The organism is Parvularcula bermudensis HTCC2503, from assembly GCF_000152825.2.
GTDB classification, from domain to species: Bacteria; Pseudomonadota; Alphaproteobacteria; order Caulobacterales; family Parvularculaceae; genus Parvularcula; species Parvularcula bermudensis.
On record NC_014414.1, the window covers coordinates 2753933 to 2811603 of the forward strand.

Here is a 57671-nt window from a genome sequence, read left to right on the forward strand (position 1 = left end):
TGGTCCTCGAATACTGAATGGGCATATAGAAACGGTATAGCCCAAAGGATACGCGTCATACTGACCGCGAGGATTGTCCCCTACGCAAAACGGCCCTCCGCAGGGAAGGGCCGCTGTGCCGGTGTCCGAAAGAGTTAGCGAGGCGAAGGGCGCGAGGCTTAGTGCTCTTGGCCGAGAATGGGAGCCGACTCGGTGCCATCGGCCTGGCGCGTCCGTTTCAATTCGAACCACATGGCGTTGAGGATCCCGACCAACGCCGCGAAACCGAGCCCGAGGGCCCAAGCGAAATACCACATTTGTTCTCTCCTTATCGCGATCAGTATGCGTGGTCCGCAGTCTTCAGGCTCTCGGTGGTGACCCGTCCCGACATGACCCGATAGGCCCAGGCCGTGTAGGCCAGGATCAGCGGGAGAAAGATCACCGTGGCAATCAGCATGTTCCGCAGGGTCGCCTGGCTGGAGCTTGAGTCGAAAACCATCAAGCTATGGGACGGATTTACCGTGCTGGGCAGGATGAAGGGAAACATCGAAACGCCCACAGTTGCGATGACTGAGGCCACCCCAAGCCCGGTTGCCACAAGCGTCAGACGTTGATGTTTGACCGCAAATCCAAAGGAAGCGGCGGCGAAGCCAAGAACACCGAGGGCGGGCACGATCCAAAGGATCGGCGCGGCATTGTAATTGGCAAGCCAGGCGCCCGCCTCGGTCACTGCCTCTTTGGCAAGAGGGAAGCTGCCCGCCTGCCAATCAGCGCCACCGACCACGGCATAGCCACCAAGACCGCCCATCGCGACCAGGACACCGCCCAGGACGAACAGAATTGCCGAGCCGATCGCCCCCCACTGGCCAATGACGCGGGCCCGCTCGGCGACCACTTCGTCCGCTTTGAGATGCAGCCAGGCGGCCCCATGAGCGGCGATCATGACAAGCGATAGAACGCCGCAGAACAACGCCGCCGGGTTGAGGAGCCCAAAGAGCCCCCCCTGATAGTCGGGGCGCAAATCACCGTCATACACAAAGGGAACCCCGATCAGTGCATTACCGACGGCCACGCCGAAAATCAGCGGCGGCACCAATCCCGATAGGGTAAGCGCCCAATCCCAGCGTGAGCGCCAGACCTGCCCTGCCCGCTTCGAGCGATATTTGAAGGCCACGGGGCGCAGAATAAGAAAGAACAGCACCAGGAACATGGCCAGGTAGAAGCCCGAAAAGCTGAGGGCATAGAGGGCCGGCCAAGCAGCGAAGATCGCCCCGCCGCCGAGAATGAACCATACCTGGTTGCCTTCCCAGACTGGGCCGACCGTGTTGATGACGACCCGCCGCTCGCTGTCGGACCGGGCGACGAGCGGCAACAGGCCCGCCGCCCCCATATCGAACCCATCGGTGACGGCGAAGCCAATGAGGAGGATCCCCAGAAGCGCCCACCAGATCACCCTGAGCGTGGCATAATCGAACAAGAATTCCATAACTTGGTCCTTTAATAATAGCTCGGATTATTCCGCAGGCGCCGTTTGGGGGCCGGAGGTTTTGGTCTCTCCCAGGCCGGGCACCAGGTCATCGATTTCGTCGATTAGGCCCGGCCCTTTCTGAACGGCGGCAATCATCAATTTGACTTCGATGAAGGCGAGAATGCCATAGACCAGCGTGAACCCGGCAATTGTAATGACGATATCCGTCAGTGTGAGGGTCGAGGCCGCAAGGAAGGTGGGCAACACCCCCTCAATGACCCAGGGCTGACGGCCGAATTCGGCAAGAAACCAGCCCATTTCCGCAGCGATCCATGGGACCGGAAGGGAGAACAGCGCGGCGGTCAACACCCATTTGGGGGGCACCGCCTCCTTAGTGGTATAGTAAGCGGAAATCCCGAACACCAAGAGAAGCACAAAGCCCGCCAGAACCATGATCCGGAAGCTGAAGAAGGCGGCGGGGACAGAGGGGACGGTCGACCAGGCGGCCTGGCGGATCGTCTCATCATCGGCGGTCACAGGATCTACAACGTACCGCCGCAGCAATTGCGCGTAGCCGAGATCGTCACGGGTTTCCATGAACTGGGCGAGGGCCACTTCGTCGCTGCGGTCCGCCTTGTACGCCTCAAGCGCTTCATAAGCGATCAGCCCATTCCGTATGCGCGCCTCAGCCGTATCCACAAGCTCGAAAATACCGGGAATTTCCGTATCAAGACTACGGGTGCCGATGATCCCCATCACCCAAGGAACATGCACACCGAACCGGGTTTCACGCAGCTCCTGATCAGGAAGACCGATCAGGGTGAAGGACGCCGGCGCCTCCTCCGTGTGCCACATGGCTTCCATCGCGGCGAGTTTCATCTTTTGGTGGTCGGTCACGGCGTAGCCGCTCTCGTCACCAAGGACGATCACCGAGAGGCTGCTCGCCACCCCGAAGGCCGCCGCAATGGCGAAACTACGCTGGGCCAAGGCTATGTGGCGCCCTTTCAGCATATACCAGGCGGAAATGGCCAAGACAAAGACCGCCCCAGTGACATAGCCAGCGGATACCGTGTGCACGAACTTTGCCTGAGCCACGGGGTTGAAGAGAACCGCCATGAAGTCCGTCACCTCCATGCGCATGGTCTCCGGGTTGAAGGCAGACCCGACCGGGTTCTGCATCCAGCCATTGGCGATCAGGATCCACAGGGCCGAAAAGTTCGTGCCCAGCGCCATCAGCCAGGTCACGCCCAAATGCTGCTTAGCGCCCATACGGTCCCATCCAAAGAAGAAGAGCCCAATAAAGGTCGCCTCGAGGAAGAAGGCCATCAAGCCTTCGATCGCCAGGGGGGCGCCGAAGACGTCGCCGACATAGTGACTGTAGAACGCCCAGTTCATGCCGAACTGAAATTCCATCGTGATCCCGGTTGCGACCCCAAGGGCGAAGTTGATACCGAACAGGATCCCCCAGAATTTGGTCATCTCCCGCCAGATCTGGCGACCGGTCATGACATAGACGGTCTCCATCATCGCGACGAGAATCGACAGCCCAAGGGTTAGGGGCACGAAAAGGAAGTGGTACATCGCCGTAAGGGCAAATTGCAGGCGCGATAGATCGACGATCAACGGATCGGGCATAGAATCCTCCAACACTCATGCGCTTGTGGAATTTTTCGCCGCTGCGATCTTTGCGCGAACGCAAGGACACCCAAGGGACAACGGCGCAGATGCTCTCACACCTTCTGTGATGGAGCGCTAAGATGCGTACAACAACCTTGCTCGCCGCCCTCGCCGTGAGTTCCTCTTTCACCACGATCGCCGCCGCTGCGGAGCCGGGGGACCTTCTGGTCCGTGGGCGACTGATCGGCGTCTTGCCGACGGAAGAAACGTCGGGTGTCGAACCGGCATTCCCCGACGGGTCGGTTGAGGTCGAGAATGCCTATGTTCCCGAACTCGACTTCACCTACTTCTTCACCGATCGTATCGCGGCTGAGTTGATCCTGGCCACCAGCCCCCACGATCTTGAAGGCACCGGTGACCTCGAAGGGCTCGGGAAAGTGGCCGATGTGTGGGCGCTGCCCCCGACCGTGACAGTGCAATATCATTTCCCCCTCGCGAACGGGATCAAGCCCTATGTCGGTGCGGGATTGAACTATACACTGTTCTACAACGAAGATGCGTCGGATTCCCTTACCGATGCGGTTGGCGATACCAAGATCGAGCTTGACGACAGTTTCGGTCTTGCTCTGCAGGTTGGGGTCGACATGCCCATCAACGATACGTGGATGGTCAATGCCGATGTCAAATACATCCAGATCGACACCACAGCGACCCTGACGACCGGGGCGCTGGTCAACACCGTCGATGTCGATCTCGACCCCTTTGTGGTCGGTCTTGGCGTCGGCCGCACCTTTTGATCTTTGGTCGGATCGCTTCCCGCGATCCGGCCGTTCTTCACCTCATAGTTCATGCCCCGTTCCTCCCCCCTCGGCCCGGCCGAAGCCGCTCTCACCACAGCGACCGCAAACGGTCGACGCGCCGCTTTTGGCCTTGGTCTGACCGCTCAAGCTGGGCGTCTTGGCACGGCGCTCAGTCTTGCCTTCCTCGCCGCGGGGATGGTGATGGACCAAGAAATGCCCATGGCGGCGCTGATTGCTTTCCCGCTGTGTCTCCTCACGGCTTTTATTGCCGGTGCCCTTTCGGACGTCGTCACAACCCGCACAGAGCAGCACGCCGCCGATCTCGTGCTCGACTGGTTTGAGCGCTTCACCGGCAGTGCCGCGGTCACCGAGGTAACCAAGATTGCCCCCGGCGATTTGGTCGGGCGCCTCACCCGTCAACCCTCCAGCGCCGCCGCTGCTATCGTCAGCATCAAGAACGCCAAGGCTATGAGCGCGGCGGGGATGCTGATGGCGCTTGGCGGCATGGCCGTGTTTTCCTGGCAGGCGGCGTTACTCCTGCTAGTTGCAATGCCGGTGATGGTCATTTTCTTCATCCTCGTCGGGAAACTGACCAAAGAGAAGGCCACTGAGCAAGAAACCGCTCTTCAACGGCTTTCCGGTGCCTTTGCGGATCGCATCCGGTGCCTTCCCACGCTCATTGCGAGTGATGCCGTCGATCGGGAAGCGGCGCATCTTGCAGAATATCTTGACGATCATATGCGGCGCACCCGCTCGCTCCTCCGCGTGGCTTTCTTGAATTCCGGGATCTTGGATTTTTTCAGCTCCCTGAGTATTGCAATTCTTGCCGTATTCCTGGGCCTTGGACATCTTGGACTGGCGGACCTGCCGGGATTTACCGGCCATGGCCTCGCAACCAGCCTGTCCCTCTTGGTCCTGGCGCCTGAAGTCTTCGCGCCGTTGCGGCGGTTTTCCGAAGTCTATCACAGCGCCGCCGAAGGGGCGGCGAGCCTTGCCGCCCTTGACCCCCTCTTTGAAGCAAAGAGCTTCGCCGATCCCCGCCTCCCCGCAGGACATGAGAGCACCAGGGGCCTTCGCCTGTCCCATATTGGCCGGGTACAGGATATAACCTTACCGGAAACAGGGCTGGTCGCGATCGTCGGCCCCTCGGGGGCGGGGAAGACGCAAATTTTGCGGGCGCTCGCCGGGGTCGATGCGAGCCGGGCGGGGCAAGTCTTTTCCTCCCGGCGCCCGCAGGCATGGATATCGGCTGAGGCGTGGCTTCCGGGCGGTCGGATTGGCGCCTTTCTCGGCGAAGACGGGGCGCTGTTCTCCTCTCTTGGATTTGAGGAGGATCCCCGCTTTGCCCAGGGCCTCGATACGATCATCGCTTCAGGCGGCGCCGATCTGTCGGGGGGGCAGCGGATGCGACTGGCCCTTGGACGGGCGGCCACGACCGAAGACGGCATTTTGTTCGCCGACGAACCCACAGCCAAACTCGACCGGATCTCGGCTCAAACCATTCGCGAGCTGCTTTCGCAATTAAGTCGCCGGCGCCTTGTGATTGTCGCCACCCATGACCCGGTGCTGGCACATCGGGCAGTCACCCAGGTGACGCTGTCATCGCGGACCGAAATGATTGGATCATGACCTTATCCCTGCCCCCACAATGGCGTTTGGCCGCGCTGTTTGCCGCCGTTACGGCCTTGTCCAGTGTCGCCCTGGTGGGGGTCTCGGCCTGGTTCCTCGCCGCCGTGGCCCTCGCCGGGCTTGGCCCCGCGGCCTTTGCGTATAACTTCCACTTTCCCGCCGCCCTCGTTCGTCTTTTGGCCCTGCTGCGCACCGGCGGAAAATATGGCGAGCGCCTGACCGGTCACGTCGCCGCCCTCAGCGATCAGAACGCCCATCGACAACGGCTTTTTGCGCAGATGGCTGAGGCCAAGGCCCCTCGCCAGGAGGGATGGCAATTGGCCAGAACCGATCGCCTGGAAACCTTTCTCACCGATGTCGAATCCGTCGATTTCGTCCGTCTACGCAGCTTGTTGCCGGCCCTCGCCGGTGTGATCGGGGCCCTCTTCGTCATTGGCCTTACCCTTCTCACCGTGCCGCTCGCCCTTCCCGCCCTGGCGGTGGTCAGCGGCGGCCTTTGCCTTGCCTCTCTCGTCCTCAGCGCAAAGGCCGCGACATTGATGGACCGGGGTGCTCAGCGACGCCGCGCCTTCGGCCACGATGTAGGACAAAAGCTTGCCAGTGCGGTCCCCCTCGAAGGGGGGCGGGAACGCCGCGCCCGGCTGGGCGAGAGCTTGGCGATTGCTCGACAGGCAGAACGGGATCTGACGGCGGCCCGGATGCTGAACGGTCTTGCCGAGCGCATATTGTCTGTCTTTGGCCCTCTTGCTTGCCTCACCATATTGAGCCTTGCGGCCCTGACCGGCGAGTTGGGTGAGCAGGCCGTCCCCGCTGTGCTCGCCGCCTTTGCCGCGCTCAGTTTCGGGGAGGTGATGTTCCCCCTTGCGCGGGCCGACGCGGCGCGGCGCGAGGCGCGGCAGGCCCGGGGCAGGCTTTCCTACTGGACCACCGAGGCCATGCCGGCGGTGCAAAAAGGCACGCCGCCGACCCAGCTGGAGGTGACCAACTTGCCCCTGATCGATCCGGCGGGTCGCGCCCTCGGCGGGACCGTTTCCTTCAGGGCCACCCCTGGACATCCGGTCGCGTTGGTCGGCCCCTCCGGCTGCGGAAAGACCACGCTGCTCAAGCGCCTTGCTGGATGGCTACCGTCTTCTGATGATCTGGGTCTGCCGCAAGCCCTTGGCCCTCATTGTCACCTGAGCCTCCACGATGCCGCGGTTCTCACAGGCACCCTGCGCGATGCCCTGCTCAGTGATCAACCGGACGAGGCCCTTTGGTCCGCCGTGAAGGCCGTCGAGCTTGACCAGCGGTTTGAAGATCGAGGCCTTGAGACTCACCTGGGGCAGGAGACAATCTCATTAGGCGAGGCCCGCCGGATTGCCCTCGCCCGCGCTTATCTAAGCCCCAAGCCGGTGCTCCTTCTCGATGAGCCGGGAGAACATCTGGATCAGGCACAGGCGCGACGTATTCTCGGTCGGCTCCTCGACCATCAGGCGGATAAGGTCATCGTCATGGTCACCCACGCAGAGGAATTGGTGAGGGGGAAAGCCAACCCGGTGGCCTGCTGAACCGTTGTCACCGGGCGGTGCCCGAAGGCACCGGCCGCGCGATGAGGGATGAGGTAATGTCGACCGTGAAAGCCTAGAGCTCTTCCAAGCGAAATGGAAACCGGCTCGCGTAAAGAGAAAGGCGATAAGACAAAGACCTGGAGATGTTTTCCTCTCCGATTGAACCAAAACGGTCCTAGGCGGCGAGCGCCGCCCCCATGAGGTAGGTCTGCCCCTCAATTTTAGTCAAAACCGCATCGCGTTCCCACTGGGCAAACGTACGGCTGACCGTCTCGAGGGTGAGCCCGGTAAAGTCGGCAATCTGCTGCCGCGTCAGCGGTAAATCGACCCGCGCGCCATCATGGCCCAGACAATCCGCAGCGAGCTTTACGAAAGCTTCGAGCCGATCCATGGCGGATTTGTAGGAAAGAAGCGTCAGGTGACGCCGCTCGATCGCCAGTCGATCGCGCATCTGCTCGACCATGAAAGCCGCGCCATCGGTATCCTGCAATAATGCCGGTCCCGGAATATAGGCGACCTCACTGGGCATCAGTGCTTCGGCATAATGGTCGACGGCGCCCTCAAGATCGAAATGGAGGAAATCCCCAGGACCGGCCAAATCGAGCACCTGACGACGACCGTCTTCGAACAGCGTGTAAAGAATCACCGCACCCGAAATGAGTTTGGGGAGGTCTCCATCAGCCTCTCCCGGCGCGAAAATGGTTTCCCGCTTGGCAAAGCGGCGGCTATCCCCAGTCATGTCATGCTCCTTCTGCCAGAAGGGTCATGCCGATTTTCACCACCCGCCACTATCGGGGCAGTTGCGTAAGGGAAATTGCTTATGGATGCGGAGAGCGACTCCCGATCATCATTGCCAATGCGGCTGAAAGGCTCTCCCCACCGACGGGTTTACGCAGCGCAAGATCCGGTTTGATCGAGTCAACGCATGTCAGATAGGCACGCCCCCTAAGACCGGAAAGGACGGCAATTCTGATCGCCCCATGACGTTGCCGAAGGGTCCGGGCGACAGAGACCCCGTCGATCCCCGGCAAGCCAAGGTCCAGAAGGACGATATCCGTTGAGGCTGCCGTCTCCCCGGCAAGAAAACTCTCCCCATCGGCCCAGGCCCGGACATTGTACCCCTCGGCCGAGAGGACGAGGCCAAGCGCGTGACGGACCGCACAATCGTCTTCGACGATATGAACGGTGATCGGCGCAGAAGGATCGAGAGTAGACACCTTCTTCTTCTACCCCTCCTCGACCCCGCGATCCTTGCGTTGGCGCAAAGCCGATCGCCGTCCTCAGCCGGGGGGATATGGGATACATTTATGATCGGGGGTCGAGCCCGAAGGCGGTGAGATTGACCCTGGCCGCATCATAAGCCGCTTGCGCCAAGACGAAAGCGAGGCGCGCTTCGACTAAGCGGATTTGGGCCGACGCCGCCGCATCGTCCCGCAAATTGAGACGGAAAAAGTCACTCGCCCCGGCCTCGAACCGCCGCTGTTCAGCCTCCCGCATGCGCGTGGCGGTCTGCACTTCGGCCTCGGCGAAACCGACGGCCGCCTCGGCCCCCTCCAACCGCGCGCGGAGGGACAGGAGTTCGGCATTGAGCTGATCTCGGGTTAACCGCGTTAACTGGCGAAGCCGCTCTGCTTTGGCGATTTGACGTTCAAGATCGGCCCGCGCCGTCCGCTGACCGAGGGGAACGGAGAAGGTCATCCCCACAATCGCCTCCGGCTCGTCGCGAGAGATGCCGCCCTCCCCCAACGGACCAAGATCGCTACCCAGCTCTACTTTCACATCAAGCCGGGGGCGGAGCGCATTGTCCTTGACCAGCACAAGCCCAAGCGCTCTGGCGAGTTGCGCCTCCAAGAGCGCCACCTCAGGGAGGGGGCCCTCATTTGGTTGAGCGGGTGCTAGGGATTGGATCGGCCAGCGCGCGGGAAGACGATCCGCCGCAACGGTCACGGGGCTGCCCCTTTCATCACGATAAAATACGGACAATCTTGCCGCAGCCTCGGTGAAGCGTGCCCTCGCCTCAGCGACCAACCCCCGGCGACGGGCCAAAACTTGATCATTCTCTGTCAGGATGATCGATGGCACCGCGCCGCCGGCCACCTGCCGTTCCAGCGCGTCCGTGCGCCTTTCGGCGATCGCCAATTGATCTCGGTAGACCGACAAAACCTCCCCCGCCGCCAGCCACTCCCAATAGCGCGAAAGGGCCCGTTGCTGGACCGACACCGTGGCCAGCAGGGCCGCCAAATCCGCCTCACGTTCGGCGAGTCGCGCATCATTAAGCGCCCAGCGCCGTTCATCAATTGCACGGTCCTTCAATAGAGAGATCAGAAGGCCCGCCTTGATTTCGCCCGCTTCATTCGTAAACGCCTCATCTTCGTAAATAGGAAAATCCCCACCGGACACGCGGTACCGCCCGTAAACCTCCGCCCCAAAAGGACCCAGCGGTTGCGTAACCTGCGTTTCGATGACGCGGCCGTCGTAAGTGCCCGAGGCCCGATATCGTCCTTCTGCTGACAGGACAGGATCAAACGCCCCTCTGGCGCTCATCCGCAAGGTCGCCGCGGCCCGCCGGTCCGCCTCAGCCGCCTGGATGGCGGGGGAATGTGCCGCCGAGGCCGCGAGCACTTCATCGGGCATCAGGGCAGGCGGGGCTTGAGCAGCCGCGACCCCGAGAAAGACCAGCCCCGAAAGAGACGCTATGAGTACCTTCATCGCGCGGTTCCTCCGGCAGTCGTATAGCGTGGCGGGAAATCGTTCAATTGTCGCCAAACTTCGTACCCCACACTGACTGTTTCCAAAAGGATCCAGCCGCGCGCAGTCGATCCAAGACGGACGAACCGGTCGTCAGGCCACGCCCGTTCGGGATCGTCAGGCTCGGCCACCAGAACCCGAAATCGCCCGTCGGGTTGGGCTGCGGGATCGACACTGACGACGACCCCTTCGAAGGTCCCCGTAGGCAGACCTGGCCATCCGGTGAATTGGAGAGCGGGAAATCCCTCGAACTCAAGACGGACATCCGCGCCCGGCTGAACGAGCGGAACGTCTCGTCCATTGATCAGAAGGGCGACGGCTCGGGCCGTCGGATCGGGCTGGAATAGCGCCAATCGTTGACCAGCGGTAACGTAGGTCGCCCGGTCGCCCCCGGTCAATTCCAGCACAGTGCCATCCCGCGGGGCCGTCACTTCTCCGGCGGATTGGCGGGAAATGTCGACGTCCAGGCGCGCCAAACGGGCACGGGCCGACGCCATTTGGGCGCGAAGTTCCTGGAGGCGGATGATCCCCGAATCAACATCCCGCGGCGCTGCTAACCCCTCCCCTTCCAGACTTTCTGTACGGGCAAGGTCTCGTTCGGCGGACCGAAGGGCCGCCTCAGCCGCCCGCACCTCGGCAATGGCCTCATCCTTCTCCTGTGCCCGACGTTCCAGCAAGCGCGGATCATTATCGACGATGGACACAATGGGGTCACCCGCCGCAACCCGATCTCCTTCGCGGACATACCATTGATCGATACGGCCCGCGACAAGGGCGCTCAATTCCTGCGAGCGTTCCTCCGGGTCAAGTGTGGTCACGATGCCGGGACCGGCGGTTGTTTGCACCCAAGGGACCAAAATCGCGAAGGCCGTCGCTGCCGCGACCCCCACCACTAACAGTAATGCGACGACACTCATCACCTTGGGGGGACGGAGGGACTGGAGAGTTGTGAAATAGGACTGATGCGAATGATCAAGGACCATGACTTATAGCGCCCCCCCGGATAGAGCGGTTTTCTGCGTTTCAGCGACACTGAGGGCAGACAAGGAGCGTGGGGATTCGCGAATATAGTCTTCCCACTGGGCAAGGACCGATTGATGATATCTCCCAAGCACAAGATAACGATCCGCCCCGAGAGAATGACCCCGGTTCGTGAAGTAAACGACGGTCCCGCCGGTGGTTTCCTTGTAATGAGCGATCGCCGTCAGCAAGGTTTCGAGCGGCATCATGTCGAAGAGTTGGCTGAGGCATAGGACCAATGGTTGCCCTAACAAGGTCGCGGCCAGTTTGAGCTGCATCATTTCCGCCGTCGACAGAGGCCATCCGGTCGTGGCAAGCTCCGTATCTAAACCATCTGGCAGGTCGGCCACCACATCGTCCAGCCCCACGATACGCAGAACCTCAAGGATCTTGCGCGAATCTGGTGCCTGAAGGCTTAAGGTCAAATAATTCCGTATCGTCGTTTCAATGACGTTCGGCCGGTCAAGTACCACGACCGCCCGACGGAGGTCGTGAACATCAATCGACGTCACATCTTGCCCTCCCAGGGTCATCGCCCCCCCTTTGGGATCGATAAAGCGTTTCAATAATCCTGTGAAAAACCGCTGGGTGCCGTAATCCTCCGCCCGTCCTTGGACGAAGATATTACCCGGGAGTTCCAGATTGAACGTCACGGTATGTGTCCGCACTTGCCCGACGACATTGCGAAAGCTGAGGCTACTATCTTCCGACTGGATCGTATTTTGGCCGACGGGCCGTTCCTGCTCCACTCCATCGAAGAGAGAGAGTTCTTCGACCGACGCGCAAAGGTCGTAGAAATAACCGAGATAGGTGCCGAGCTGGGAGACCCCGAAGAAGGCGGCGCTGAGCACGAGTTCTGCCGCCACCAATTGACCGAGGGTCAATTGTCCGTCGATTACGAGCCACCCCCCAAGACCGAGCAGAATCGCGCTCGCCGCCGCATAAAGAAGAAAAAAGGCCAGGGTCTGCGAAAAATGACGACGGAAATGGCGCTTGTGAGTCTCGACATATGTCGCCGTCACCTGATCGGTCCCTTTTAACGCCTGAGCGATATGCCGTTCAGATTTGTAGAACCCATTCGAGGATGCCAGCCCCTCCAACCATGCAGCAGAGCGATGCTTGGCCTGGGATTGGGCGACCGCCGTCTGGATCGCTCCCCGCCCCCAGATTAGCCAAATCAGCCAGATCAATCCGATAATGACCAATGAGAAAATCATGAAAAGGTGATGATAGAAGGAGACCAACAAAAACCCGACCATCACCTGCAATAACACTGTGAACCCCCCGATAAAGAGGATCGGAATATTCTTCTGTACCGTGATGATATCAAAATAGCGATTGAAGAGCGGCCCCCGGCCACTATCCGCGAAGAATGGGTCCCGGGCGTAGACGGCTTTCAAGGAAATTTCGGCAACCAATCGAGCATAAAGACGCCGCCCGAATACTTCCATCAAATGAATACGAAGGGCACTGAGTAGACCTGATGCTAATAGTAGTCCAAACAAAGTGACGCTTAAGACGATCAGCGGTGTCGTCAAGCCGGTATGCGCGACAGTGTTGATGAGAATCTGTACGGCAACAGGCGTGGCAAGTGACAATAGGCTGATGCCAATTCCGTAAACAATCGCCAAACCGAGAAATTGCCGCTCCGGCGCGAGGGTCTCCACGAGAAGCCTCAACACCTGAGCTGCACTGGGGAGAGGAGAAGAGGCCATCGACATAATGGAACGTCACTCCTCATCCGACCCACCGGGCCGGATGATAACAAGTACTGAGGCGGACGAAAAATGAGGCTGAATATTACCTAGGTTTGAAATAGTCGAGCAAATTGGCTCCCCCCCCCGATACCGCCATTCTCTTCGCGGTATGATGAAATGGGCCCCTTGCCATCCCCATGCCTTCACGATGTTCGCCGCCGTCGCTTACCACGCGGTCGGAGGAAACGGATCGGCGCATCGTGTGATGGAAAGGGCCGACAACTGAGCGGGGTTCGGTGACAGCCACCTCGACATTGCTGCTCGACTCCGCCGCAACCGCCGGACCAACGGTGGAGAACGCGGCGACGATCAGGGCGCAGAGGCGTGGTCTGTAGAATGACCGATCAGAGACTGGCGACTGGTGAGGCATGACTATCTCCTTTGCTGCATTGCAATGTGCATATAGTCAGACCTATAGCGAAGGCTAGATACGATAGGATTTTCCTATCAACTTGTGGGGCCCTCTCCCCCCATCTTTTTGCCATCATACTGAGGGTTATCGCTCGATAATCAGGTCGGGAGCTTCCTTGACGGCCAGCATTATGCCTTCTGCGATGGCGTTAACGGCTGCGTCGAGCCCTGCCCCTTTCCGCCAAGCCAGCGCGATGGAACGGAACATCGGTCGCCGCGCCGGCTTGAGGATCCGCACATCCGCATCCCTTCGAATCTCCGACTGGACATAGAGGGCGGGAAGGAAGGTTGCGCCCAACCCCATCCCCGCCATTTGACGAAGCGCATCAAGGCTTGTGCCTTCATAGTCACGGCGCAGACGGGCCCCGCTTTCCTCGCAAAGGCGCATCACTTGGTCGTGCAAATGGTGGCGTGGACTGAGGGTCAACACATCCACGCCTTGCAAATCCGGTGGACCGAAAGTTTTTTTCCGCGCCAAGGGGTGATCTGCCGCGACAGCCAGAAAGACCGGTTCGCGGAATAGCCGCATGGTGGAAAGGTCCGGTGAACTGACCGGAAGTTGGAGCAAGGCAAGATCGTGTCCGCCTTCGATCAATTCACGTTCTAAGTTCAAGGGCAGGGCCTCCTGAACCACCAAGCCCAAATCCGGATAACTTTTATGCAGATGGCGGATGACCTGCGGCAACAGATACGGCCCAAGGGTTGGCTTGACCCCAAGTCGCAGAACGCCGGTCAGGGGCCCCCGATCCGCCAGTGCCTCAAGCGCGCGAACCCGGTCGAGGAGCTCCACCGCTGCCGCCGCCACCTCTCGGCCAAGGGGGGTTAAGATGACCGCACTACTCGATCGTTCCACCAGCGACTGGCCTAACCGTTCCTCCAAATTTTTGATTTGTTGACTGAGAGAAGGTTGGCTCACACCGCACTCGGCCGCCGCCTTGCGAAAATTACGGCATCGCGAAAGCGCCGTAAAATAGCGCAATTGCCGAAGGCTGATCTGGTCGGTCATCTTCTCCTACCCACTCTTACTCTCCCCCCCCGGTATAGTCGGCGCGCCTTCAAGCAGCTTGACCAGTGTCGGATGGGGAAAGCGCCGGGGCATTGTCAGTGCATAGAAGGTTTCGCGAAATCGCGGCAATGCGGCAACTTCCGTGAGGCGCCCATTCGCCAATTCATCTTTGACGACGATTGGGGGAACGATGGTCAATCCCGTATGCTCTCGCGCGAAGACCCGGAGAAGCGCCATGTCATCGACCTCTGCCAGGATTTTAGGAGAGAGGCCCCGTTCGGCAATCAAGGCATCAAAGCCATGGCGCACCGTACTATCCTTGGATGGGAGGATCAGGGGCTCCTCCGACAACAATGTATCCAAATCGGTCGACCGTCGACGGGCAGGAGGGCCGACAAGACTGACTGGCTGGTCCGTAATCGGATGCAAAAGCCAGGGGCTGTCGACGGTGCGTAACGGAGCCTGATTGCTGAGGACGACATCCAGACTTAACCCGACAAGAGCCTCCATTAGATCGTCCAAACGTCCGGATCTGACCGTTACGCCGCCTGCGTCTCCAGTGATCAGCGGCCGAAGAAACTCGATCTGAACATTCCGCGACAATGTCGATAGCGCCCCTACCCGCAGCGGCTTGATCGGCTGGCCGACCCGTTGGGCAAGCGTGTCGACCAGTTCCGCCCCCACAGCGAAAATGGCATCGGCGTGGGACAAGGCAATCATCCCCGCTTCGGTCAAAATCAACTGTTTCCCCCGCCTCTGAAAGAGGGACATCCCAAGACGATCTTCCAGCTTTTTGATCTGTATCGAGAGCGATGACTGCGAAACATTCAGGCGTTCGGCCGTCCGCGTCAGGTTCCCCTCATGCGCGACGGCCCAAAAATATCGAAGATGGTTATAGTTCAGCGCCATATCATCGTTCTCTTTTTTCGAACGAAATCTACTATTCTATATATTTTATATAAAAGAAAGGCGTCGGTAAAGAGGCGGTGAAAAGGGGAGAAAAGCCGATGCTAGCGCAGGTCTTGTTCGTGTTCGGGCCACTGACCGTGGCGGGATTGTTCGTAACCGCTGGCCTTCTCGCGGCCATTGGACCCCGAAAGGTTGCGCCTGTCTGGGCCTTAATTATATCAATGGGCGCCCTCGGCGTTGCGCTGGCCTTGGCGCTTGTTTCCTTAACGTCCAGCACCGCTCAGCCAATGGGGGCGATCGCTGCCCCCCTTGCCCAGGCCTTCCTCGTTGATTCATTGAGTGCGACTTTGTTGGTGCTGGTCGGATTTCTCGGTGTGACGGTGATTAAGTATTCTGATCGCTATCTCGACGGGCATCCGCGGCAGCCTAGGTTCATCGCCCTTCTCTGCCTAGCCGTGGCCGCAGTGGCGGTGCTGGTGACCAGTGATGATCTCCTTTTACTGACTTCTGCATGGATAATCAGCAGTTTGATTGTCCACTTCCTTTTGACATTCGATGGCGCCAGGCGTCAGGCGGTGGCGGCGGCTCGCAAAAAATTTGTGATCGCCCGCCTCAGCGATCTTTCTTTGCTTGTCGCTGTCGTGATCCTGATCACAGGGTTCGAGACCCGGTCGATGACCGACATTATGCAGATCGTCCGAACAGATGGCAGCTCTCTTCCCGCCGGAATCGGGCCAGCAGCTCTTTTCATTGCGATCGCTGCGATTCTGAAATCGGCGCAATTCCCAACTCATATCTGGCTGACGGAGGTGATGGAGGCGCCAACCCCCGTTTCCGCCCTCCTCCATGCGGGGGTGGTTAATGCCGGGGGGTTCTTGCTCATCCGCTTTGCGGACCTCCTCCTCCTCTCCCCCATAACGATGTTCAGCATTGCGACAGTCGGCGGCCTTACGGCCATCATTGGGGCACTGATGATGTCCACCCAAACGAGCGTCAAAAGTGCCCTTGCCATGTCGACCGTTGCCCAAATGGGGTTCATGATTTTTCAATGCGGAATTGGCGCGTTCAGTTCGGCAGCGCTCCACCTGGTCGCCCATTCTCTCTATAAGGCTCACGCATTCCTCGCCGCAGGAACACCCATGGCGAGAAAGATCCCAACGGCCGTGCCGTCGTCCATCGCCGCCTTGGCTTTTGTCACCATGGGGGGCCTCTATGTCGGGATTGCGGCTTTGCTGGGCAAGGACCTCTGGGTCTCCCCCGCGATTGCCGGTCTTGGGATGATTGTGGTGTTCGGTATAACGAGCTTTGCGGCCCCCCTCTTCCGCCGTCTTCGGACTGTCCCCTTCGCCCTTCTTGGGGGCGTGGGGGTGACCCTCATCTATTTCACACTGCAAAGCCTGACGGCACAGCTTCTCCAGGGCATTGTCCCTCCCCCGGGATCGATGGCGCTCAATGGGCTGATCTCTCTTGTGGCAATGGTCGCTCTCTGCGGTGCCGCTACATTCGCTCAGGCCACAGGTGCGCTGACACTTCGCCAAAGAGACGGCGCCCTCTATCTGCTTCTCTTCCGAGGGTTTTACATTAATACGCTCTGGGATCGGATTATTTCCCTTTGGCCAACCCATTCCGTGACCTCGCACCGGAGGACTTCCTATGAATAGTGAGCTGTCGATAAAAGACCACCTTAGGCTGACCAGTGCCTCGGATGTATACCCCGACCCCCGTCTTATGGAGGCGATCACGATCGCGCACAGGGTTGTGGCCCCAGTCTGGCCTCTGAATGATTTCGTCGCGGTCAATCCCGCACTCAATTTCGGCGATCAGCCCTTCGGCGACGGTGCGGGAACCCTCCAAGCAGCGACAGGGGGCCGCTTCATGCTGTCTAAGGGGGACCTGGCCACGGCGGCGGCCGACGGCCGGATCCCATCCCAATATGTGGCCATGGCGCTTGAGGATCTAGGCCTGGCAACGCGTTACGCTGTCGACGACATCATGCAATCGCTACTCAGCAAGGAAAGCGAGGACGCTCTTGCCTTTTGGCCGAGCGTGGCGGACCTCGCCAGGGCGACAGGTGAAAAGCCGTGGGCTGATTTTGTCACCGACCAAATCTCAAGCTGGGCCGCAAGTTATTTTCCCGATAACAGCGCCGCGGTAAAGGCCCCATGGGGCACTCATCCTCCTTTCGCCGCCTGGCGGCGCTATAGCCAGCGGGATCGGGAACCAGGCTTTATGGGCCTCAAGGGGTTCCGTCAGTGGGCGGGAACACTGGATGAAGACCCCCTCACGCTTCTCACGACGGTGATGGAGAGACTAAACCTTCCGCCCTCTTACTTGTCACCGTATTTTTCACGGCTATTGGGGAGTATCCGGGGATGGGCCGGTCACGCACGGTATCGGGAATGGCATGGCGATGTGCCAGTCGCCCATTCGATGGTCACCGCCCTATTGGCCATCCGGGCGGCCTATGACCTTGCTTTATTCGAGCTATTGCCCAACGAGAGAGCCGCGGACCCGTGGACGATGTTCCTGAATCGGAGCGAGGAACCGCAGCGCATGTCGGTTGACGATGCGGTCCTGGTCGCGCAGACCGCCCTTGAATTGGCGGAGCAAGATAATTTTATTGCTCAGCTAAGGGACCAAAGAGCGATTGTTCGTGACGTTCCCCGACCATCGATACAGGCGGTCTTTTGTATTGATGTGCGGTCAGAGCGTTTACGCCATGCCGTCGAGGCCGAAGACCCCCTCGCCCAGACCTATGGTTTCGCGGGGTTCTTTGGGGTTCCTCTTTCCGTCCTGACAAAGACGGCGGAGCGGCGAGATCATTGCCCCGTCCTCTTGTCACCAACTTTGCATTGTACCCATACCGCGCATAGTCCACAATATGGCGAAGCCGCTTCGGCATGGAGTGGATTTCGGTCCGGGGTCGTCTCCGCTTTCGCCTTCGTGGAAAGTTTTGGGTTGGGCGCGGGCGCCTCTATCCTAAAGGCGCTGAGTCACCGAAAGGCCGCTCCCGCTCTGCCGTCCGTGGGGAACCCCGATCCCCTTCCGCCAGTTGACGAAAGGACCGACCTTGCCCTGCGGATCCTCAAGGGGATGAGCCTTGGAGACAATCTGGCGCGGCTGGTCCTACTCGTGGGCCATGACGCAACGACTGAAAATAATCCCTATGCCGCCGGCTTGGCCTGCGGTGCCTGTGGTGGACATAGTGGAGCGCCGAATGCCGTCATCGCCGCGCGTATCCTCAACGATCCAGAAGTTCGCACAAGATTGGCCGACCGCGGCGTTGCTCTGCCCAGCGACACCCGGTTCCTCGCAGCGCTTCATGATACGACAACGGACGATATCACATTCCTGCCTGAACCGTTATGGCCAGAGAGCCATGTTACCGATTTGGACAAAGCGAAAGCTGTCTTTTCGGCGGCGGGCGCCGCAACCCGGCGGGCCCGTGCCCATGGCCTCGGTCTGACCGGTAAAACCGTCGAGCCACAGATTCGCCGGCGGTCTCGGGATTGGTCCGAGATACGCCCGGAATGGGGCCTTGCGGGATGCAATGCCTTTATCGCGGCCCCCCGTGCACGGACCTATGGTATGGACCTTGAGGGGCGGGCGTTTCTCCATTCCTACGATCACACGACGGATACGGAGGGGGGCATCCTTGAGCTCATCATGACGGCACCGCTTATCGTTGCCTCCTGGATCAGTTATCAATATTACGCCTCGTCAATCGATAACGAGACATTTGGGAGTGGTGATAAAACACTCCACAATAATATTGGTGATATTGGGGTCTTGGAAGGGGCATCGGGCGACCTTCGGGTGGGTCTCCCCATTCAATCCGTTCACGATGGAATGCGGTTACGGCATGAACCCACCCGGTTGCGCGCCCTGATCGAAGCCCCCACCGAAGCCATTGATGCGGTGTTTGACAAACATCCCGATGTCAAAGCTCTTTTTGATCATGGGTGGCTACATCTGACCGCCATCATTGATCAGGGGGCGGCCTTCTATCGTTATCAACCTGGTGGGCGCTGGATCGAGACCGGTGCCGCAACGCCGGCAGTCTTTGCAGCGAGGGCCGCGGAATGAAGTTAAGTCGTCATTTGATCGAGCTTGAGAGCGAAGCGATACATATCCTCCGTGACGGTGTCGCAGAGTCCGAGAACCCGGTGCTGCTCTTTTCCGCCGGGAAAGATTCAACGGTCCTTGCCCATCTGGCTCTGCGCGCCTTTTACCCATCGCCGCCGCCTCTCCCCCTGCTTCATATCGATTCGACATGGGAGTTCGGCGACTTGCTCCAATTCCGCGACAATTTTGCAGCCGAGCATGGCTTCAACCTTATCGTCTATGCGAATGAGGAGGGACGGCGCCAGGGGCTCAATCCATTCGACCACGACAAGCTGTATACGACACGAATGCGCACCGACGCCTTGAAGGCAGCTCTCGACCAAGGCGGCTATGACGTTATTTTCGGGGGTGCCCGGCGGGATGAAGAGGCGACACGCGCGAAAGAGCGTATTGTCTCGGTCCGTGGACCAGGACACAGTTGGGAGCCCCGGCGGCAACGACCGGAATTATGGACTCACTTCAATTGGACCCGCGCACCGGGAGAAACACTGCGGGCCTTTCCGATCTCCAATTGGACGGAACGAGACCTCTGGACCTATATCATTGCCCGGAATATCAACCTCGCGCCCCTCTACTATGCCGCTGAGCGACAGGTCGTCGAGCGCGACGGCACCCTGATTGTCGTTGACGAGCCCGATCGGATGCGCTGGCTCCCCGGGGAAACATCCCGCCCACAGATCGTCCGTTTTCGGACCCTAGGGTGCTGGCCGGTCACCGGCGCCGTCTCCTCCAGCGCGAAGAATGCAGGCCAAGTTGCCTATGAGAATCTTACCGTCAATCTTTCAGAACGTCAGGGCCGCGTGAGCGATGCGGGCTCCCTTGAGGCTCAAAAACGCGAGGGCTACTTCTGAGGCGTTGAGGTCTCGATAAACCGAACGAGCATAGTTGACGACACGGCAGAGGCCTCACCCCCCGGGCTCAGCGTCCCTGTCGCGAGAAGCCGCCCATACAGAATGGTTTTCACGCAGCGGGGCGCCAATTGGCGCTGGAACAAGCGTGCTCCAGCGCCATCGCCTTAGGCGAAAGGCCCCCAAACTTCCCGTCGCGGGCCTCACCGTTAAGCGCGTTACTCAGTAGACGGTAAAGCCAAGACAACCCGCGAGGCTTGCGCCGCGATCTGACCCACAGGGCTCGGCTCAGCCGGGGCCATCGGCGCCCCCTCCGGCCAATAGCCAATCAAGGTTGACAGTTCGTCCTTCACATCTTGTCGATGGGCGTCATCCAGATCCTCAGCACGGTCCATCGCGACCACAGCAAATCCATAGGCGTCTTGATATTCTCGTGGATCCGTCACCTGACCATCGGTGACCGCAACCGTATATTCCTCGACCATAACGTCCATCAGATACCGGATGATTTCAGCAGGCTGCCCCCCGGCGGCTGCCGCCATATCGGCCAGGTTCTGCTCAGCTGCGGTCAGGAGAGGCTCGATCTCCTCGGCCGGCCGGCCCTCCTCAAGGGCAGTGGACACTTGCGCGAAAACGTCAGGGGTGAAGCCAAGGGCGTCTAGGCCAGCCCGCTCGGCCTGGTGGGTTTCGGACACGGGATGCAGAAGGTGAGGCGCGGCCAGCTGCGGCTCGCCCGCGCGGTAGAGAGCCAAACCCGCTTCGACGTGACCGGACATGAAAGCCAGACGTTTGGGCACGGGGAGGGTGTCCATCCCGCCAGAAGCCTGGCTGCCCTCGCCGCCCTCTCCTTCGCCGCCTTCGCCCTCGCCCATTTCGCCGGCGGGTTCAGCAGCCGTCATCGCGGCTTCACCGCTCTCCCCCGCCTCGCCGTGATCGCCGCCGCACGCAACCAAGCTGGTTCCCAGCAGAGCAGTCCCCAATCCAAGACCTGCCCATCGCTTCATCGACGCCATTTTGCCACCTCTTCATTGAATTTGCCGTAGTCTACCGCCACCATACATTTTTGCAAATGCCTCGCAAAATCGACTTTAAAGGGTCGACCATCCCTATGATCCTGACGATCGCCAATATTCTCGATGACGAAACACTGGCCTCGGTCACCAAGACCTTAGCGTCGCTCACCTGGCAAGATGGGCGGGTCACCGCGGGGAGGACAGCCGCCCAGGTGAAGAACAACCAACAGGCGATCCTCTCCCCCCCCAAGGGCGAGGCGCTACGGAATGAGCTGAAGGAAGCGATCCTCAAGAACCCGGTTTTCGCCGCTGCCGCGCGCCCCAAACGCCTTTCCTCCCTCTTGATTAGTAAGGCGACCGAGGGGGGCCATTATGGTCCCCATATCGACAACGCGCTTATGGGCTCAGGGGGCACAACCCTCAGGACCGACCTCTCCTTCACTCTCGCCCTGACCCCGCCAGATTCCTACGAAGGCGGTGAATTGACCATCCACCTTCCGGGTACGGTCGAACGGGTCAAGCCACTGGCTGGAGATCTCGTCCTTTACCCCTCAACGGCGATCCATGAAGTATCGCCGGTGGTGCAAGGGGCCCGGATCGTCTGCGTGGGTTGGGTCCAGAGTCTCATCGACGACCCACAGATACGGGAGATTCTATTCGATCTCGAAAATCTGAGGGCAAGTTTGCGGACCCACCTCCCGCGAAGCTCGGCAGAGCTTCTCACCCTCGATAAAGCGATCGCAAATCTGCTCCGCGTCCATGCAAGGCCCTAGAGCCGCTTCGCGACTGGTGGTTGACCGGAAACGGCTCCAGCATTCTTCGCGACGATCTATTGCCAGCCCGCCCGGTCGAAAATACGCACCGCCATCGCCTGGTTTTCACCAAGGGCGGAAGCATTGATGTCGTCTTCGAGAAACTGCCCCAGCTCAATCACCGCCGCTGTGGGGGCAACACCGTCTACCACTGGATACTCATTGTTCCCATTGGCAAAATACGTCTGAGCGCTGTCCTCCGTCAGATATTCGATAAAGCGCAAGGCATTGTCGCGGTTGGGCGCCTGGGCCGTGATTCCGGCGCCTGAAATATTCACATGAGTCCCCCGGTCATTCTGATTGGGAAAGACGATCCCGATCTGGTCGACGGCTGGATTCCCCGCCGTTTTCATGCGTGCGATATAATAGGTATTGGCGATCGAAATCTCGCACTCACCACCGGCGGCAACCGCTTCGATATTCGCCGTATCGTTGGCTTGCGGCGGCCGCGCGAGATTGGCGACAACCCCTTTGGCCCACGCCTGTGCTGCGTCTTCGCCGTCATTCGCGATGATCGAAGCGAGCAGTGAGATGTTGTATATATTCGATGAAGACCGCATACAGATCTTTCCCTTATGCGCGGGATCTGCGAGGTCTTCATACGTTTCCAAAGGCTCAGGCTTTCCGTTTTCTTTGTTGTAGATAATCACGCGCGCCCGTTTAGAGACCCCGAACCACAGTCCTTCGGGATGCCTCAGATTTGCGGGAATACGGTCTTCTAACAGCGCCGAACGGGTGGCAGAGAGAACCCCGGCCTCTTCGGCACGCCAAAGGCGACCGGCATCGACAGTGATCAAGATGTCGGCTGGACTGAATTCTCCCTCGGCACTGATCCGTTCGATCAAGGCATCCGCGCTCGCCTCGATCCGATTGACACGGATCCCCGTCTGCTCGGTAAAGTCATTATAGAGCGCAAGGTCCGTATCGTAGTGGCGGGAAGAGTAAATATTGACAACGCCAGCTTCCATGGCTGCCGTCGGCGAGTCCGAAGAGGACGTGTCCCCCCCGCCGCAAGCGGTCAATAGGGTGGTCAAGGCCGTCGCCATCAGTGTCCTGTGCAGCATCGCTTTTCTCACTTTCAACAACATCGTCAGAAACTCTCTTTAGTCGGATATTAAATCCGACTCGGGCGGGAATAGATGAACGGCGCGTGTCTCCGGCATGGCAAGCACCCGATCGCCAACTGGAACCGACTTCACCCTTGGATGAAGCACCCGCAGACGCTCCCCTCCCGGGGCCTTCAAGGTCAGAATGACGTCCAGCCCAAGGGTCCGGCGATCTGTGACGATCGCCCCCCCTTCCTCCGTCGCGCGCAGCTCCATGGGGGCCTCTCGCACGATCACACGGACCGGCCCATCTGTGACCTTCTCGCTACGCACCGACCAATCGCCGAAAGCGGTGCGGATCAACCCGCCGACGCACATTCCCTCCAACTCCGTCCCCCCACCGATCATTCGGGCAACCCCCAAGGTGGCCGGGGCGTCGTATAGTCGATCGGGCGTGTCGGCTTGCACAATCCGCCCCGCCTCCATCACGGCGATGTGGTCTGACATCATCATCGCTTCGAGCGGGTCATGGGTGACAAGTAGCGCAACGCAGTCGCGCTGGGCCAGCACCTCCCGGACGGTTTCGCGAAGAGACCGGCGCAACACCATGTCGATGCTGGCGAAGGGTTCATCCATCAGCAGGACGCGCGGGTTCGGGGCCAAGGCCCGCGCCAGGGCCACTCGCTGCTGCTGCCCCCCCGACAAGGTATGGGGATAGCGCCGCGCAAACCCCGGCAGCCCGACTTGCTCGAGGAGCTCGGCGACAATGGAACCATGATCGCCGCGCGGATCGAGACCATAGACGATATTCTCCGCCACGGTCATATGGGGAAAAAGCGCGCCTTCCTGAAACAACAGGCCGATGGGCCGTCGCTCGGGCGGCGGCGAAGAGCGACCGGTTGCCAGAATATCCCCATCGAGGCACAGGCGCCCCGACTGCATGGCCAGAACCCCCGCCGCCAAGCGCAAGAGCGTGGTTTTTCCGCTCCCCGAGGCGCCGAGAAGACAGGTCACCTGGCCCGCGGCTGCCGTCAGGGTCACCCCGGTCAGGATCGGCGCGGTCCCATAGCTATAGCCGACATCGTGGAACTCGAGCGCCAAGTGGACCGATCCTATATTTGCGAATAGTTCTCAATATGATAACTGGCGGAGATGGGTTCTGCTGTCCAGAGCCAAGTCGAGGGAAAATGGCGCGCAGCACTCACCTTTTGATCATCGCCCCGATGGCGATCGCCGCTCTGGTAATGGTGCCGATCGCCGGCGTTTTGTGGAGTTTGACGGAGATCGACCGAGGGACGGTCGCCGCCGCCATTTCCTCAACCTGGGCGGGATATGGGCTCAATACCGTCCTTCTAATGGCGAGCGTCGCCCTGTTGTCCGGGGTCATAGGGGTCTCCACCGCCTGGGTCGTGAGTACAATGACTTTTCCTGGGCGTCGCGCGTTGTCGAGCCTCCTCGTCCTGCCGCTGGCGGCCCCCGCCTATATCGTCGCCTATCTCTACACAGATCTTCTTGATTACACGGGCCCGGTTCAAGGCTGGCTCCGCGCGAGTTTCGACCTCCCGCCACATTACTGGTTTCCCGAGATCCGCAGCCTGCCCGGTGCGGCCCTGATGTTGAGCCTCGTCCTTTATCCCTATGTCTATCTTCTGGCTCGGGCGTCTTTCCTGCGTCAGGGGGCGGCCCCGTGGTTGGCCGCTCGGTGCCTTGGCGATAGTCCCTGGCGGGCCTTCACGCGCGTTGCACTTCCGATGGCGCGGCCCGCTATCGCCGGCGGGTTGGCCTTGGTGATGATGGAAACCCTCGCCGATTTCGGCGTCGCGCAATATTTCGCGGTCCCGACTTTCAGTGTCGGCCTGTTCCGAACCTGGCTGGCCATGGGAGATAAGGTGCTCGCCCTTCAAATGGCGGCGATGATGCTGTGCCTTGTTGCCCTCTTGGTCCTTCTTGAGGTGTTAAGCCGCCGGGGGCGCATTGCGACTGAGGGGGCAGCCCGCCATCATCTGGCGCCGATGGTTCTCTCCCCAAAGGCGACGATTGGGGCCTGGATTTTATGCGGCTTCCCGATCCTGTTTGGGTTTCTCATCCCTATGGCCCGGCTCGTTTCCCTCACCCTTGCGGCGGGGGACCCGCAAATGCCCTCGGCCCTGATGGAATACACCCTCAACACTGCAAAGGTCGGGGTCGCCGCCGCCATCGCCGCACTCCTCCTCGCCATCGTAATGGCCGCAGCGGCCCGGCAGGCGCCGAACCCCGCCATGCGCAGCGGCATCCGTCTTGCGACCCTCGGCTATGCGCTTCCCGGCACCCTATTGGCGATCGGGCTCCTCTCACCGATCGGCGCTCTCGATCAGTCGCTCACCAGGCTGATCAGGAATCAGTTTGGGTGGGAGGCCGGTCTCCTTCTGACGGGAACGATTGCCCTATTGGTCTATGCATTGGTCATCCGCTTTCTGACCGTCGCCTATAATAGTGTCGCCAGCGGATTGGCGCAGATTTCACCGAGCACTGAAGCGGCCGCTCGATCCCTTGGCGCGCCCCCGCTGAGGGTGATCCGCACCATCCACCTGCCAATGTCCGCCCCGAGCGTGCTTGCAGGGGGGATGCTGGTTCTCATCGATGTCTTTCGCGAATTGCCGGCGACCCTTATCCTTCGGCCCTTCAACTTCGAGACCTTGGCAACCCGCGTTTATCGACTGGCCAGTGATGAACGCTTGGCCGAGGCATCGACGGCGGCTCTTATCATTGTCCTGCTCGGCCTGGTGCCGGTGTGGTTCCTGAACCGCGCCTCTGAGACCCGTACCGCCCCTTAAATACGGGCAAGGCAAGCAAGGCCGCATGCCCGGCCCATCCGCCGCAAGAAAAGACGAAACGAGACCGCCAACTCACTCCCCAAGCGGATGAATATCGAGGAGCACAGCAGGCGCTTTGCGACGACCGAAAATGCACAGCGTAGGTCGGTCGCCCCTTGCAAGACTCCGTTTGACCGGCAAGAGGCGGCGGTGATTGTACTCTTTTCGTGGACGACGGTCAGATGACTGTTACCCGCCACAAAAAGTGGCATCGGATCAAATACCTTACCTTCGTCGTCCAGGCGTTGTGGAATTGGGAATATCTCGGACCCAGCCGGCCTCGCCTCCAACGACTTTTCCACCGTCATCGTGCTTCCTTGGCGTAGCCGCCCGGCTTACCCTTTCTATTGCCGAAAGGATGCGTCTTGTGGGGCGACATGTGTCTTGGTAGCTTTCTCAAACCATTGACCCGAGAGGCACTCGTAATGTTGCGATCTAAACTGTCGCTTCTATGCGCACTCATTCTCATGCCGTGTACAGCGCAATCAGCCACGGAATATTTGTCCGACGACTCCTTTCAAAAGATTGCTGCGCAAACCTTTCGGCCAGTAATCGACGATCACGATCTGCCCGGCTTAGTGATCGGCCTGAGCTATCACGGGGAGCATTATGTGTTCACCTATGGCCTGGCCGATCAAGCCAACGAGATGCCAGTCGATGCGAACACACTCTTCGAACTCGGGTCGGTCAGCAAACTGTTTAACGTGGCCTTGGCTGCATTGGCTGATGAAAAGGGTGTGCTATCGCTCGCGAGCCCTGTCTCAACTGTCGTACCCGAGTTGAAGGGCAGTGCATTCGATCAGATCACGATCGAAGACCTCGCCGCGCATGCCAATGGCGGGCTACCGTTGCAAGTCCCTTCATCCCTTGAGAGCGAAGAAGAACTCATTAGGTGGCTTGCGGCGTGGGAACCTATTGCGGCACCCGATACGATTCGATCCTACTCTAATGTCGGCACCGGCCTATTGGGCATGATTGCTGGTGAAGCTTTCGATACGTCCTATGAAGAGGCGATCACGGCGCATCTACTTAACCCACTGGGCCTGAATGACACCTATATCACCGTCCCCGAGGAGGCGTTGCCGCACTATGCATACGGCTATATTTCAGGAAGCGCAGAGCCAATCCGTGTGACCCCCGGCGTGTTCGACGCCGAATCATACGGCATCAAATCGTCTGTAAACGATATGCTCCGTTTCATCGACGTGCATCTGGGCCGAATCGACATACCTGTCGAGATCGAAAGCGCGCTCTCCCGCACGCGTGAGGCAATCTATGATACGGCCTATTACGGACAAGGAATGGTGTGGGAAGAGTACAATTGGCCGATCGACCTCGCGCGCCTGACCGAAGGCAATAGCAACGAGATGGCCAGAGAGCCGCACTCCATTACACGGCGCGACGGACCGATCGACGGAACGACATTCTTGAACAAGACCGGTTCGACAAACGGCTTCGGCGTCTATATTGCTCTCATTCCTGATGAAAATATCGGGGTGGTCGTTCTTGCTAACCAGCGATATCCCAACCCGGTTCGGGCGGAAGCCACCGTGCATCTTATCGAACATGTTCTTTCGGGTGACGACACAGAATAGGACGATAGCGGCTGAAGTGAGTCGTCCGACTGACTCCCTTGAAAGGCCTGCCCCCTAGAGCCTTTTCACGCGAACCGGTTCCCACTGCATGGGAAGCGGCTCTCGCGGCGTCGCCTCCCACTCCGGACATTCAGGAGAAGCAAGCTCAACTATTTCTGAGACTTTGGCGGAAACCATTACGAGAGAAATGGTGCGAATAACAGGGGCTAGGGACGAAATTTGGTCGAATGCGGTAACGATCGCGGAATCACGCCGTCCCTTCTTCGACCATCTTCGCCCCTCTGCCGCTTGCCATTCGCAGGAGGAGGATCAGGGGCGCGGTGTCAAAGCTTGCTGGGACCTACCCCCATCCGGCTAACGACCGCCGATGACACCGCGAAGACCGCCGCTCGTCAGAAGGGCGACGTCAGCGAGTGCTAGCGGAAGCGACAGCCGGTTAGGGGCCGCCAGGTAAAGCGGCTCCCATTGCGGATCGAACTTATCCTTATAGGTACGAAGCCCATGGAACCCGTAGAACCTTTCCCCATGTTCATACGCAAAGGCGCCAACCTGGGAGAGAAGCGGCGCAAGCCTGTCTTCTTCGAGGCCGGAGAGCGGCGCCATACCGAGGTCGAGAACCTGAAATCCCTGCTCTTTCCCCCACAACGCCATTTCGATGAACAGGAAATCCATCGTACCGCGCGGGCTCCTCTCCGTATACCGCATTAAGTCGGGTGCGAGGGACCGGCGCCCTGCTGTTGTCCAGATATTGGCAAATGCCAACGGCCCTTCCGGCCCCTCGACCACGGCCATGGGGAAGCACGAAAGATACCTCTCATCAAAGCGTCCGAGGCTGAACGTTTTCTCTTCGCCCTCATGCTGGCTCAGCCATTCGTCCGAAATCCCCCGAAGGTCGGGAAGCAAGGCGGGCACCTCCTCCACGGGAACGATGCGAAAGCGCAGGCCGTCTCGCAACGACCGTCGGTGCGATTGACGAAGCGACTTGCGCGCGGACCCGTCGAGCGAGAAGTCGACGAGCGGCATAAGCGCTGTCTCCCCCATTTTCTGGATGATCAATCCCAGCTCGATGAGCATCGGCAGGAGGTCCCGCCCCACCGAATAGAACGCCAGCGACATGCCGTTCCGGTCGGCGAAGTCGCGAAAGTCGCGCAATAGGCCGAGAACTTCCGCCGAATGGCCGTATGGTTCGCCCATGACGATCAGCCGACGACCTTTCACCCCATATTGGAGGAAAGTTCGACCCGTCTCGCTCCAGAAAAGGTGCTTGTCCCCCAGCCAGGCCAGATGGGCGTCGGGATGACCGTAGTTGCCCTGCTCCAGCGCTGTTCTCAACGGGGCTGCTTCCACCGGCGGCGGCGTGCGGCTCATCGGGGCAGGGGTCATGATGCGCCATACGATCGCGATCATCAGGACAACCGCGCCTCCGGCGGCCGCCCGGAGAAACCGCGGCGCGCCCGCATCTTCCAGCACAAAACGCCACCACAATTCGTCTGTGTAGGGCACATCGTCGAACATGATCAGCCCGAGCGCGATGAAGGTGCCGAATGCCGCAACGGCCGCCGCCATCCATCCGCGTTCCATCAACACCGCCCTTACATTACCGCGTCGATAAAAGGCGCCTCGGCTGGCAACCAAAGCCGCGGTAATCACGCAGAGGCTGACTATTTCTACAGTCGGCGCCCGGCGGACGACGTCCACGAGAATGGACGCAGCAAGGACGCCGACCGCCAACCCCCACGCCATTCGGGAACGACGGCGAAGGCCCGCGGCAACCAGGAGCAACAAGACCCCCACAACACTGGCGAAAAAGTGCGTGGTGTTGATGGCTGTGATCGTCAGGATACCCGCCGTGGTCTCGAGATCCGGAGGCAGGCTGGGCACGGCCAAAGACCACAGCATGATGACGCCGATGGCAAAGACCAGCAGCGCAAACAGCGGCGGGGCGAGGACAATGACTGCGCCCGCAAAAATACCGGGCACTCGCCCGAGGCCGAGCCCGATCGCCCATTGCTGGACCCGAGTGACAGCCGCGACGCCCCAACGCACAGCCCGCTGGGTCGGTCGCCTTTTCGTGATCTTTATGCCTTCGTCTATCGAGATAAGGGCCTCGTGAGCTGAGTTGCGATAGCCGCGTAATCCGCCCGAAGGGTGTGGCCGCCCGGAAGCGTGACATAGTCGATCTCCGCAAGCCGTCGCCCCGCATGCTGCTCCGCGTCATCAGAACCGACAATCACCTGCACGCTCACCCCCATCCTGGCGAGGTTGGCGATGGCAGGATCCGTAGGCTGGTCGTCGGGGCCGTGCCCGCCCCACCAGCCCGCCGGATGGAACCGGAAACCGGCGCGTTCAGCAGGCGCGATCAGCGTGACCCGCGAAATCTGCCTCAAGACGCTATCGCTGAAATGCGGAACGCTGTGGACCAGCACCGCTCCGAAGGAATAGCCGACGAGTTGGACTGACGCCCCCCTCTCCCGAAACGACGACAGCCGCTGCTCCAGATAGCGCGCGAAGCCCTCCGGCGTTCGACGCTTCAGAAAGTGCCAGAAGGCGCCGATAACATGGGTATTGCCCCCAGTTGATCGCAGCGCCTTTGCGAGGCCCCAGGAGAAATAGGGGATGGCACCGTCACCGGACACGATCAGGAAATCAGTGCGCATGTCGGAACCTCGGGTTTTTATCGCTCATGACCGGATTCCTCGGTCGCCGGAACCGATCGTATCGCAGGGCACTTCCACGGCAACGCGTCTCCCGTGGGGGTATAGATATAGGCGCCCCCGGCCACCGGTACCATGGACGTCAGTTCTGCGTAGACGACGGCGGCAAAACCGCCGGCTCACCCCGCAAGAGCAAAGGAGAAGACCAATCCGGGTCCGGCATAGTTCGCCGCGGCAACACCGGTCAGGACGAACACACCGGTGCCGATCAGGCATCTGATGCCCAAGAAGATGAGATGCAAGGCCCCCAGCGATCGAGGATGCCCTTGCGAGACGCGACGGCCGGCAAGAAAGGTTCCCGCCCCGCGCCAATGCAGCGGGCCGGAATCCATCATGGCAATCATCGGTATCGGTGCTCGGACAGACCGCTCCTGCGACTTGGCGCCCTTGTTACCCTACTCGTTTGCCCGGTCGGGACTCGAACCGCCTTATTCGGCGCGATCCGTCATTTCGGTGAGGGGAAACCGAAGGCTGTGCCGCGTAAATTGCTCAAGATAAGGGAGCGGCGCGGCGCTGTCGAACTGGCTGCCGTCGATGAAACGGTCGACCGGCATCGAGATGGCAGATGACCCGCTACCCAGCACCCAGTCATCAGCATGCGCCCCTTCAATGATATGGGGGCTGCCGGGCGTGGGGATGCCTTCCTCTCGCGCTACATTGCCAAACAGGTCCGCGCGGTAGGATTCCCGGACGGCACTCGCCACGTCTACCGGGCGGGTGATCTGACCCCACCTTATCATCTGCATGGCGAGCCAATGCGCCTTTGAATGCCACGGATACCCGGCCACCGACGGATCAAATGTCGATGCCATTACAGGCGCAGGCCCGGTGGCAAAGGACGGCGCAATATCGTCTTCGCCAATGCCCAAATAGGGCTCGCGAGCCAGATACCGGATCGCGGCTTGTCTGCCTTCTTCCGTCCCCAGACGCTTGAGCGCCCGAAGCACCGCCCGTACGAGGCGCAGATAGACCTCTTCGTTCTCTGCAAGCCACGACCGGCGGACACCGAGCACCTTCTCCGGTGCCGCCGCCCAGACTTCCGCCCCCGCCAGAATACGGCGTCCCACCCCCCGGTGAACGGCAACGCTGTTCCAAGGCTCCCCAACGCAGAACCCGTCGATACTCTCCGCCTCGCATAGTCGCGCCATGTCGGGCGGGGGGGCAACGATCAGTCGGACATCCCGGTCCGGATGCAGACCGGAGGCGGCCAGCCAATATCGCAACAGGTAATTGTGCGTCGAAAAGGGATAGACCATCGCAAGGGTGATGGGAGACTTGCCGCGATGCAGGCGCCGGGCAGCGATTGTCCGCAAGGCTTCCGCGGGCACAGGCTGCATGTTTGGCGTATCCGGCTGGACGTCCAGCATCTCTTCGTACAAAGAATTGGAAACCGTGATGCCGTTGCCGTTCAGGTTGAGGCCGAGGGCTGTGGCGAAGGGCTCGCACCCCGGCTCAAGCTTCAATGCCGACGCGATCACCATCGGCGAGAGCATGTGCGCTGCATCGAGATCGCCAATCGCCAGCTTGTCCCGGACGCGCGCCCAGGAATGCTCCTTTGACAATGTGACATCGATGTCGAATGCGTCGAAAAGCCCCTCTTCCTTCGCAAGGACAAGAGGCGCTGCATCAGACAGCGGAATAAATCCGATCGTCATGGTGTTCTTCGCCATCGGTCAAACCTTCCCCAACAGGTCGGCAATCGACAAGATCTCAGCCGCGATCTGCTTGAGCGGCTTGCCGGAGGTCATCGAGCTCTCGCGCATGAGGTCATAGGCGGCCTTTTCGGACATGCCGCGCTTTTCCATCAGGATCCCCTTGGCCCGCTCGACGGTCTTCCGGGTCTCAAGATCATCTTTGGATTTCTGAAGCTCCTTCCACAGACCATCGACCATCTTGAACCGCTCGATCGCGATTTCGATGACCGGCAGGACACGCGAGCGGGACAGGCCATCGACGATATAGGCACTCACGCCGGCGCGAACGGCTTCCTTTGCCAGCGTCCCGTCGCCGTCCTCCACGAACATGACGATGGGCTTGGGGTTCTCGCGTGCGACGGTGCGGAGGTTCTCGATGGTGTCGCGATCCGGCGAGTCGCAGTCAATGATGATCGCATCGGGCTGTAACTCGTTGATTCGGTCGAGGAGGCCCACGGAAGAAAGATCATTCGCTAGCCGTACGACGGCCCGATCCTTCAGGCCATCCTGCACTATGGCCGTGCGATGCGGATCGCTGTCGATAAGAAGGACGATCAGAGGGGGCGTCTGCGCTTCGCTCACGGGCTGTTTCTAGGGTTGGAGGATGACGGAATCAATTCGCGACAGCCAAGGGAAGACAGTTGGTGGGTGGCGGTGTGGCAATGCCGGTGCGGGCCGCAACATCACGGAAGACATCGCCGATCCCGATCAGGACCGGCCCCTCCCTCTCAATCACGGCGTGAAGCAGATCGCTAAGCGACATCGGCTGGCAGTTCGCGCCCGGCAGAGATACATCGTGCAGGACGACCACCGGCGTTGTGGGCGAAAGCCCCTCCTCCATCAACCGGTTGGCAAGCGCAGGGGCGGTCCTGCCGCCCATATAAACGACAAGCGTCGTCGCGACATCGGCGCAGGCGCACCAGTCAAGGTCGGGCAGTTCCCCCTTTCGGCTGTGAGCGGTGATGAACTTCACGCCTTGGGCGCAGTCCCTGTGGGTTAGCGACACACCGAGGTCCGACGCGGCGGCCAGCGCAGCCGTGACCCCCGGCACAATGTCTACCGGGATGTTCTCAACGGCCAGCGCCGCTATCTCCTCGCCTGCACGACCAAAGATCATGGGATCGCCGGACTTGAGCCGGACCACCCGCTTGCCCTGTTTCGCGAGCTTGATCATCAGGGCATTGATGTCTTCCTGCCGACAGGAGACCCGGTGCCCTCGTTTTCCGACCAGCATACGCTTCGCCTCCCGGCGAGCGAGGTCGAGAACCTCGGTGGACACCAGAGCATCGAAGAGAATGACGTCAGCCGCCTGCATCGCTCTCACCGCGCGGAGGGTGAGAAGATCAGCCGCCCCCGGCCCAGCCCCAACCAGGGTCACCTGTCCCCGGCCTTGCCTGCTGGCCTCATGTCGTTGCATGCGCGATCTCCATCAATTTACGGATTTCCGGGCGGCAGCTCCCGCAATTGGTGCCGGCCCCAGTGCGATCGCCTATTTGGGTCAGGGACGATGCCCCATCCCTCATCGCCCGGCGAATGACGTTCGCCCCCACGCCAAGACAGGAGCAGACGATTGGCCCCGGGTCGGGCGCCCCTGCCCCCGGAACACCGGCCAGGATTGATGTCCTCGTGTTCAGGCTCGCCACCTTGCCGATCTGGTCGCCCAACCAGTCACGGGCTGCCGCCACGGGAGTCGGCCCAACCAGCAGTACACTGCGGAGACGTCCGCCGCGGAAAACCGCGCACCTGTAGTGGGCCCCTGCGGCATCCATGTGCTCCACCGTCTCGCTGTCTTCCTCATCAGCGCTCAAGAGTTCCCGGGCGAATACGGACCAATCGTGAGGGTGGCTCGTGCCTGCCAGCTCCAGCCGGCGACCGGTTTCCGTCATGGCCCGCGCCCAGTATGTCTCGCCCGTCGGCGGGGTGACATGGCCAGCGGCAAAACCATACCAGACGGCAGGGTAGGGTTCGATCGTCACTCGCCCGGACTTCAGCGCGGGCTGTCCGGAGACCGGATCGACGAGCGGCGGAACGAGGGTATCGACCCGTGCCTGGGAGGCTGCCTGACCCGTCCAGTGCATCGGAACGAAGACGCTCCCCCGTTGCTGCCGGTCCGTCAGCAACGCGCGGACAACAGCCTCTCCATCGTCATTCTTTACCCGGACCAGCGAGGCATCGAGGATTCCATGCGCTGCTGCATCGTCCGGGTGAATTTCAGCGAAGGGTTCTGCGATATGCTTGTTGAGGCGCGCCGCCCGCCCGGTGCGGGTCATGGTGTGCCAGTGGTCGCGGATGCGACCAGTGTTAAGGCACAGGCCTGGCGCCTCTTCCTTCGGCTCGTCCGTACGGGGCGCAACGAAGCGCGCCCTGCGGTCGGGGGTGAAGTATCCTCCGCGTCGGAAGAACCGTTCGGTGCGTGATCCGTCACGCCTGACCGGCCAACGAACGGGGGACAACTCGTCGTATTCGTCATCGGTTAGGCCAGCGAGCCCGCCCAGATCCAGATCGCGACCGCCCTCATTCTCGAAAGCGGTAAGAGCCGCGTATTCCCGGAAAATGGATGCGGTGTTCTCGTAACCGAACGCCTCTTCGTACCCCAGACGGCGCGCGAGGTCGCTCATCGCCCACCAATCGTGCCTGGCGAGACCGGGGGCCGGCAGGAAGGCCCGCTGGCGCGAAATCCGCCGCTCGGAGTTCGTCACCGTACCGTCTTTTTCACCCCAGCCCGTGGCAGGCAGGAGGATGTCTGCACACTGGGCGGTGTCGGTGTCGGGCACGATGTCCGACACCACCACCAACGGACAGGCCTTCAGCGCGGCCTTGACCGCGTCGGCATTGGGCATGGAGACGACCGGGTTCGTTGCCATGATCCAGATGGCCTTGATGCGCCCCGCCGCGACCGCGTCCATCATCTCCACGGCTTTCAGGCCCGGACGCGTAGCCATCCTCGGCGCTCGCCAGAACCGCCGTACCCGGTCCACCGAGGCGTCATCGAAATCCATGTGACAGGCAAGCTGGTTGGATAGCCCACCAACCTCGCGCCCGCCCATGGCGTTGGGTTGGCCGGTGATGGAGAACGGCCCGCCCCCCAGCTTGCCGATGCGCCCCGTTACCAGGTGGGTGTTGATGATCGCATTCACCCGGTCGGTGCCGTCCGCTGCCTGATTGACGCCCATGGAAAAGAGCGTCACCGTCCGCTCGTTCCGGGAGACGCTCTCGTAAAAACGGATGAGGTCGTCCTTCGGCAGCCTTGTCTCGCGCGCGACCCGATTGATGTCATAGGCGGCAGCGGCCTCCAGTGCATCCCTCATACCGGATGTGTACTGCGCAATATAGCCATCGTTTCGGGCGGGACTGTTCGCGAGGAAGCGCAGGAGGCCGCTGAACAGCGCAACGTCACTCCCCGGGGCAATTGCCAGGTGCTGTTCGGCGAGATCGCAAGTGGCCGTGCGGCGTGGATCGATGACCACGATCTTCAGGTCGGGGCGCGCTTCCTTGGCGGCGAGCACCCGCTGGTAGAGAACCGGATGGCACCAGGCGAGATTCGATCCGACGAGTACCAGGAGGTCGCAGGCCTCAAGGTCTTCATACGTCCCCGGAACGGTGTCCGAGCCGAAGGCCCGCTTGTGCCCCGCGACCGCCGACGCCATGCAGAGCCGGGAGTTCGTGTCGACATTCGCGCTCCCGATAAAGCCCTTCATCAGCTTGTTCGCGACGTAGTAATCCTCCGTCAGAAGCTGACCCGACAGGTAGAAGGCCACGCTGTCCGGCCCATGCCGCTCAATCGCGTCGCGGAACCCTCGAGCGATCCTGTCCATGGCGGCAGACCATCCCGTTCGCTGCCCGTCGACCATCGGAGCCAACAGCCGCCCGTGGCGCCCCAATGTCTCGCCGAGAGCGGAGCCCTTGGAGCAGAGTCGACCAAAATTTGACGGATGCTGAGGATCACCCGCCACCGAAGCTTCGGCAGCTCCGACGGGAGTGGCCAGCACGCCGCACCCCACCCCGCAATAGGGGCAGGTCGTTCGTACCGTCGCTGTCGCGCTATCGAAGGGCATGACGCGACGCCTCGGCCTTCAGCCCGCGCAGATCGATCAGCACCCGCCCACGGCGGACTTCGACCGGATGGGTCACGACCCTGCCCTCGTCAGGACCGCGCGCCGATCCGGTTTCAAGGTCGAGGACGAGAGAGTGCAGCGGGCAGGTCACCGCTCGGTCATGGACAATCCCCTGGCTGAGCGGCCCACCCTTATGCGGGCATTGGTCGTTCAGGGCAAAGACTTCATCGAGGGCCGTGCGGAAAACCGCGATGCAGGTTCCTCCTGCCTTTACCACCCGCGCCCCGCGCGGCGGAATGTCTGCCAACGCACACACGTCGATCAGCGTTTGGTCGAGGACATCCATCAAACAGCCTCCAATTCCCGTGAGATAGTGATGGGCTCGAACTCATGGGCATCCTTTCCAGCCACTCTCGCTGCCCACGGATCATCCTGCATGAACTGCTGCGAATAGACGAAACGATCGTAATAGGCCTGTCGTTCGGCCGGGTCGTCGAGGGTATCCCGCACATAGTCGGTGCCCACTTTTGCGGCCCATTTATAGATGCGATCGAGATACCATCCCTGCTCCCGATACATCTGCATCAGCGCGCCGATGTATTGTATGGCGTCTTTTTCGGTTGGAACCGTACAAAGAAGTTCCGTTCCTTTTACATGCATCCCCGCCGCTCCGGCATAGTGGATTTCATATCCGCTATCGACACAGACAACCCCGATGTCCTTGCACGTTGCTTCTGCGCAGTTTCGAGGACACCCGGAGACCGCAAGCTTGACCTTGTGCGGCGCCCACGATCCCCACAGAAATCGTTCGAGCTTGACGCCAAGCCCTGTGGAATCCTGCGTCCCGAACCGGCACCAGTCGGTCCCCACGCAGGTCTTCACAGTCCGCAGGCCCTTGGCGTAGGCATGCCCGGAGACGAGGCCTGCCGCGTTGAGGTCGGCCCAAACGGCGGGCAGATCTTCTTTCTGGACCCCGAGCAAATCGATCCGCTGGCCCCCCGTGACCTTCACCGTGGGAATCGCGAACTTATCCGCCACATCGGCAATGGCGCGCAGTTCGCTGGGTGAAGTCATTCCCCCCCACATGCGCGGCACCACCGAATAGGTCCCATCCTTCTGGATGTTCGCGTGGACACGCTCGTTGATGAAGCGGGACTGTCCGTCATCGACATACTCTCCGGGCCAGGCACAGACGAGGTAGTAGTTGATCGCGGGGCGACATTTCGCGCATCCGCAGGACGTCTTCCACTCAAGCTGTTGCATGACCGAGGGAATGGATTTGAGCTCGCCTGCCACGATCAGGCGGCGGACCTCGTCATGGCTGAGGTCCGTACAACCGCAGACGGGCTTCACCGCATCTGGATCAAATTCATCGCCGAGGGTCAGGGCGAGCAGCTGTTCGACCAGCCCCGTGCACGACCCGCAGGAGGCGGACGCTTTGGTATGGGCACGGACCTCATCAATCGTGGTCAGCCCCTCGCCGGTGATGGCGCCTTCGATCTTCGACTTGCACACGCCGTTGCAACCGCAGATTTCTGCGTCACCGGGCAACGCTGCAACGGCCGCCATAGGGTCCGGCGCCCCGCTGCCCGCAAACGCCGGACCGAAGATCAGCGTATCGCGATACTCCGACACGTCCGTGCGGTCCTTGATGTGCTGGAAGAACCAGGCGCTGTCTTTGGTATCGCCATAGAAGACGGCACCGACGATCCTGTCACCTTCGAGCACAAGACGCTTGTAGATGCCTTTCGCCGCATCGCGGAACACGACCTCTTCACGCCCCTCACCGGTCTGGAAATCGCCAGCGGAGAAAAGATCGACGCCGGTGACCTTGAGTTTCGTTGAAACTTCAGAGCCCAGATATTCCGCTTCGCAATCTTCGCAAAGCTGCGCGGCAATAACCTTCGCCATCTCGTAGAGCGGAGCGACGAGACCATAGCAGATGCCGCGATGCTCGACACACTCGCCCACGGCAAAGATGTCAGGGTCCGAGGTGCGAAGATCATCACCGACGACGATGCCACGACCAATTTCGAGGCCGGCGTCCTTAGCCAGCTCCGTGCTGGGACGGATACCGGCCGCCATGCAGACCAGATCGGCCTCGATAACACGCCCATTGTCCAGACGGACGCCCTCCACCCTCTCCGTGCCGAGAATTTCCTTCGTATTGGCCTTGGTCAGGACCTCGATGCCCCGGCGCTCTATCGCTGCCTGGAGGAGATGGCCTGCTGGCTCGTCCAGCTGCCGCTCCATCAGGGTCGGCGCGAGGTGAAGCACCGTGACGTCCATCCCCCGCTTCTTGAGGCCAACGGCAGCCTCCAACCCCAAAAGCCCGCCGCCGATGACGACCGCGCGCCCGCCCTGCTCGGCGGCGGCCAGCATTTTTTCGACGTCATCGAGGTCACGGTAGCCGAGCACGCCATCAAGGTCGTGCCCGGGAACGGGAATGATAAAGGGCGTCGATCCAGTCGCGATCAGGAGCTTGTCATATTCTGCCTGCGTTCCATCCGCCGCAGTGACGGTCTTCCGCTGTCGGTCGATTTCCGTCACCCGCTTGCCGCGGTGAAGGGTAACGCCGTTTTGTTCGTACCAGGCGTCGTCGTGGATGATGATGTCCTCGAAGGCCTTCTCACCGGAAAGGACCGGCGAGAGCATGATCCGGTCGTAGTTGACGCGAGGCTCGGCGTTGAAGATCGTGACGTCGTACGCGCCCGGCGCGCGCTCGAACAGATGGTCGAGCACCCGTCCGGGAGCCATGCCGTTACCGATGATGACGAGACGGTTGCGTGCCATTGCGCATCCCCTTTCGACGGCGAGCGGCGAACCGCTCGGTTGATGGAAGCAGTTGATGTCCATCCGCTCGAAACGAGCGGCGAACCCACTTTTCATCGTCGAAAAGTAAGGAGGCGCAGACATTGCGCTGCACCAATACTGGCACGAAAATGCCTCTCCCGCAATGGGATACCCCCGAAACAATCGTCAGGAAGCTTCAGGACGAAGGATTTTCACCGATAAGCGCCCTCGCTGCGGCAAGGTCCTCCGGCGTGTTGATATTGATGAACGGATCCGTCGGCGTGGTGGCGAAAACGGTTGGCACCGATCCGATCCTGAGGTGAAAAGCCTGCAGCATCCGCTCGTCTTCTTGCAGGACCAGCCGTTCGACATCGGGCAAGAGATCCGTGCCGTAGAGCGCGGTAAGACCATGGATCCGGTCGCGACTGACCGCGACGGCAGACCGCGCACGATGCCCTGACATCTCTGCCCTCAGCCGGTCTGCAAGATCGGTGGGCAGGAACGGCGTGTCGACCGGGGACGTCAGCAGGAAGCGGGCGCCCTGTCCGCGTGCCCATCGAAGCGCCGCCAGCACGCCCATAAGCGGCCCGCCCGGCTTCTCTGTGACCGGATCGACCACCTCGTCCAGCCCTTCCAGACCGTCCCCCGCTCGACGGACGCTCAGCGCCAGTTGCGCGCATTGCGGAGAGAGACGGTCGACAATCCGGTCCAGAAGCGTCATTCCTGCCAGCTCGACGCTCGCCTTTTCCTGGCCGAGCCGACGGCTCTCGCCCCCCATGAAGATGACGCCGAAAGTGGTTGGCGGAGAGGGCGGGTTGATCTGTCCATTGGTCATGATCCAACGCTGGCATAATTCTTCGCGAGGATGAATTGATGATCTCTGTCGACGATGCGCTTCGCCAGATTGGCAGCTCCCTGAAGCCCTTGCCCAGCGTGACGGTCCCCGTCGGCGAGGCCGCCGGCAGGATCCTGGCCGAGGCGGTGAGAGCGAAGGTGACGCAACCGCCCACGGCCGTTTCCGCCATGGACGGCTACGCCGTGAACATGGTCGCGCCCATGACCGCCGGCACGCAGATCCGGGTTCTGGGCGAAGCTCCCGCGGGACGACCCTATGTGGGCACGCTCACCGGCGGGGCCGTGCGGGTGTTTACTGGCAGTGCCATGCCCACCGGCGCGAACCACGTCATCATCCAGGAGCATGTGGAGAGGCATGGCGACACCGCGACGCTCACCCATGACCAGCGGGCTGCCCGCAACGTCCGACCCGCCGGGGGCGACTTCGCAGAAGGAGACGTCCTCGCCCCCGCCTTGCGCTGGCTGTCGCCGATCGATCTTTCATTGTTGAGCGCAGCAGGCGTGGTGGAAACCTCCGTCTACAGACGCCCTCGCATTGCCTTGTTCGCAAATGGCGACGAACTCGTCCCGCCGGGCAAAGATCTGGCCCGCGGGCAGGTCTACGAATCTCTTTCAACGGGGCTTCTCCCGCTTCTCGATAGCTGGGGCGCTGAGGCCTGCTTTCTTGGGATCGCCGCCGACCGCGAGAGCGCCGTGGAAGCGATGTTCGAGGCTGCTAGCGACGCCGATATTGTCGTTCCGATCGGCGGGGCCTCCGTCGGTGACTACGACGTCGCCAAGGCGGTCGGCCGCAAACGATTCGACCTGTACGTCGAGAAGGTGGCGGTGAAACCCGGCAAGCCCGTCTGGTTCGGCACAAAGGCAGAGCAGGCAGTCCTGGGGTTCCCTGGGAATCCCGCCTCGGCTTTCGTCTGTGCACACCTGTTTCTTCGCCCTGCCCTCCAGGCCCTCAGCGGCGGCGAACCAAGGCTCGACCTTCGAACGGCGATTCTCGACGCTCCCCTTCCGCCAAACGGTCCACGCGAGCACTTCATGCGGGCGAGCGTCGCAGAAGAGGCCGAGGGCCGACTGGTCTGCCAGCCAGCGGCGCGTCAGGACTCCTCCCTGCTGTCGACCTTCGCCGCCTCGAATGCCCTGCTCCGGCGCGGGCCCAATGAGGAAGCCCGCGCTGCGGGCGACCCTGTCGCGGTGCTTCTTTTCTAGCCGCGTTCAGTACGACCACCCGAATTGGAGCCAGAGCTTCGTCCGGTCGGTTGCCAACTCATCGGCGCGATAGTGAGCGAGCTTCAGGAGACCAGACACCCGGTCCATCCGGACAGAGAGAAGCGCGTCGACTTCCTGCCCGTACCGATCGCCGCCCCCCGCATCGGCAAAGTCATGGTAGGTCGCGGCGACCTTCACCGCATTGAACGGACCGATTGCCGGAATGTCGAACGCCGCGCCGGCGTAGACGTCCCGCACCCCTTCCGCAGGCGTCGAAAGAAACACATCGGCATAGCCGTCGAACTTGTGCAGGGTCGCAAGAGGCGTCGAGAACGGAATATCGTCATCGCTTCCCAATATCTCAGCCCCCGCCGTGAACGCGCCCGGCGCGGCATGGTACGTCCCCTCTAGGGAGGCGTAGCCGGCGGCATAACGCTCCTGCCGGTCGGCATAATCCGTCTGCCATGCACCGCGCACCCTGCCGGAAAACGAACCGGCACGCGCTTCCGCCGAAGCACCATAGGTTTGTGAGGACTGGCCGGGCGCATCATCATCGAAATCTAACAGGTAGGCGAAGCCGGACACCGTCGCCTCCATACCCTGCAGGCCCAGCCTGTAATCCACATCCGCGATCAGGCTGTTGGACTCCCAACGGCCCATCGGTGAGCGGTCGCCGAAAATCCGGTTTACCTGAGCGATAAACGCCGCATCGATGGTCAGCCCCTCTGCCGGTCGATGGACGACCCGGAGGGCATCGAAGGTCTGCTCGTTCTGGCGCCATCCGACATTGCCGACAAACCGCGCATCGTCGTGGATAATCCGCTGGCGTCCGATGACGAAGGTCGTCGACGCGAGGGAGGTATTCGTCAGCTGGAACCGGTTCAGTTCGGTCCCTTCTGGGTCCGGGACGACGGGGTACTGAACCTCGCCATTGATCGTGGAGTTGTACTGCTCCTCATGCGCCTCGATATGTTCGACATCGACGAGGAGCTTGGTAGCTTTGAAGCTCCCGGTCTCGAACCCGACCCGTAGGCGGCTCGTGACGGCCGAAGCGTCCTCCGAGAACCCGTCCTGATCGACGGTTTCATATCGCAGTCGATAATCCAGGATCGGCGTGGCCGCCGCCACGGCCTGGGCGAAATCGCCACGGTCATCGGCGAGCGCCTGGGTAGAAGCGAAAAGGCCGCAAAGCCCCGCCGCGAAGGATGTCGTCCGCATATCTTGTTCCCCGATAAAAAGGCGCAGAAGCGCCGGTTGGAAGATCGCGGAACGTCGTTGTTCCGAGTGCTTGAGCGGCCCGTTCCGCTCACTCTCCGTTCTTGCTCCTCATCAGCCGACGAATAGGACGTAGAGAACCACTAACAGGAAGAATTGCAGTGCGCAGAGCGCCTGCCAGAAAAGAAGCGGATTCCGATCGATGAGCGCGTGGGACTGGGCCCGGCGTTCGGCTAGGCGCCCGGGCCGGGACAGGTCGGCTTCGAATTCAGAAAGCGCCGGTGTTCGCGCGACGGGGTCCGGTTCCAGCGCGCTCTCCAGCGCGGCATCGATGAATACCGGAAGGTCGCCGCGGCGTCGCGACAGCGGGATATACTGCCAGGACCGTATCCTGCTGGGGACGCGGTGCGCGCCCAGGCCCTCCGAAAAGGGCAGCGCGCCGCTCAACATTTCGTAGGTGATGGCAGCGACGGAGAAGAGATCGGATCGGTCGGTTGCCGGGTCCCCCAGTATATATTCAGGTGCGGAATAATTGAGAGATCCCTCCCCCGCCCATGAGAGGTGGACGCTGGCTTCGTCCAGCCCGGCAATCGCCGCCGAGCCGAAATCGATCAGCTTAATCCGCCCATCGCTCAGGACCAGAATGTTCTCCGGCTTGAGATCACGATGCAGCACCTGCTGGCGATGGGTCTCTCTCACCGCCAGGACGATATCGTGCAGGACGCTCCTCACGGTGGGGAGGTCCGGCTCGGGATGATCGATCATCCACTGGCGCAGCGTCTCACCCTCGATCCACTCCATCAGGAGGTAGAGAAAGGGCGTGTTCCCCGTCGAGTAGGTGCGCAGGATGCGGTCCGATCCGATCTTTTGGCCGAGCCATTCCTCCCGCGCGATAGCCTCGACGATGCTCACCTCGTCGGTCGCGCGCGCCGTCGGCGCCTTGAGGGCGAACACACCGCCATCCCCATCCCGCACTTTATAGACGCTGCTCCGCACCCCGCGATGCACGACACGGTCCACCGTGTAAGCATCAATTTTCTGCCCAGGGCTGAGGTCCGGCAGGAATGCCCTTCCGGTCAGCCTCGCCTCGCGTTCCGGCGCGGTCTCCGCCGGGAGAGCGTCAACCCGGACGCACAGCGCCGTCACATTGTCCTCGCTGCCATTTTCGATCGCACGCTCGCACAGGCTTCGCGAAAGCGTTTCCAGATCGGGATAAGTCACCATCAGCAGGCGCTGTAATTCGGAGGCGCGAACCGCTGCAGTGACGCCGTCGGAAAGAAGAACGAACAGGTCGCCCGCCTGCGCCTCGTCCTTGGTGAAACTGGCAGAGAGGTGAGCCTCCGCCCCCAGCGCCGCCGTCAGCACCGCCTCATCGAGGCTCAATGGGAGGCTATGTTCGCGCGTGAGCCTCTGCCAATTTTCCCCGCGTAGCCGCCAGATGCTGGAATCCCCGACCTGCGCGAGATGCACCGTGCACCCCTTGATGACGAGCGCGCTGAAGGTCGTGGCCATCGCCCCATCCGGGGATCGTGCCTGGGCGTAGAGCCACGAGTTGAGCGTGGTCAGGCTCCGCCTGGCGGTCGCCTCGACTGTCCAGGTCGGCGAGGCCGAATAGAGGTCATCAATGAACTGCCCGACCGCCAGCTGGCTGGCCGCAGCGGCTCGGGGGACGCTCGACAGACCGTCTGCGACGCAGGCCACGACCCCTTTTTCCGTCCGCTCGACCTCGTCATGCGGGCTATGGGCGGCAAAGGCATCCTCGTTGACCGGCTTCCTTCCGGCAGCGGAATAACCGCCGATCTCTACGAGAAGAGAAGGAGGGGCGACGGGGGCGCCCCGGAGCATAGTCGATGCTTGCATGACTGCCCTCCCCCCCCCGTAATCAGGCGCTCACCGCGATCATGGTTACCGTCCCATCTTCGTTGATCTCGGCGATTTCTCCCCGCGGCTCCTCCAGCAGGAAGGAACAAGCCAGACCGACCAGGGCGGTGGCCGCAAGGACAAGGAAGAAGGCGGCCGCCGGGACCATGGAATAGATGACCAGGAAGACAACGGCACCGACATTGCCGTAGGCACCGGTCAGCCCGGCGATCTGTCCCGTCAGCCGCCGTTTGATGAGGGGCACCATGGCGAAGACGGCTCCCTCGCCCGCCTGGACGAAGAACGAACAGAGCATGGCGACCGCCACGGCAAGGAATACCGGCCATGACGAGCCGACCATCGCCATCAGAAGGTAACCGACGACGACACCGGCCATCAGCACGATCATCGTCAGCCGTCTGCCGAACCGGTCGGAGAAGACGCCGCCACTGGGGCGGGAGACGAGGTTCATGAAGGCATATCCGGAAGCGACCATCCCGGCGAGAACGGGGCTGAGACCAAACGTCTCCGCAAAGAACAACGGCAGCATGGAAACGACCGCCAGCTCCGACCCGAACGTCGCGGCATAGAGGAAGTTGAGCGCCGCAACCTGCTTGAACTTGTAGCGGTGGATGAGAGGCACTTCTTCGGTAAAGACCGACTTATTGACCTCATAGGCCTGCCAGGCATTGAAGGCGTAGTAGGCTGCCAACAGCAACCAGATCGCATACTGGACGGGTTCGGATATCAGCCCCACACGTTCCAGCCGCCAGGCGAGAATGCCGAGTGCGATTTGCAGGGGTGCCTTCATGATCAGGAGGAGAAAGAAATCGCCCTTGCTCGTCACCTCCATCGCGCGGGTCTGCTTGGCCTTGAAGTAGCGAGAGCCCTCGGGCGCATCGCTCACATTGCGATAGTACACGAACGAATAGGCAAGCGCGACCAGACCTGTCAGCGCGATGGCATATCGCCATCCCTCATCACCGCCGAAGATGAGGGCAATGGAGGGGAGCGTGAAGGCGGCAGCAGCGGACCCAAAATTGCCCCAGCCCCCATAGATCCCCTCGGCGGTACCCACCTCATTCGGCGGGAACCACTCGGAAACCATCCTTATACCAACCACAAAGCCGGCCCCGACAAAACCGAGCGCAAATCGGGCAATCGCAAGCTGGGTAAAATTGTCGGCAAAGGCAAAGGCGAGACAGGGAACAGCCGAAAATGCGAGAAGGCCGGAATACACTTTCTGCGGGCCGAAACGGTCCGTGAGGGCACCAATAAGGATCCTGGCTGGGATGGTCAGTGCCACGTTGAGAATAAGCAACGTGGATATTTGGCTCTTGTCGAGATCGAACGTCACGCGCACCGCTTCGGTCAGCGGGGCGAAATTGAACCAGATGACGAAGCTGATGAAGAACGCCACCCACGTCATGTGGAGGATCTTCATCTTGCCTGAGAAGGACAATAAATTCAGTCTGTCAGCGGACATTTTGGGCCTCGCGGAGAATGGATTGATGACGAAGGCTGCTCGACAGACGCAATTCTCCAGCGCCGAACGACGCGAAAAGAGACATCAAGACTGTCGGGAAAAAGCCGCCGTGTTCGTCCACGCGGCGAGGAAAAGACCCGTTCCCCTTTGAACGAATCCGAAAACCACTAATGCAGCTTATCGCGAGATCGGTTTTAGTTCAAGCGTTCGTTGTGTGTTGCAACAAAGGCCGCAAAAAAACGCCATGCAATGACCGAAATTAGCATATATCTGCAAGCGCGGCGCGGGACGGACGTTGCCGGTGGCTGCTTTTTCCGCCCCGCTTTTGCTTGAGCTTGCTCATCGTTCTGCCAATCGCGGCATGATGTCGACGAGATTGCAGGGCCGATGGCGGCAGTCGAGCTGGGCCGAAATGACCTGGTCCCACCCGTCCTTCACCGCCCCGGTCGAGCCCGGCAGGCAGAAAACGAACGTGTCCATAATGATGCCGGCGCAGGCACGGGACTGCAGCGTGGAGAGCCCGACACTCCGGTAACTGACCATGTGAAAAATGACGGAGAACCCGTCGATTTCCTTATCGAATAACGGCCTCAACGCCTCCACCGTCACGTCCCGGCCCGTGAGACCGGTCCCGCCGGAGGTGATGATTGCGTCGATGTCGGGCGCCGCCGCCCATTCCCGCACCTGGCGCGCGATCTGCTCGGCGTCATCCCTAAGGATGGCGCGCGCAGCCAAGATGTGCCCCGCCCCCTCGATCCGCGCCGCCAATGTTTCCCCCGAGGTATCGTTTTCCGCAGTCCGCGTGTCCGATACCGTCAGGACGGCGATGTTGATTGGACTGAAGGTGAGGTCCTCATTGATCCCGTGCATCATCCACCTCCCAACGCTGACGGTCTGCGATATCGCGGGCGGTCGGTTCAATCCACCGGCTTTCTCTGTCGACAGTCTCCAGTTTCCAAAACGGTGCCGCTGATTTCAGATAATCCATCATAAAGTCACAAGCCTCGAAGGCCTCACGCCGATGGGCGCCGGCGGCCGCAACGAAGACGATCGTTTCCCCGGGCCGCATCGTCCCAACCCGATGGCGAACGAGGAGGCTGTCGAGCCCGAACCGCCCGATGGCACGCGTCGCTATCTCGCCGATTTTTCGCTCTGTATACCCAGGGTAATGCTGGAGGGTGAGGCTTAGGTCGCCCGATCCCCTGACGATCCCTGCGAAGGTTACCACGGCCCCCGTTTCTCCCGTGAGAGAGCTGTGAAACGCCGACGCCGCGTCGCTTGCATCGAACGAGGCTTGAGAAACGAGGACGACCGGTCTCATCCGCCGGACACCGGCGGCAGGAAGGCGACCTCGACGGCATCCTTCAGCCGCTCGTCGCGATTCACGACACTATCAGCCAAGACGATGCTGACACTCGGATGCATCAGGGCTTCCCGGGCCCCGGGATGGGCGCCGCAGACAGTTTCGATGAGGTCCGCTACCGTCGCTGCGGGCCCGACCTCGACATCGCGCTCGGCACCGAACCGTTCTCCCAGGCGACCAAAGAACAGGACACGCACCATCGCTAGCCTCCCGTGACGCTCATATGCCGGGTGAGCACCGGCCTTGCGCCGCGATCGATGGCGAAATCGTGGGCTTCCGGCTTGCGCGCGATGGCGGCGCGAATTGCATCATCCAGCGCTTTGTCACGGGTCCCGGCACGCAGAACTGCGCGGAAATCCGTCCGCACCGCCTGCCCCAGGCACGGAAAGAACTGCCCCGTGCAGGTCAGGCGGACGCGGTTGCATCCCGCGCAGAAATTATTCGTCAGGGGCGTGATGAAGCCGAGGCGTCCACCGGTCTCCAGCACGCGCGTGTACCTCGCAGGCCCACCCGTTCGGTCGGGAAGATCGACGAACCGCCACCGCGCCTCCATCCGGTCGCGCCACGCGGTGAGGGAGAGAAACTGATCGGCCCGATCCGTCCCGGTCTCTCCCAGCGGCATGGTCTCGATCAGCGTGACGTCGTACCCTTCGGCGTGGGCCCACTCAATCAACGGGACGAGCCCCTCCTTGTCGTCCGCCAGGGCCACGGCGTTGATCTTGATCGACAGCCCGGCCGCCCTCGCCGCCTCAATTCCTGCGAGGGCCGCGGTCAGATCGCCCCCCCGCGTCAGGCGCCGATAACGCGCCGCATCGATAGTATCGAGGGAGACATTGATACGCCGAACACCCGCTGCGGCCAGGCGCTCGGCATGGTGTCGCAGCTGGGTGCCGTTGGTGGTCAGCGTCACCTCGGAGAGCGCGCCCGCGGCGAGATGCCGGGAGAGCCGGTCGAACAGCTCACCGATCCCGCGGCGGACCAGCGGTTCCCCGCCCGTGATCCGCAGCTTCGTCACCCCGAGGCGGATGAAGGCGCTTGCGAGCCGGTCGAGCTCCTCAATCGTGAGAAGCTCCGCGCGCGGCAGGAACGTCATCCGCTCGGCCATGCAGTAGGTGCAGCGGAGGTCGCACCGGTCCGTCACGGACAGGCGCAGATAAGTGATTTCCCGCCCGAATGGATCCATCAGCGGGGAATGGGAGGTCTCGCTCATCCCTAAAATGTGCGTCGCAACACACAGAATAGCAACCGCCCCGCCTCGATGAGGGCGGGGCAGCCGTCTGAGCATCTGGTCGCCCCCCCCCGCCCCTACTCCGCGCGACGGCGAGACCCTGATCGTCCTCGACCGTCACGACCCGCCTCACGGCCTTTCCTGTCCGACCCTTCGGCAGCATCAAGACACCAGCAATCGTCAGGGCCCCCATCACCAGCATCGTAAGGTCGACACCGGCAGCCGCGATGTGGTTCGAGAACAGGCCCGTCACGAACAGGTCACCGGTCGTTGCAGTGTTCAGTACGGGAATGGCTGCCAGCAGGCCCCCCGTGGCCAGCAGCAGATCCTTGGTCGCCCGGTAGTCGTTGCCGCGAAGGAAGGCATAGATAAGCCCTGCGCCCCAGACCGTGAAATAGCTCCAACCGATCATGGCGATCCGTCCGTCCGGCGCCACAGGGATCAGTCGATCAGCATAGAAGATCGCCGCGCTTGCCAGCGGCAGGCCGCAGGTCACGCCCACGGTCAGCTTGCTGATGGCCTTGTACACTAGCGGCGAGCGCCTCCCCTCATTGCCATGCAAACGCCGCTCGACCCACATCATCAGCCCCAGGGCGGTGATGATAGCGAGCGACAGGCCGAGCGCGAGATAAAGGAATTTGAGGGCGATCCCGCCATAGGTCCCGTAGTGCAGCGGCGTCATGGCGTTCAGAACACGGTTGGCGGGCGTGACGTTTTCCATGGCTCCGCCGTCGATGCGCTCACCAGTCACCGCATCGACGCGGTAGCCCTCGATCTGCGCCAATTCCGTATCCGCATCGAAATAGAGGTCATAGGTGGCGGTCTCGTCACCCCAATTTGTGACAATTAGGTATCGTAGCGGATTGCCGCTTTCGGGGTGCGTTCGGTCCTGAAAGTCATCCACCGACATCATCTGAGCCGCCACGCCGGCGCGTTCCTCAGGCGTGCCGAGGACCGCATCGAACAGCGCTTCGGTGTCGCCCTTGAAGGTGAGCAGCGCGATAGCCGGGGCGAGCAAGGTCACGACACCAATGACCGCCCCGGTCAGCCCGATCATGGTGTAGAAGGGCAGCCCCCAGAGCCCCAGCACTTTATGGGTGTCCTGCCATTTTAGACGCATGGAGCGGAAGAAGCGTAAGGTGAAGAGCTCCTGCAGGATCTTGGTGTGCGCGACCACGCCCGAGATGATCGACAGGAGGAGGATCACCCCTGCAATGCCGACGACGCCGCGGCCCACCGTCGTGCCGCCGAGGGAGGCCGGCCACATCAGTTCCCGGTGGAAATCCACGAGCCAATGCGAGAGGCCATGGCCGCGGTCCGCGATCGGCGCGCCGGTCTGGGTCTCCCATCGCTGCTCGACGAAAATATGCTCGTGGCCACCATCCTCCGTGTGGAGCTCATATTCGATAGCGCCGGTGTAATAAGGCTCGATGGGCGTCGGATAGGACAGCCGCGCGAACTCGATCTCCGCATCGGGACCCGCCTGCTCCGCCACCCAGGACGTGAACGTCGCATCGATCGGCGCCGGGTTCTCCGCCAGCGGCAGGCGACGCGCCGGATCTTCCCAAGTGTGAAGTTCATGCCCGAACAGCGCTGCGCAGCCGGTGAAGGCCACGATAAACACGAACAATCCGAGCACGATACCAGACCAGGAATGAAGATCGTAGTTTCGCTTGTGTCTCGCCTGGTCCATGGCGTCACCCCACCACCGGTTCGAAGAAGAAGACGATAGTGCCGCACACGGCGGTAACGCCGAGCAGGGCCGCGGCGACCCGCCAGGCGCGCTTTTCCCAATAGGTCCAGAATTGCAGGCCCGCCCAGATCAGCGGCACAGCGAGCGTCAGCCATAGCGCCTTTTCCGAGAAGGCCCCCGGCAATACATCAAGTGCCGCCGCGCCGATGAAGAGTGTAGCGATGAGCGACCACAAAATGACGCTGGTCAGCCGCGGCGCCTTCCATGTGGCCACGCCCAGACCAATGACGATCACGGCCACGATACCGAGAACGATGGGGCTCATGCCGTCCCTCCCGTCATCATCAGCGCGCCGACCATGACCGCGCCCGCTATGCCGAAAGCGCCGACCCACCACTGGCTCTTGGGAAACCGTGCCGCGACGAGGAGAGCGATGAAGGCGGCAAAGCTCAACCAACCGAACCAGAGCGGAACACCCCGCTCCCACCCCATTGGCTGGGCGAGAAGCCATAGCGCAATCGTCGCAAGCCCCCAGCCAACGACCTTCAGCCCGAACCGGGCGGGCGCTGAGTCCTTGACCCAACCGAAAGAGGCACGACGCTCATGCGCCTCAATCCAGAGGACCGTGGCGATGAGAAGAAGCGAGACCGCAAGCAGCGTCGTCATGGCCCCCCCTAAAAATCGAAGTCGAGCCGGACGGCGTAGGTCCGCTCCGCCCCCAGGCGGGAGAACTCGTCACCGGGCGAAATGACGTTCAACGAGGTGAAGTACTGCTCGTCGAGCGCGTTCTTCACATAGGCACTCAGCTGCATATTCTCCGAGAACTGATAGCCAAGCCGAGCATTCACCAACATGCGCTCGCCGAATTCGTTGACATCGAAGTTCTCGTTATCCTGATACATTTTGGACTGATGATTGACATCGACGCCGCCGAAGAGCCCGCTCGGGTGGCGGTAGTCCATCCCGGCATTGAGCGACCAGCGAGGGGCGAACGGAAATCTGTTGCCAGAGAAATTTTCCTGATTGCTCTCGCTATCGGGCAAATCCGGGTCGTAATTCGCGTTCGGGAAATCATCGAACTCAGTATGCGAATACCCAAGGCCTCCATAGACGAGGAGGTCAGGCGTGACCTCGACAGCCATATCGGTCTCGAAACCATAAAGCGTTGACTCCCCGGCATTGATCGTCGTGAAAAAGGTTGGGAAGTCCGGGACCGGCTCGTTGACCTGCTGATCGCGCCAGTCGGCATAAAAGACGTTCGTGTTCCACTGGATCCGGCCGTCGAGGAAATTCGTCCGTGCCGCCAATTCGTAGTTCCAGAGAAATTCAGGTTCAAACCGGTCGATACTGCCGTTAAGGGTAAGGATCTGCGCGCCCCCCGCGCGGTAAGCGCGTTGGACGACAAAGGACAGTGTCGCATTCGGATGGGCTTCCCACCGCACACCGCCTTTCGGCAACCACGCCTCATAGGACGCGTCGACCTCACTGGTTTCTTCGCCGAGCAGGGCTTCGAGAAATTCAAAGCCAGCAGGCAGCGGCGGATTAGCGATGGACGTGATGGCCGTCGCCACGCTGTCCTGCTCTTCCTTGTCGTAGCGCAAGCCAAAGAGGAGATCTATTGACGGCGTCATCTCGTACTCGCCGTCAAAAAAGCCGGCGTAATTCGTCGTCTCGTTGCTGTTGGCCGAGACCCGGGAAACGAGAATAGTGGCGGGCAGGCTCGGATCGACGATCGTGGCCGGGACAATGAAGCTGTCGTTGAACCCATCTTCATTCGTAAAATAATAAAAACCGAGGACACCCTCGAAACGGTCCCCCAGATATTTCGCTCTGAATTCTTCGGACCAGGCTTCATCCACTCCCGTACGATCGAGGGCCGCGATCGGGGCTGATGTGTTGTCGAAATCCTCCTGCCGGGTGTAATCTGTGTCCTGATAGGTCGTGATCGACTGAAGCTCGATCCGGTCGGAAAGCCGCCATGTGGCGTTGATCGACTGGATGAAAGTCTCGGTCCCCTCGAGGCCGGGCGTGTCATAATCGACCTCGCGGATAACGTCGCCCGCATCAAGTGGCTGACCCGGAACCCCATTGGTCGGATCGACATTGTCTTCGCCGGCGAAGTTCTCCGTGTAGGACGATGTCGAGATGATCGAGATCCTATCCGTCGGCTCGAACAGGAGCTTGAAGCGTCCAGTCTTCAGCTCGGCGGCATCGGCCTCTTCATTGAGGAACGTGTTGAAGATGAAGCCGTCGCTTTCGCGATAATTGGCCGCGGCGCGGAAAGCCAGCTTGTCCTCAATGATCGGCCCCCCAACGGCCACGGCGCCCTGGGCAACGCCATTGTTGCCCGCCTCGGCCCGCACTCTGACGTCCCAGTCATAGGTCGGGTCCTGGGTCCGAACATAGATCGCCCCGGCAAGCGCGTTCCGACCGAAATTGGTCGATTGCGGTCCGCGATAGACTTCGACCTGCCCGAGGTCCCAGCTATCAAGGGGGCCGAAGAAGGTGGTGAAGTTTCCGAGGGGCGAATCATCCACATAGACCGTAAGGGTCGCGCCGTTGCCCGCGATCCCGCGCTGGTCGATCCCTCGGATCGCGAAACCGAGGCCGCCAAACGATGAGGTCACGTTCGGGATGCGATCGACCACGTCATAGAGGTTGACGATCGGCTCACGGAGAATTTCTTCGCTGGTCGTCACATCGACGCTGGAGGTGACCTGATCGAGGGACTGCTCGATCTTCTGGCCCTGGACGACGATGACATCCCCGTCGCCCTGCGATTGGGCCGCGGCACTCGCCGCCCCCAACAACGCAAGCCCCGATGCGGCCCCCAACAGACGCTTCATACCCACACTCCTAAATTGATTTTCATTCGCAGTAGCGAACGATATTGAGATTGTAAATAAGAGTTATTCGCAACAAATCGCCCCTCCCCGTCATGTCGACCCGTGTAAACGCGGCGGTTGCGATACCGCCGCGGGAAAGAACCGCTACGCTCACCCTGCCTATCGAAAGGCCAGCGTCACCCCATCTTCGACGGCTCGGGCCTCGTGCGGGGCCTCAAACGCCAGGCCGTGGCCGGCAAAACTGTCCGCGATGCGGATCACCAGATCGGTCAGTCGTCGCGGGACGGGGCCGGCGGGAAGCCAGGAGAGGTGCGCGTCGAGGGCCGCCGCGTCCCACGCCTGCGCCGCCACGAAACCGCATGCGACAGACACCTCGTCCCAGGTCATGCGACCAGAGCCCGGTGGAGAGAGGCTGATCCGGCGAGCCTCCACATGCCCCATGACCCGCGTGAAAAACAGGAGGTCGGCCAGCACCGCGCCGGCCTCCTCCCCCAGGGCCGTGCGGAACCCGGTCTGGACACAGCAACAGTCCGTTCGGCCAAAGGCATGGGCGCGGAACCCGAAAATGGCGAGCCCGGTCGCGGGGCCGAGATCGGGGAGGAAAACGTCCGAGAATCGATGGTCCATGAGGCAGACTCGCTTTCGTTCCGAGTTCGATCAGTAGGCGATGCGATAGGCGATCGACGCCTTGTAATTCCGCCCCGGCTCCGAGACGTCTTCAAAGACCCGCTCGAAGTCCTCCTCTGTCACGTTGTCGACGCCGAGATCGACGCGGAAGCTATCGGCAAAGGGCGGCACCCAGGTGGCGTAGAGGTCGAGTACCGTATACCCGTCGCGCTCTTCGGCGATCTCCAATTCGCCGTCGACGAGGTCACGCCGGGTGAACTCATCGGCCACCTGAAGGCGGGTGCCGAAGGTCGCGCCGATCCCCTGGGTCCGGTACCCAAGATCGAGCGCCAGCCGGCCCGGTGTCAACGTACCGAGATCGGCGCCGGTGGCCTCATCCTCTCCGTCGATGCTCGAATAGGAGAGATAGCCGTAGAAAAGGTCCGAATCGTAGCGCGCCTCGAGCTCGGTTCCCGTGAGCCCCGCGTCGGCGACATTCGCCGATTCCGTTGTCCCGGCGGTACACGGAAAGAAGGGCGGCGCGAAACAGGTCGGATCGAAGGCGACATCGACGGAAAGATTGATGAGGTTCTCCACATCGCTTTCGAAACGGCTGAGCTTCGCCTGGAACCGGTCGCCTTGGGTGATGACGCTAGCAAAATCGAGCGCGATGCCGACCTCTGTCGTCGCCGTCTTCTCCGGCTCAAGGTCCGGGTTCGGAATGAAATTGTTGTTCACGAAGGTGAAGTTGGGCGGCATGCCAGCAGGGTCGAACAGGATCGGGTGCGGCAGCGGGAAGTGCACGCCGTCGAGATAAAGCTCGTTCAGAGACGGGGCGCGAAAGCCTTCGGAATAGCTGCCGAAGACCCGGAACCAGTCCGAGGGCCCATAGCTCGCGGCGATCCGGGGAGAGACGGCCTCATCTTCATTGTCCGTGCCTGCGGCCTCCGAGCTGTTCTTGAAACTGTCGAACCGGACACCAGGAATGACGATCAATTCTCCCGGTAACCCGAGGGGCCGATCGAGGATGGCCTCAAGCTGCCCGAAAACGCCGACAAACTCCGCCGAACCGTTCGGTACGCCGCCGCGGGTGAAGTCTTCGGTCTGGTCGTCGGTTCCGATTTGTTTGTCCTCGAACCAGTCACCGCCGATTGTCGCCGTCAGATCGAGGCCGCCGAGGGTGAAGCGGGATGCATTGCGCAGGCTGATACCGGTCGTCTCCACGTCGCGGGTCAGAAGTTGAGGGACGCTGTCGTCGAATTCGTCGACGGTGGTTTCGGTCCAGTAGGCGGTCAGCCGCGCATCGATCAGGTCGCTTGACGGGTTGAAGGCCGCAGCGATCCGAAAGGTATCGGTGACAATCTCCTTCTCGACATTGATCGCCCCATCATCGAGCCCGCTTGTCCCCTGGCCGTTGTTCGGCTCAATCGCCGTGTTGTCGAAGCGTTGCCACGACGCCTCCAGCGTCAGGGCGTCCGTCGCGGTGAAGCTACCCTTGAGAAGGCCGGTCAGAATGTCATCATCCGAGGGCAGATCGGCACCGGACCCCAAAGTAATGTCGCCGGACTGGCGCAAGGTAAGGCTCGCGAGCCCATCGAGCCGACCTTGGCGCCCGAATAGCGTGACCGTCCCCGCCCCCTCTTCGTTCACGCTTTGATAGCCCGCGCGGAAGCGTGCACCGAAGGTCTCGTCCGCTGTCAGAAGATCATCGGCATCGACCGTCTCGAACGCGAGCACGCCGCCGACGGCGCCGGTCCCGTAAAGGGCAGAGGCCGGCCCGCGAACGACTTCGGCCCGGGCGATGAGGTCGGGATCGAGGAAGAAGCGCCCGTCATGGGCGGACAGGAAGGATTGCCGCGCGCCGTCGAGGAGAACGAGGACGTTCTGCCCGGAGAGCCCCCGCAAAGTGGGCACCTCTCCCGTCCGCCGCGGCCCGCCGCTGAACTGAAGCCCCGGCACATCGCGCAATGCGTCCGACACCGTCGAGACCAGACGCGCATCGATCTCGGACCGGTCGATGACCGACACCTGACCGGGATAGTCGATCGCGGGAATGGGATTCGATGTTCCGTAGACGGTGATGACATCGTCCTCCGGCGCGTCCTCTTCGTTTTGAGCGAATGCCGTTGCGGCGAACGCCAGTCCGGACACGGACACAATCAAAGCAGCCTTCATCATCGAACCACCCCTTACTTGCGAATGACTCTCAATCACATTTCATACTCGATCGAGGATTGCAACTGCGAATCATTCTCGTTATTAACTTGGCATCAGCGGTGGAGGTCCCCAAAATGAAAAGCCCATTCTTCCTGGCGGTTGGTGCTGCCGCCCTTTCGGCCTGTGCAACGGCACCTGAAATGGCGCCTGCCGATCCGGTCGCGCGCCCCATGACTGAAGCGCCCTCGGCGACCTTCGACCGCGACCGCGACCGCGACCGCGAGGCGATCCTCGCCATGGCGGGGACCTACAAGGTGAGCTTCGATTTCATCGAGACGGCCGCCCTTCGCCAGGGCTATGAGCTTAAAGACCGTAAGCTCTCCGGCGGCTATGAAATCGTCAAGGTGATCGAGGATCGCGGCGACTTCATCAGCCTTCAGCATATTCTCTATGTCGGCGGGGAGGACAAGTTCCCCCTCAAGCACTGGCGTCAGGACTGGCAGTACGAGCCTGAAAAGGTCCTGACGTTCATCGGCGGCAATGCCTGGACCGTGACCGAGGTCGATGCGAGCGACCGGGCGGGGGCGTGGTCTCAGGAAGTCTACCAGGTCGATGATTCCCCGCGCTATGGCGCGGTTGGCGAATGGTCCTACGAAAACGGCATTGCGGCCTGGCAGCCGGCCACGGCCTGGCGGCCCCTGCCCCGCCGAGACATGGTGAGCCGCGAGGACTATCATGCTGTCGATGCTGTGAACCGCCACGCCATTATCCCCGGCGGCTGGATCCACGAACAAGACAACACCAAGGTCGTGCTCACCAGCGGCGAGCCTGTTGCCTTGGTCCGCGAGATCGGCATCAACACCTATCGCCACACGGACGAAGTCACATCCGACGAAGTCGATGCCCATTGGGAGGCGACCGCAGAGTACTGGGCGGGCATCCGCGCCGCTTGGGAAGCCTTTGAGGACGCAGGCGATCCTTTCGCCCTGACCCTCAAGGGCGAACCGACCGACCTCTACACGCCGCTCCTCGACTACGCATCGAAGGTCGAGGACGGTGAGATGACCACCGAAGAGGCGTTGACCGAGGCGAAGGAAGTCATCGGCACCTATACGACCCTCACCCTTCCGCCGCTCACCGAGCGCCTGCGCTAGGAGCGCCCGCCATGTATCTTGCCATGAACCGCTTTTGCATCGTTCCGGACAAGGAAGAGGCCTTCGAGACGGTCTGGCACGAGCGGGAAACGCCTCTCAAGGAGGTGCCCGGGTTCCGGGCCTTTCACCTCCTGCGCGGTCTGCAACACGATGACCACACGCTCTATGCCCCGCACCCGGTGCGGGAGAGCGAAGCGGATTTCAAGGCATGGACCCCAGTCGGAAGCCTTCCGCGCGGCCCACAAGAATGCGGGCGACAACAAGCCCGTCTATCTCGACGCTCCCGAGTTCGAGGGGTTCACCGCTGTGGACGGTGTCTCGGTCGCTCGATAGTTATTCGACCGTGTACGGCTCGTCGAGATCGAAGATCTCGGCGAGCCGGTCCGCTGTCAGCATGTCGGCGGGCAGACCTTCGGCCGCGACGCGCCCGTCCTTCATCAATAGGACCTCATCACACCAGCGCCTCACGAGACCAAGATCGTGCAGCACGGCGCCGATGGCCCATCCCTCTCCGGCCAGCCGTTTCAGTAGCTTCATCAGCTTGATTTGATATTTGAGATCGAGCGCCGCGGTCGGCTCGTCGAGCAGGAGGTAGCGCGCGCCCTCGTCGCTTGGCTCCCAGACCTGCGCCAGCGCGCGGGCAATCATCACCCGCTGCCGTTCGCCCCCTGACAGGGTGAGGTAGTTGCGCTCCGCCAGCGGCGCGATGTCGAGCAACGCCATGGCTTCCCGACAGATTGCTTCGTCTTGGTGTCGCGTGGACCGGCGCTCATGGGGCATGCGTCCCATGGCGACGACTTCGTGCACCAGAAAGGGAAAGCTCAAGAGATGCCGCTGCGGCACAACGGCCCGGCGCCGCGCGAGCTCGCCGCGCCCAATACTACTCAGTGAGCGTCCTTCCAAGGTTACCTTGCCGCTTGTAGGTCGCTCGCTGCCATCGAGGAGCGAGAGCGCGGTGCTCTTGCCGGCGCCGTTCGGCCCGCAAATGGCGAGAAAAGACCCGGGCACCAAAGCGATATCGGCGCGGTCGAGGATCGGCCGGCCCGACTTTACGACGCTCGCGGCTTGCAGCTCGAGGTTCATCCGAACCCTCCGCGTTTCTTATCCCTCAGCAGCAGCCAGAAGAAGAACGGCGCCCCGAGCACGGAGGTGACCACGCCGAGGGGCAGCTCGGCCGGGCTGACGGCGAGCCGGGCAACGAGGTCGGCCCCGAGGACGAGAACGCCACCCAGAAGGGCCGAACCGGGCAGGACGAAGCGGTGATCCGGCCCCGTCACGAGGCGGACGAGATGCGGCACCACGAGGCCCACAAACCCAATCACGCCGCAAACGGCCGTGGCCGCCCCGACGCTCAGCGCCGTACACAAGGCAGCAAGGCGCTTGGTCCGCTCGACATTGGTGCCCAAGGCCGCCGCATCCGCCTCACCGAACAGGAGGCTGTTGAGCGGGCGCGCCAGCGTCAAAATGCCCGCCACGCCAATCGCCATTAGCGCGATGGCGGGCACCGCCCGGTCCCAGGTCGCGCCGCCAAGGCTCCCCAGCGTCCAGAAGGTCAAGTCACGGAGCT

Annotated in this window: 49 protein-coding genes and 2 pseudogenes (1 of these 51 cut by a window edge); 12 read left to right on the plus strand and 39 right to left on the minus strand. The window is 61.4% G+C overall.

The genetic code is table 11. The annotated features are described in order from the left end of the window. Positions 1–158: 158 nt before the first annotated feature. The 3 genes from cydX to PB2503_RS12895 are packed head-to-tail and all read right to left on the minus strand — an operon-like array spanning position 159 to position 3082. Positions 159–296 carry a cytochrome bd-I oxidase subunit CydX gene (gene cydX, locus PB2503_RS14435; protein ID WP_013301699.1) on the minus strand — a complete coding sequence of 46 codons (138 nt, stop codon included), beginning with the start codon at positions 294–296 and terminating at the stop codon, positions 159–161. A gap of 20 nt (positions 297–316) precedes the next feature. After that, positions 317–1465, minus strand: coding sequence for a cytochrome d ubiquinol oxidase subunit II (gene cydB, locus PB2503_RS12890; protein WP_013301700.1), 1149 nt, complete (start codon positions 1463–1465; stop codon positions 317–319). Between the two features lie 27 nt (positions 1466–1492). Beyond that, positions 1493–3082, minus strand: coding sequence for a cytochrome ubiquinol oxidase subunit I (locus PB2503_RS12895; protein WP_013301701.1), 1590 nt, complete (start codon positions 3080–3082; stop codon positions 1493–1495). A 122-nt stretch (positions 3083–3204) separates the two neighbouring features. Between PB2503_RS12895 and PB2503_RS12900 the strand changes: the two genes are divergently transcribed. Genes PB2503_RS12900 through PB2503_RS12910 form a run of 3 tightly spaced genes read left to right on the plus strand, consistent with a single transcriptional unit; the run spans position 3205 to position 7040 of the window. Beyond that, entirely contained in the window at positions 3205–3861 is a 657-nt protein-coding gene (locus PB2503_RS12900) for an OmpW/AlkL family protein (protein WP_013301702.1), read from the plus strand. Between the two features lie 51 nt (positions 3862–3912). Beyond that, on the plus strand, positions 3913–5493 hold the full coding sequence (locus tag PB2503_RS12905) for an ATP-binding cassette domain-containing protein (RefSeq protein ID WP_013301703.1): 1581 nt from the start codon (positions 3913–3915) through the stop codon (positions 5491–5493). Further along, the gene (locus PB2503_RS12910; RefSeq protein ID WP_013301704.1) at positions 5490–7040 is read left to right on the plus strand and encodes an ATP-binding cassette domain-containing protein; all 1551 of its coding nucleotides are present in this window, start codon (positions 5490–5492) and stop codon (positions 7038–7040) included. Before PB2503_RS12905 ends, PB2503_RS12910 begins: the two co-directional genes overlap by 4 nt. Positions 7041–7215: 175 nt before the next feature. Here PB2503_RS12910 and PB2503_RS12915 read toward each other — a convergent pair whose 3' ends face one another. The 8 genes from PB2503_RS12915 to PB2503_RS12945 all read right to left on the minus strand — a co-directional run bounded on the left by PB2503_RS12915 (position 7216) and on the right by PB2503_RS12945 (position 14891). Then, positions 7216–7779, minus strand: coding sequence for a Crp/Fnr family transcriptional regulator (locus PB2503_RS12915; RefSeq protein WP_013301705.1), 564 nt, complete (start codon positions 7777–7779; stop codon positions 7216–7218). A gap of 79 nt (positions 7780–7858) precedes the next feature. Further along, a complete protein-coding gene (locus PB2503_RS12920; RefSeq protein ID WP_013301706.1) occupies positions 7859–8257 on the minus strand; it encodes a response regulator in 399 nt (132 codons plus the stop codon). 88 nt (positions 8258–8345) lie between these two features. Further along, positions 8346–9749: a TolC family protein gene (locus PB2503_RS12925; RefSeq protein WP_013301707.1), complete on the minus strand. Its 1404-nt coding sequence runs from the start codon at positions 9747–9749 to the stop codon at positions 8346–8348. Continuing rightward, positions 9746–10771, minus strand: coding sequence for an efflux RND transporter periplasmic adaptor subunit (locus PB2503_RS12930; protein WP_013301708.1), 1026 nt, complete (start codon positions 10769–10771; stop codon positions 9746–9748). The genes PB2503_RS12925 and PB2503_RS12930 overlap by 4 nt, the downstream gene beginning before the upstream one ends. 3 nt (positions 10772–10774) lie before the next feature. Next, on the minus strand, positions 10775–12529 hold the full coding sequence (locus PB2503_RS12935; protein WP_013301709.1) for an ABC transporter transmembrane domain-containing protein: 1755 nt from the start codon (positions 12527–12529) through the stop codon (positions 10775–10777). A gap of 79 nt (positions 12530–12608) precedes the next feature. Then, the gene (locus PB2503_RS14620) at positions 12609–12935 is read right to left on the minus strand and encodes a hypothetical protein (protein ID WP_013301710.1); all 327 of its coding nucleotides are present in this window, start codon (positions 12933–12935) and stop codon (positions 12609–12611) included. Between the two features lie 126 nt (positions 12936–13061). Beyond that, positions 13062–13982 carry a hydrogen peroxide-inducible genes activator gene (locus PB2503_RS12940; protein ID WP_013301711.1) on the minus strand — a complete coding sequence of 307 codons (921 nt, stop codon included), beginning with the start codon at positions 13980–13982 and terminating at the stop codon, positions 13062–13064. 6 nt (positions 13983–13988) lie between these two features. Next, entirely contained in the window at positions 13989–14891 is a 903-nt protein-coding gene (locus tag PB2503_RS12945) for a LysR family transcriptional regulator (protein WP_013301712.1), read from the minus strand. Positions 14892–14989: 98 nt separating this feature from the next. Between PB2503_RS12945 and PB2503_RS12950 the strand changes: the two genes are divergently transcribed. From PB2503_RS12950 to cysD, 3 genes are read left to right on the plus strand one after another with little or no spacing between them, the layout of a single operon-like run. Continuing rightward, the gene (locus PB2503_RS12950; protein ID WP_013301713.1) at positions 14990–16552 is read left to right on the plus strand and encodes a proton-conducting transporter transmembrane domain-containing protein; all 1563 of its coding nucleotides are present in this window, start codon (positions 14990–14992) and stop codon (positions 16550–16552) included. Beyond that, the gene (locus PB2503_RS12955) at positions 16545–18977 is read left to right on the plus strand and encodes a DUF2309 domain-containing protein (protein ID WP_013301714.1); all 2433 of its coding nucleotides are present in this window, start codon (positions 16545–16547) and stop codon (positions 18975–18977) included. Before PB2503_RS12950 ends, PB2503_RS12955 begins: the two co-directional genes overlap by 8 nt. Continuing rightward, the gene (gene cysD / locus PB2503_RS12960; protein WP_013301715.1) at positions 18974–19867 is read left to right on the plus strand and encodes a sulfate adenylyltransferase subunit CysD; all 894 of its coding nucleotides are present in this window, start codon (positions 18974–18976) and stop codon (positions 19865–19867) included. Before PB2503_RS12955 ends, cysD begins: the two co-directional genes overlap by 4 nt. 215 nt (positions 19868–20082) lie before the next feature. Here cysD and PB2503_RS12965 read toward each other — a convergent pair whose 3' ends face one another. After that, positions 20083–20877 (minus strand): hypothetical protein, encoded by a 795-nt coding sequence (locus PB2503_RS12965; RefSeq protein WP_013301716.1) that lies wholly within the window; start codon positions 20875–20877, stop codon positions 20083–20085. Positions 20878–20972: 95 nt separating this feature from the next. Between PB2503_RS12965 and PB2503_RS12970 the strand changes: the two genes are divergently transcribed. Beyond that, entirely contained in the window at positions 20973–21650 is a 678-nt protein-coding gene (locus PB2503_RS12970) for a Fe2+-dependent dioxygenase (RefSeq protein WP_013301717.1), read from the plus strand. Positions 21651–21706: 56 nt separating this feature from the next. Here PB2503_RS12970 and PB2503_RS12975 read toward each other — a convergent pair whose 3' ends face one another. After that, the gene (locus tag PB2503_RS12975) at positions 21707–22777 is read right to left on the minus strand and encodes a Fe(3+) ABC transporter substrate-binding protein (protein WP_013301718.1); all 1071 of its coding nucleotides are present in this window, start codon (positions 22775–22777) and stop codon (positions 21707–21709) included. Positions 22778–22792: 15 nt separating this feature from the next. Further along, on the minus strand, positions 22793–23836 hold the full coding sequence (locus PB2503_RS12980; protein WP_013301719.1) for an ABC transporter ATP-binding protein: 1044 nt from the start codon (positions 23834–23836) through the stop codon (positions 22793–22795). A gap of 86 nt (positions 23837–23922) precedes the next feature. On the opposite strand from PB2503_RS12980, the gene PB2503_RS12985 reads away from it, so the two are divergent. Beyond that, on the plus strand, positions 23923–25548 hold the full coding sequence (locus PB2503_RS12985) for an ABC transporter permease (protein ID WP_013301720.1): 1626 nt from the start codon (positions 23923–23925) through the stop codon (positions 25546–25548). 539 nt (positions 25549–26087) lie between these two features. Further along, positions 26088–27182 carry a serine hydrolase gene (locus tag PB2503_RS12995; protein ID WP_202944382.1) on the plus strand — a complete coding sequence of 365 codons (1095 nt, stop codon included), beginning with the start codon at positions 26088–26090 and terminating at the stop codon, positions 27180–27182. Between the two features lie 354 nt (positions 27183–27536). Here PB2503_RS12995 and PB2503_RS13000 read toward each other — a convergent pair whose 3' ends face one another. The 10 genes and pseudogenes from PB2503_RS13000 to mobA form a co-directional block, all read right to left on the minus strand. Continuing rightward, the gene (locus PB2503_RS13000; protein ID WP_013301723.1) at positions 27537–29228 is read right to left on the minus strand and encodes a phosphatidylglycerol lysyltransferase domain-containing protein; all 1692 of its coding nucleotides are present in this window, start codon (positions 29226–29228) and stop codon (positions 27537–27539) included. Positions 29229–29272: 44 nt separating this feature from the next. Beyond that, positions 29273–29839: an AcvB/VirJ family lysyl-phosphatidylglycerol hydrolase gene (locus PB2503_RS13005; protein ID WP_013301724.1), complete on the minus strand. Its 567-nt coding sequence runs from the start codon at positions 29837–29839 to the stop codon at positions 29273–29275. A 176-nt stretch (positions 29840–30015) separates the two neighbouring features. Further along, complete coding sequence (locus PB2503_RS13010; protein ID WP_148235293.1) at positions 30016–30231, minus strand: hypothetical protein; 216 nt, start codon at positions 30229–30231, stop codon at positions 30016–30018. Positions 30232–30324: 93 nt separating this feature from the next. Then, a complete protein-coding gene (locus tag PB2503_RS13015) occupies positions 30325–31566 on the minus strand; it encodes a CmpA/NrtA family ABC transporter substrate-binding protein (RefSeq protein WP_013301726.1) in 1242 nt (413 codons plus the stop codon). Positions 31567–31569: 3 nt separating this feature from the next. Further along, positions 31570–32172, minus strand: coding sequence for an ANTAR domain-containing response regulator (locus tag PB2503_RS13020; protein WP_013301727.1), 603 nt, complete (start codon positions 32170–32172; stop codon positions 31570–31572). Between the two features lie 31 nt (positions 32173–32203). After that, a pseudogene (gene cobA / locus PB2503_RS13025) lies at positions 32204–32995 on the minus strand (uroporphyrinogen-III C-methyltransferase); the annotation flags it as partial. Continuing rightward, the gene (locus PB2503_RS13030; protein WP_041535014.1) at positions 32994–35645 is read right to left on the minus strand and encodes a nitrate reductase; all 2652 of its coding nucleotides are present in this window, start codon (positions 35643–35645) and stop codon (positions 32994–32996) included. The gene PB2503_RS13030 and the pseudogene cobA, both read right to left, overlap by 2 nt. Then, on the minus strand, positions 35632–35991 hold the full coding sequence (gene nirD, locus PB2503_RS13035; protein ID WP_013301730.1) for a nitrite reductase small subunit NirD: 360 nt from the start codon (positions 35989–35991) through the stop codon (positions 35632–35634). Before nirD ends, PB2503_RS13030 begins: the two co-directional genes overlap by 14 nt. Beyond that, on the minus strand, positions 35991–38438 hold the full coding sequence (nirB, locus tag PB2503_RS13040) for a nitrite reductase large subunit NirB (RefSeq protein WP_013301731.1): 2448 nt from the start codon (positions 38436–38438) through the stop codon (positions 35991–35993). Before nirB ends, nirD begins: the two co-directional genes overlap by 1 nt. Before the next feature lie 196 nt (positions 38439–38634). Beyond that, positions 38635–39273 (minus strand): molybdenum cofactor guanylyltransferase, encoded by a 639-nt coding sequence (gene mobA / locus PB2503_RS13045; RefSeq protein ID WP_013301732.1) that lies wholly within the window; start codon positions 39271–39273, stop codon positions 38635–38637. 38 nt (positions 39274–39311) lie between these two features. On the opposite strand from mobA, the gene PB2503_RS13050 reads away from it, so the two are divergent. Further along, positions 39312–40496: a molybdopterin molybdotransferase MoeA gene (locus tag PB2503_RS13050; protein WP_013301733.1), complete on the plus strand. Its 1185-nt coding sequence runs from the start codon at positions 39312–39314 to the stop codon at positions 40494–40496. A gap of 6 nt (positions 40497–40502) precedes the next feature. On the opposite strand, the gene PB2503_RS13055 is transcribed toward PB2503_RS13050, so the two are convergent. From PB2503_RS13055 to PB2503_RS13110, 13 genes are all read right to left on the minus strand, one after another. After that, positions 40503–41714 carry a hypothetical protein gene (locus tag PB2503_RS13055; protein ID WP_013301734.1) on the minus strand — a complete coding sequence of 404 codons (1212 nt, stop codon included), beginning with the start codon at positions 41712–41714 and terminating at the stop codon, positions 40503–40505. A gap of 111 nt (positions 41715–41825) precedes the next feature. Then, positions 41826–43571: a bifunctional protein-serine/threonine kinase/phosphatase gene (locus tag PB2503_RS13060; protein WP_083811094.1), complete on the minus strand. Its 1746-nt coding sequence runs from the start codon at positions 43569–43571 to the stop codon at positions 41826–41828. A 22-nt stretch (positions 43572–43593) separates the two neighbouring features. After that, positions 43594–45057, minus strand: coding sequence for a NarK family nitrate/nitrite MFS transporter (locus PB2503_RS13065; RefSeq protein ID WP_041535015.1), 1464 nt, complete (start codon positions 45055–45057; stop codon positions 43594–43596). Positions 45058–45396: 339 nt separating this feature from the next. Beyond that, on the minus strand, positions 45397–45927 hold the full coding sequence (gene moaB, locus PB2503_RS13070) for a molybdenum cofactor biosynthesis protein B (RefSeq protein WP_013301738.1): 531 nt from the start codon (positions 45925–45927) through the stop codon (positions 45397–45399). Continuing rightward, a complete protein-coding gene (locus PB2503_RS13075; protein ID WP_013301739.1) occupies positions 45911–46378 on the minus strand; it encodes a molybdenum cofactor biosynthesis protein MoaE in 468 nt (155 codons plus the stop codon). Before PB2503_RS13075 ends, moaB begins: the two co-directional genes overlap by 17 nt. Continuing rightward, entirely contained in the window at positions 46375–46620 is a 246-nt protein-coding gene (locus tag PB2503_RS13080) for a MoaD/ThiS family protein (RefSeq protein ID WP_013301740.1), read from the minus strand. Before PB2503_RS13080 ends, PB2503_RS13075 begins: the two co-directional genes overlap by 4 nt. Positions 46621–46622: 2 nt before the next feature. Next, a complete protein-coding gene (moaA, locus tag PB2503_RS13085; protein ID WP_420798264.1) occupies positions 46623–47582 on the minus strand; it encodes a GTP 3',8-cyclase MoaA in 960 nt (319 codons plus the stop codon). Then, a complete protein-coding gene (locus PB2503_RS15005) occupies positions 47476–49341 on the minus strand; it encodes a PepSY-associated TM helix domain-containing protein (protein ID WP_013301742.1) in 1866 nt (621 codons plus the stop codon). Before PB2503_RS15005 ends, moaA begins: the two co-directional genes overlap by 107 nt. A 4-nt stretch (positions 49342–49345) precedes the next feature. Continuing rightward, complete coding sequence (locus PB2503_RS13090; protein ID WP_013301743.1) at positions 49346–49666, minus strand: hypothetical protein; 321 nt, start codon at positions 49664–49666, stop codon at positions 49346–49348. Further along, positions 49663–50007, minus strand: coding sequence for a DUF3325 family protein (locus tag PB2503_RS13095; RefSeq protein ID WP_013301744.1), 345 nt, complete (start codon positions 50005–50007; stop codon positions 49663–49665). The genes PB2503_RS13090 and PB2503_RS13095 overlap by 4 nt, the downstream gene beginning before the upstream one ends. 8 nt (positions 50008–50015) lie before the next feature. After that, positions 50016–52187, minus strand: coding sequence for a TonB-dependent receptor (locus PB2503_RS13100; RefSeq protein WP_013301745.1), 2172 nt, complete (start codon positions 52185–52187; stop codon positions 50016–50018). 159 nt (positions 52188–52346) lie between these two features. Next, positions 52347–52814, minus strand: a complete 468-nt coding sequence (locus PB2503_RS13105) for a hypothetical protein (RefSeq protein WP_041535017.1) — start codon at positions 52812–52814, stop codon at positions 52347–52349. A 30-nt stretch (positions 52815–52844) separates the two neighbouring features. Beyond that, positions 52845–54971 (minus strand): TonB-dependent receptor domain-containing protein, encoded by a 2127-nt coding sequence (locus PB2503_RS13110; RefSeq protein WP_013301746.1) that lies wholly within the window; start codon positions 54969–54971, stop codon positions 52845–52847. A 113-nt stretch (positions 54972–55084) separates the two neighbouring features. Between PB2503_RS13110 and PB2503_RS13115 the strand changes: the two genes are divergently transcribed. Together PB2503_RS13115 and hmuQ are read left to right on the plus strand one after the other, a co-directional pair. Beyond that, positions 55085–56104: a DUF6607 family protein gene (locus tag PB2503_RS13115; protein ID WP_148235294.1), complete on the plus strand. Its 1020-nt coding sequence runs from the start codon at positions 55085–55087 to the stop codon at positions 56102–56104. An 11-nt stretch (positions 56105–56115) separates the two neighbouring features. Further along, positions 56116–56437 (plus strand): annotated as a pseudogene (hmuQ, locus tag PB2503_RS15215) (heme-degrading protein HmuQ). Here the strand turns inward: hmuQ and PB2503_RS13120 are convergent. Then, positions 56438–57187, minus strand: coding sequence for a heme ABC transporter ATP-binding protein (locus tag PB2503_RS13120; RefSeq protein WP_013301750.1), 750 nt, complete (start codon positions 57185–57187; stop codon positions 56438–56440). Further along, a protein-coding gene (locus PB2503_RS13125) for a FecCD family ABC transporter permease (RefSeq protein WP_148235295.1) crosses the window boundary here: on the minus strand, positions 57184–57671 show its 3' portion. The gene runs 574 nt beyond the window's last position; 488 of the gene's 1062 nt are visible here — the last part of the coding sequence; its start codon lies beyond the right edge, outside the window; it ends in the stop codon at positions 57184–57186. The genes PB2503_RS13120 and PB2503_RS13125 overlap by 4 nt, the downstream gene beginning before the upstream one ends.

Excerpts from the sequence above, each read along its gene's own strand:
- PB2503_RS12955 (WP_013301714.1), top strand. The coding sequence starts at position 16,545 with ATGAATAGTGAGCTGTCGATAAAAGACCACCTTAGGCTGACCAGTGCC.
- PB2503_RS13010 (WP_148235293.1), bottom strand. The coding sequence starts at position 30,231 with ATGATGGATTCCGGCCCGCTGCATTGGCGCGGGGCGGGAACCTTTCTT.
- PB2503_RS12975 (WP_013301718.1), bottom strand. The coding sequence starts at position 22,777 with ATGTTGTTGAAAGTGAGAAAAGCGATGCTGCACAGGACACTGATGGCG.
- PB2503_RS13115 (WP_148235294.1), top strand. The coding sequence starts at position 55,085 with ATGAAAAGCCCATTCTTCCTGGCGGTTGGTGCTGCCGCCCTTTCGGCC.
- PB2503_RS12940 (WP_013301711.1), bottom strand. The coding sequence starts at position 13,982 with ATGACCGACCAGATCAGCCTTCGGCAATTGCGCTATTTTACGGCGCTT.
- PB2503_RS13005 (WP_013301724.1), bottom strand. The coding sequence starts at position 29,839 with ATGCGCACTGATTTCCTGATCGTGTCCGGTGACGGTGCCATCCCCTAT.
- cydX (WP_013301699.1), bottom strand. The coding sequence starts at position 296 with ATGTGGTATTTCGCTTGGGCCCTCGGGCTCGGTTTCGCGGCGTTGGTC.
- PB2503_RS12930 (WP_013301708.1), bottom strand. The coding sequence starts at position 10,771 with ATGGTCCTTGATCATTCGCATCAGTCCTATTTCACAACTCTCCAGTCC.
- PB2503_RS12910 (WP_013301704.1), top strand. The coding sequence starts at position 5,490 with ATGACCTTATCCCTGCCCCCACAATGGCGTTTGGCCGCGCTGTTTGCC.
- PB2503_RS13075 (WP_013301739.1), bottom strand. The coding sequence starts at position 46,378 with ATGAGACCGGTCGTCCTCGTTTCTCAAGCCTCGTTCGATGCAAGCGAC.
- PB2503_RS13015 (WP_013301726.1), bottom strand. The coding sequence starts at position 31,566 with ATGGCGAAGAACACCATGACGATCGGATTTATTCCGCTGTCTGATGCA.
- PB2503_RS12970 (WP_013301717.1), top strand. The coding sequence starts at position 20,973 with ATGATCCTGACGATCGCCAATATTCTCGATGACGAAACACTGGCCTCG.
- PB2503_RS15005 (WP_013301742.1), bottom strand. The coding sequence starts at position 49,341 with ATGGACCAGGCGAGACACAAGCGAAACTACGATCTTCATTCCTGGTCT.
- PB2503_RS13120 (WP_013301750.1), bottom strand. The coding sequence starts at position 57,187 with ATGAACCTCGAGCTGCAAGCCGCGAGCGTCGTAAAGTCGGGCCGGCCG.
- PB2503_RS12985 (WP_013301720.1), top strand. The coding sequence starts at position 23,923 with ATGGCGCGCAGCACTCACCTTTTGATCATCGCCCCGATGGCGATCGCC.
- PB2503_RS13055 (WP_013301734.1), bottom strand. The coding sequence starts at position 41,714 with ATGCGGACGACATCCTTCGCGGCGGGGCTTTGCGGCCTTTTCGCTTCT.
- PB2503_RS12895 (WP_013301701.1), bottom strand. The coding sequence starts at position 3,082 with ATGCCCGATCCGTTGATCGTCGATCTATCGCGCCTGCAATTTGCCCTT.
- PB2503_RS13105 (WP_041535017.1), bottom strand. The coding sequence starts at position 52,814 with ATGGACCATCGATTCTCGGACGTTTTCCTCCCCGATCTCGGCCCCGCG.
- PB2503_RS13065 (WP_041535015.1), bottom strand. The coding sequence starts at position 45,057 with ATGTCCGCTGACAGACTGAATTTATTGTCCTTCTCAGGCAAGATGAAG.
- PB2503_RS12900 (WP_013301702.1), top strand. The coding sequence starts at position 3,205 with ATGCGTACAACAACCTTGCTCGCCGCCCTCGCCGTGAGTTCCTCTTTC.
- PB2503_RS12915 (WP_013301705.1), bottom strand. The coding sequence starts at position 7,779 with ATGACTGGGGATAGCCGCCGCTTTGCCAAGCGGGAAACCATTTTCGCG.
- PB2503_RS13110 (WP_013301746.1), bottom strand. The coding sequence starts at position 54,971 with ATGATGAAGGCTGCTTTGATTGTGTCCGTGTCCGGACTGGCGTTCGCC.
- nirD (WP_013301730.1), bottom strand. The coding sequence starts at position 35,991 with ATGGATGTCCTCGACCAAACGCTGATCGACGTGTGTGCGTTGGCAGAC.
- PB2503_RS12950 (WP_013301713.1), top strand. The coding sequence starts at position 14,990 with ATGCTAGCGCAGGTCTTGTTCGTGTTCGGGCCACTGACCGTGGCGGGA.
- PB2503_RS12945 (WP_013301712.1), bottom strand. The coding sequence starts at position 14,891 with ATGGCGCTGAACTATAACCATCTTCGATATTTTTGGGCCGTCGCGCAT.
- PB2503_RS14620 (WP_013301710.1), bottom strand. The coding sequence starts at position 12,935 with ATGCCTCACCAGTCGCCAGTCTCTGATCGGTCATTCTACAGACCACGC.
- moaB (WP_013301738.1), bottom strand. The coding sequence starts at position 45,927 with ATGCACGGGATCAATGAGGACCTCACCTTCAGTCCAATCAACATCGCC.
- cydB (WP_013301700.1), bottom strand. The coding sequence starts at position 1,465 with ATGGAATTCTTGTTCGATTATGCCACGCTCAGGGTGATCTGGTGGGCG.
- PB2503_RS13030 (WP_041535014.1), bottom strand. The coding sequence starts at position 35,645 with ATGCCCTTCGATAGCGCGACAGCGACGGTACGAACGACCTGCCCCTAT.
- PB2503_RS13080 (WP_013301740.1), bottom strand. The coding sequence starts at position 46,620 with ATGGTGCGTGTCCTGTTCTTTGGTCGCCTGGGAGAACGGTTCGGTGCC.
- PB2503_RS12965 (WP_013301716.1), bottom strand. The coding sequence starts at position 20,877 with ATGGCGTCGATGAAGCGATGGGCAGGTCTTGGATTGGGGACTGCTCTG.
- PB2503_RS13050 (WP_013301733.1), top strand. The coding sequence starts at position 39,312 with ATGATCTCTGTCGACGATGCGCTTCGCCAGATTGGCAGCTCCCTGAAG.
- nirB (WP_013301731.1), bottom strand. The coding sequence starts at position 38,438 with ATGGCACGCAACCGTCTCGTCATCATCGGTAACGGCATGGCTCCCGGA.
- PB2503_RS13095 (WP_013301744.1), bottom strand. The coding sequence starts at position 50,007 with ATGACGACGCTGCTTGCGGTCTCGCTTCTTCTCATCGCCACGGTCCTC.
- PB2503_RS13060 (WP_083811094.1), bottom strand. The coding sequence starts at position 43,571 with ATGCAAGCATCGACTATGCTCCGGGGCGCCCCCGTCGCCCCTCCTTCT.
- PB2503_RS12905 (WP_013301703.1), top strand. The coding sequence starts at position 3,913 with ATGCCCCGTTCCTCCCCCCTCGGCCCGGCCGAAGCCGCTCTCACCACA.
- cysD (WP_013301715.1), top strand. The coding sequence starts at position 18,974 with ATGAAGTTAAGTCGTCATTTGATCGAGCTTGAGAGCGAAGCGATACAT.
- mobA (WP_013301732.1), bottom strand. The coding sequence starts at position 39,273 with ATGACCAATGGACAGATCAACCCGCCCTCTCCGCCAACCACTTTCGGC.
- PB2503_RS13100 (WP_013301745.1), bottom strand. The coding sequence starts at position 52,187 with ATGAAGCGTCTGTTGGGGGCCGCATCGGGGCTTGCGTTGTTGGGGGCG.
- PB2503_RS13090 (WP_013301743.1), bottom strand. The coding sequence starts at position 49,666 with ATGAGCCCCATCGTTCTCGGTATCGTGGCCGTGATCGTCATTGGTCTG.
- PB2503_RS12935 (WP_013301709.1), bottom strand. The coding sequence starts at position 12,529 with ATGTCGATGGCCTCTTCTCCTCTCCCCAGTGCAGCTCAGGTGTTGAGG.
- PB2503_RS12925 (WP_013301707.1), bottom strand. The coding sequence starts at position 9,749 with ATGAAGGTACTCATAGCGTCTCTTTCGGGGCTGGTCTTTCTCGGGGTC.